51 protein-coding genes and 1 tRNA gene (1 of these 52 running past the window's edge) are annotated in these 56,777 nt (G+C 60.8%); 29 read left to right on the top strand and 23 right to left on the bottom strand.

Annotated features, from left to right (window positions below):
* The 4 genes from DQ393_RS20110 to DQ393_RS20125 form a co-directional block, all read right to left on the bottom strand.
* On the bottom strand, nucleotides 1-125 hold a 125-nt coding region (locus tag DQ393_RS20110), incomplete at its 3' end, for an ACT domain-containing protein (RefSeq protein WP_281024037.1).
* A 211-nt stretch (nucleotides 126-336) separates the two neighbouring features.
* Nucleotides 337-1,362, bottom strand: coding sequence for an acyltransferase family protein (locus tag DQ393_RS20115; protein ID WP_112343503.1), 1,026 nt, complete (start codon nucleotides 1,360-1,362; stop codon nucleotides 337-339).
* A 38-nt stretch (nucleotides 1,363-1,400) separates the two neighbouring features.
* On the bottom strand, nucleotides 1,401-2,645 hold the full coding sequence (locus DQ393_RS20120; protein ID WP_112343504.1) for a hypothetical protein: 1,245 nt from the start codon (nucleotides 2,643-2,645) through the stop codon (nucleotides 1,401-1,403).
* A 106-nt stretch (nucleotides 2,646-2,751) separates the two neighbouring features.
* Nucleotides 2,752-3,834, bottom strand: coding sequence for a glycoside hydrolase family 5 protein (locus DQ393_RS20125; protein ID WP_112343505.1), 1,083 nt, complete (start codon nucleotides 3,832-3,834; stop codon nucleotides 2,752-2,754).
* Nucleotides 3,835-4,026: 192 nt separating this feature from the next.
* Here DQ393_RS20125 and DQ393_RS20130 point away from each other — a divergent pair, with 192 nt between their 5' ends.
* Both DQ393_RS20130 and DQ393_RS20135 read left to right on the top strand, forming a co-directional pair.
* Entirely contained in the window at nucleotides 4,027-5,712 is a 1,686-nt protein-coding gene (locus DQ393_RS20130; RefSeq protein WP_112343506.1) for a GumC family protein, read from the top strand.
* Nucleotides 5,713-5,926: 214 nt separating this feature from the next.
* On the top strand, nucleotides 5,927-7,909 hold the full coding sequence (locus DQ393_RS20135; protein WP_112343507.1) for a polysaccharide biosynthesis protein: 1,983 nt from the start codon (nucleotides 5,927-5,929) through the stop codon (nucleotides 7,907-7,909).
* 40 nt (nucleotides 7,910-7,949) lie between these two features.
* Here the strand turns inward: DQ393_RS20135 and DQ393_RS20140 are convergent, their stop codons facing one another.
* Nucleotides 7,950-8,816, bottom strand: a complete 867-nt coding sequence (locus DQ393_RS20140) for a glycosyltransferase family 25 protein (RefSeq protein ID WP_181592393.1) — start codon at nucleotides 8,814-8,816, stop codon at nucleotides 7,950-7,952.
* 257 nt (nucleotides 8,817-9,073) lie between these two features.
* Between DQ393_RS20140 and DQ393_RS20145 the strand changes: the two genes are divergently transcribed.
* The 6 genes from DQ393_RS20145 to DQ393_RS20170 all read left to right on the top strand — a co-directional run bounded on the left by DQ393_RS20145 (nucleotide 9,074) and on the right by DQ393_RS20170 (nucleotide 14,995).
* Nucleotides 9,074-9,406, top strand: a complete 333-nt coding sequence (locus DQ393_RS20145; RefSeq protein ID WP_112343508.1) for a hypothetical protein — start codon at nucleotides 9,074-9,076, stop codon at nucleotides 9,404-9,406.
* A gap of 194 nt (nucleotides 9,407-9,600) precedes the next feature.
* The gene (locus DQ393_RS20150; protein WP_112343509.1) at nucleotides 9,601-10,758 is read left to right on the top strand and encodes a Gfo/Idh/MocA family protein; all 1,158 of its coding nucleotides are present in this window, start codon (nucleotides 9,601-9,603) and stop codon (nucleotides 10,756-10,758) included.
* A 13-nt stretch (nucleotides 10,759-10,771) separates the two neighbouring features.
* Nucleotides 10,772-11,656: a carbohydrate ABC transporter permease gene (locus DQ393_RS20155; RefSeq protein ID WP_112343510.1), complete on the top strand. Its 885-nt coding sequence runs from the start codon at nucleotides 10,772-10,774 to the stop codon at nucleotides 11,654-11,656.
* Nucleotides 11,653-12,510: a carbohydrate ABC transporter permease gene (locus DQ393_RS20160; protein WP_112343511.1), complete on the top strand. Its 858-nt coding sequence runs from the start codon at nucleotides 11,653-11,655 to the stop codon at nucleotides 12,508-12,510. The genes DQ393_RS20155 and DQ393_RS20160 overlap by 4 nt, the downstream gene beginning before the upstream one ends.
* Before the next feature lie 36 nt (nucleotides 12,511-12,546).
* Nucleotides 12,547-13,776, top strand: coding sequence for an extracellular solute-binding protein (locus DQ393_RS20165; protein WP_112343512.1), 1,230 nt, complete (start codon nucleotides 12,547-12,549; stop codon nucleotides 13,774-13,776).
* 85 nt (nucleotides 13,777-13,861) lie between these two features.
* A complete protein-coding gene (locus DQ393_RS20170; protein ID WP_112343513.1) occupies nucleotides 13,862-14,995 on the top strand; it encodes an ABC transporter ATP-binding protein in 1,134 nt (377 codons plus the stop codon).
* Nucleotides 14,996-15,175: 180 nt separating this feature from the next.
* Here DQ393_RS20170 and DQ393_RS20175 read toward each other — a convergent pair whose 3' ends face one another.
* The 3 genes from DQ393_RS20175 to DQ393_RS20185 are packed head-to-tail and all read right to left on the bottom strand — an operon-like array spanning nucleotide 15,176 to nucleotide 18,265.
* Nucleotides 15,176-16,291: a D-TA family PLP-dependent enzyme gene (locus DQ393_RS20175; protein ID WP_181592394.1), complete on the bottom strand. Its 1,116-nt coding sequence runs from the start codon at nucleotides 16,289-16,291 to the stop codon at nucleotides 15,176-15,178.
* Nucleotide 16,292: 1 nt separating this feature from the next.
* Nucleotides 16,293-17,768, bottom strand: a complete 1,476-nt coding sequence (locus tag DQ393_RS20180; RefSeq protein ID WP_112343514.1) for a M81 family metallopeptidase — start codon at nucleotides 17,766-17,768, stop codon at nucleotides 16,293-16,295.
* An 11-nt stretch (nucleotides 17,769-17,779) separates the two neighbouring features.
* The gene (locus DQ393_RS20185; protein ID WP_112343824.1) at nucleotides 17,780-18,265 is read right to left on the bottom strand and encodes a hypothetical protein; all 486 of its coding nucleotides are present in this window, start codon (nucleotides 18,263-18,265) and stop codon (nucleotides 17,780-17,782) included.
* A gap of 274 nt (nucleotides 18,266-18,539) precedes the next feature.
* Between DQ393_RS20185 and DQ393_RS20190 the strand changes: the two genes are divergently transcribed.
* The 3 genes from DQ393_RS20190 (at nucleotide 18,540) to DQ393_RS20200 (ending at nucleotide 22,198) form a co-directional block, all read left to right on the top strand.
* Nucleotides 18,540-19,403: a MurR/RpiR family transcriptional regulator gene (locus DQ393_RS20190; RefSeq protein ID WP_112343515.1), complete on the top strand. Its 864-nt coding sequence runs from the start codon at nucleotides 18,540-18,542 to the stop codon at nucleotides 19,401-19,403.
* 72 nt (nucleotides 19,404-19,475) lie between these two features.
* On the top strand, nucleotides 19,476-20,252 hold the full coding sequence (locus tag DQ393_RS20195) for an SDR family oxidoreductase (RefSeq protein WP_112343516.1): 777 nt from the start codon (nucleotides 19,476-19,478) through the stop codon (nucleotides 20,250-20,252).
* A 23-nt stretch (nucleotides 20,253-20,275) separates the two neighbouring features.
* Entirely contained in the window at nucleotides 20,276-22,198 is a 1,923-nt protein-coding gene (locus DQ393_RS20200) for a beta-N-acetylhexosaminidase (protein WP_112343517.1), read from the top strand.
* Nucleotides 22,199-22,322: 124 nt separating this feature from the next.
* Here the strand turns inward: DQ393_RS20200 and DQ393_RS20205 are convergent, their stop codons facing one another.
* Complete coding sequence (locus tag DQ393_RS20205; protein WP_112343518.1) at nucleotides 22,323-22,505, bottom strand: hypothetical protein; 183 nt, start codon at nucleotides 22,503-22,505, stop codon at nucleotides 22,323-22,325.
* A 380-nt stretch (nucleotides 22,506-22,885) separates the two neighbouring features.
* Here DQ393_RS20205 and DQ393_RS20210 point away from each other — a divergent pair, with 380 nt between their 5' ends.
* On the top strand, nucleotides 22,886-23,152 hold the full coding sequence (locus DQ393_RS20210; RefSeq protein WP_112343519.1) for a DUF982 domain-containing protein: 267 nt from the start codon (nucleotides 22,886-22,888) through the stop codon (nucleotides 23,150-23,152).
* Between the two features lie 50 nt (nucleotides 23,153-23,202).
* Here DQ393_RS20210 and DQ393_RS34125 read toward each other — a convergent pair whose 3' ends face one another.
* Nucleotides 23,203-23,331 carry a hypothetical protein gene (locus DQ393_RS34125; protein ID WP_281024030.1) on the bottom strand — a complete coding sequence of 43 codons (129 nt, stop codon included), beginning with the start codon at nucleotides 23,329-23,331 and terminating at the stop codon, nucleotides 23,203-23,205.
* Nucleotides 23,332-23,711: 380 nt separating this feature from the next.
* Between DQ393_RS34125 and DQ393_RS20215 the strand changes: the two genes are divergently transcribed.
* A complete protein-coding gene (locus tag DQ393_RS20215; RefSeq protein ID WP_210209433.1) occupies nucleotides 23,712-24,539 on the top strand; it encodes a phosphatase PAP2 family protein in 828 nt (275 codons plus the stop codon).
* Nucleotides 24,540-24,910: 371 nt separating this feature from the next.
* Here DQ393_RS20215 and DQ393_RS20220 read toward each other — a convergent pair.
* Nucleotides 24,911-24,995, bottom strand: a tRNA-Leu gene (locus DQ393_RS20220).
* Nucleotides 24,996-25,087: 92 nt separating this feature from the next.
* Nucleotides 25,088-26,518, bottom strand: coding sequence for a phosphomannomutase (locus tag DQ393_RS20225; protein WP_112343521.1), 1,431 nt, complete (start codon nucleotides 26,516-26,518; stop codon nucleotides 25,088-25,090).
* 181 nt (nucleotides 26,519-26,699) lie between these two features.
* On the opposite strand from DQ393_RS20225, the gene DQ393_RS20230 reads away from it, so the two are divergent.
* Nucleotides 26,700-27,128, top strand: a complete 429-nt coding sequence (locus DQ393_RS20230; RefSeq protein ID WP_112343522.1) for a BA14K family protein — start codon at nucleotides 26,700-26,702, stop codon at nucleotides 27,126-27,128.
* A gap of 21 nt (nucleotides 27,129-27,149) precedes the next feature.
* On the opposite strand, the gene DQ393_RS20235 is transcribed toward DQ393_RS20230, so the two are convergent.
* Nucleotides 27,150-27,443, bottom strand: a complete 294-nt coding sequence (locus DQ393_RS20235) for a SelT/SelW/SelH family protein (protein WP_034514177.1) — start codon at nucleotides 27,441-27,443, stop codon at nucleotides 27,150-27,152.
* A gap of 226 nt (nucleotides 27,444-27,669) precedes the next feature.
* Here DQ393_RS20235 and DQ393_RS20240 point away from each other — a divergent pair, with 226 nt between their 5' ends.
* Nucleotides 27,670-28,404, top strand: a complete 735-nt coding sequence (locus DQ393_RS20240) for a type 1 glutamine amidotransferase (protein WP_112343523.1) — start codon at nucleotides 27,670-27,672, stop codon at nucleotides 28,402-28,404.
* A gap of 85 nt (nucleotides 28,405-28,489) precedes the next feature.
* A complete protein-coding gene (locus tag DQ393_RS20245; RefSeq protein WP_112343524.1) occupies nucleotides 28,490-28,945 on the top strand; it encodes a GFA family protein in 456 nt (151 codons plus the stop codon).
* A 9-nt stretch (nucleotides 28,946-28,954) separates the two neighbouring features.
* Here DQ393_RS20245 and lepA read toward each other — a convergent pair whose 3' ends face one another.
* A complete protein-coding gene (gene lepA / locus DQ393_RS20250; protein ID WP_112343525.1) occupies nucleotides 28,955-30,787 on the bottom strand; it encodes a translation elongation factor 4 in 1,833 nt (610 codons plus the stop codon).
* Nucleotides 30,788-30,958: 171 nt separating this feature from the next.
* Here lepA and DQ393_RS20255 point away from each other — a divergent pair, with 171 nt between their 5' ends.
* Nucleotides 30,959-31,531 (top strand): helix-turn-helix domain-containing protein, encoded by a 573-nt coding sequence (locus tag DQ393_RS20255; RefSeq protein WP_112343526.1) that lies wholly within the window; start codon nucleotides 30,959-30,961, stop codon nucleotides 31,529-31,531.
* Between the two features lie 17 nt (nucleotides 31,532-31,548).
* Nucleotides 31,549-32,070 carry a GNAT family N-acetyltransferase gene (locus DQ393_RS20260; RefSeq protein WP_112343527.1) on the top strand — a complete coding sequence of 174 codons (522 nt, stop codon included), beginning with the start codon at nucleotides 31,549-31,551 and terminating at the stop codon, nucleotides 32,068-32,070.
* A gap of 9 nt (nucleotides 32,071-32,079) precedes the next feature.
* Here DQ393_RS20260 and DQ393_RS20265 read toward each other — a convergent pair whose 3' ends face one another.
* On the bottom strand, nucleotides 32,080-32,685 hold the full coding sequence (locus DQ393_RS20265; protein ID WP_112343528.1) for an HAD-IA family hydrolase: 606 nt from the start codon (nucleotides 32,683-32,685) through the stop codon (nucleotides 32,080-32,082).
* 137 nt (nucleotides 32,686-32,822) lie between these two features.
* Here DQ393_RS20265 and DQ393_RS20270 point away from each other — a divergent pair, with 137 nt between their 5' ends.
* Together DQ393_RS20270 and DQ393_RS20275 are read left to right on the top strand one after the other, a co-directional pair.
* Complete coding sequence (locus DQ393_RS20270; protein ID WP_112343529.1) at nucleotides 32,823-33,848, top strand: histone deacetylase family protein; 1,026 nt, start codon at nucleotides 32,823-32,825, stop codon at nucleotides 33,846-33,848.
* Between the two features lie 98 nt (nucleotides 33,849-33,946).
* Complete coding sequence (locus tag DQ393_RS20275; RefSeq protein ID WP_112343530.1) at nucleotides 33,947-34,861, top strand: EamA family transporter; 915 nt, start codon at nucleotides 33,947-33,949, stop codon at nucleotides 34,859-34,861.
* Nucleotides 34,862-34,957: 96 nt separating this feature from the next.
* Here DQ393_RS20275 and DQ393_RS20280 read toward each other — a convergent pair whose 3' ends face one another.
* Both DQ393_RS20280 and DQ393_RS20285 read right to left on the bottom strand, forming a co-directional pair.
* Nucleotides 34,958-35,716: a CDP-diacylglycerol diphosphatase gene (locus DQ393_RS20280; RefSeq protein ID WP_112343531.1), complete on the bottom strand. Its 759-nt coding sequence runs from the start codon at nucleotides 35,714-35,716 to the stop codon at nucleotides 34,958-34,960.
* Nucleotides 35,717-35,917: 201 nt separating this feature from the next.
* The gene (locus DQ393_RS20285; RefSeq protein WP_112343532.1) at nucleotides 35,918-36,385 is read right to left on the bottom strand and encodes a group III truncated hemoglobin; all 468 of its coding nucleotides are present in this window, start codon (nucleotides 36,383-36,385) and stop codon (nucleotides 35,918-35,920) included.
* Nucleotides 36,386-36,641: 256 nt separating this feature from the next.
* Here DQ393_RS20285 and mbfA point away from each other — a divergent pair, with 256 nt between their 5' ends.
* Nucleotides 36,642-37,625 carry an iron exporter MbfA gene (gene mbfA / locus DQ393_RS20290; RefSeq protein ID WP_112343533.1) on the top strand — a complete coding sequence of 328 codons (984 nt, stop codon included), beginning with the start codon at nucleotides 36,642-36,644 and terminating at the stop codon, nucleotides 37,623-37,625.
* A gap of 191 nt (nucleotides 37,626-37,816) precedes the next feature.
* Nucleotides 37,817-38,002, top strand: coding sequence for a hypothetical protein (locus tag DQ393_RS20295; protein WP_112343534.1), 186 nt, complete (start codon nucleotides 37,817-37,819; stop codon nucleotides 38,000-38,002).
* 121 nt (nucleotides 38,003-38,123) lie between these two features.
* On the opposite strand, the gene DQ393_RS20300 is transcribed toward DQ393_RS20295, so the two are convergent.
* Complete coding sequence (locus DQ393_RS20300; protein WP_112343535.1) at nucleotides 38,124-38,723, bottom strand: transglutaminase-like cysteine peptidase; 600 nt, start codon at nucleotides 38,721-38,723, stop codon at nucleotides 38,124-38,126.
* 234 nt (nucleotides 38,724-38,957) lie between these two features.
* A complete protein-coding gene (locus tag DQ393_RS20305; protein ID WP_112343536.1) occupies nucleotides 38,958-39,770 on the bottom strand; it encodes an alpha/beta hydrolase in 813 nt (270 codons plus the stop codon).
* A 277-nt stretch (nucleotides 39,771-40,047) separates the two neighbouring features.
* Between DQ393_RS20305 and infC the strand changes: the two genes are divergently transcribed.
* The 6 genes from infC to pheT all read left to right on the top strand — a co-directional run bounded on the left by infC (nucleotide 40,048) and on the right by pheT (nucleotide 46,179).
* A complete protein-coding gene (gene infC, locus DQ393_RS20310; RefSeq protein WP_037149235.1) occupies nucleotides 40,048-40,584 on the top strand; it encodes a translation initiation factor IF-3 in 537 nt (178 codons plus the stop codon).
* A gap of 320 nt (nucleotides 40,585-40,904) precedes the next feature.
* A complete protein-coding gene (gene rpmI / locus DQ393_RS20315) occupies nucleotides 40,905-41,108 on the top strand; it encodes a 50S ribosomal protein L35 (protein ID WP_012759782.1) in 204 nt (67 codons plus the stop codon).
* Nucleotides 41,109-41,145: 37 nt separating this feature from the next.
* Entirely contained in the window at nucleotides 41,146-41,550 is a 405-nt protein-coding gene (gene rplT, locus DQ393_RS20320; protein WP_112343537.1) for a 50S ribosomal protein L20, read from the top strand.
* Nucleotides 41,551-41,958: 408 nt separating this feature from the next.
* Entirely contained in the window at nucleotides 41,959-42,621 is a 663-nt protein-coding gene (locus tag DQ393_RS20325; RefSeq protein ID WP_112343538.1) for a serine/threonine protein phosphatase, read from the top strand.
* 35 nt (nucleotides 42,622-42,656) lie between these two features.
* The gene (pheS, locus tag DQ393_RS20330; protein WP_112343539.1) at nucleotides 42,657-43,739 is read left to right on the top strand and encodes a phenylalanine--tRNA ligase subunit alpha; all 1,083 of its coding nucleotides are present in this window, start codon (nucleotides 42,657-42,659) and stop codon (nucleotides 43,737-43,739) included.
* Between the two features lie 16 nt (nucleotides 43,740-43,755).
* Nucleotides 43,756-46,179: a phenylalanine--tRNA ligase subunit beta gene (gene pheT, locus DQ393_RS20335; RefSeq protein ID WP_112343540.1), complete on the top strand. Its 2,424-nt coding sequence runs from the start codon at nucleotides 43,756-43,758 to the stop codon at nucleotides 46,177-46,179.
* Between the two features lie 271 nt (nucleotides 46,180-46,450).
* Here the strand turns inward: pheT and DQ393_RS20340 are convergent, their stop codons facing one another.
* The 4 genes from DQ393_RS20340 to DQ393_RS20355 all read right to left on the bottom strand — a co-directional run bounded on the left by DQ393_RS20340 (nucleotide 46,451) and on the right by DQ393_RS20355 (nucleotide 55,775).
* Nucleotides 46,451-46,810, bottom strand: a complete 360-nt coding sequence (locus DQ393_RS20340; protein WP_015338486.1) for a nuclear transport factor 2 family protein — start codon at nucleotides 46,808-46,810, stop codon at nucleotides 46,451-46,453.
* Between the two features lie 94 nt (nucleotides 46,811-46,904).
* Nucleotides 46,905-48,992 (bottom strand): penicillin-binding protein 1C, encoded by a 2,088-nt coding sequence (pbpC, locus tag DQ393_RS20345; protein WP_112343541.1) that lies wholly within the window; start codon nucleotides 48,990-48,992, stop codon nucleotides 46,905-46,907.
* 9 nt (nucleotides 48,993-49,001) lie between these two features.
* The gene (locus DQ393_RS20350; protein ID WP_112343542.1) at nucleotides 49,002-54,524 is read right to left on the bottom strand and encodes an alpha-2-macroglobulin family protein; all 5,523 of its coding nucleotides are present in this window, start codon (nucleotides 54,522-54,524) and stop codon (nucleotides 49,002-49,004) included.
* 255 nt (nucleotides 54,525-54,779) lie between these two features.
* The gene (locus DQ393_RS20355) at nucleotides 54,780-55,775 is read right to left on the bottom strand and encodes an aldo/keto reductase (protein WP_112343543.1); all 996 of its coding nucleotides are present in this window, start codon (nucleotides 55,773-55,775) and stop codon (nucleotides 54,780-54,782) included.
* A 131-nt stretch (nucleotides 55,776-55,906) separates the two neighbouring features.
* Here DQ393_RS20355 and DQ393_RS20360 point away from each other — a divergent pair, with 131 nt between their 5' ends.
* A protein-coding gene (locus tag DQ393_RS20360; RefSeq protein ID WP_112343544.1) for a LysR family transcriptional regulator crosses the window boundary here: on the top strand, nucleotides 55,907-56,777 show its 5' portion. Its footprint extends 23 nt past the window's final position; only the first 871 of its 894 coding nucleotides appear in the window; its start codon is at nucleotides 55,907-55,909; the stop codon falls past the right edge of the window.

A 56,777-nucleotide genomic window follows, 5' to 3' on the forward strand; every position in this document is an offset into this window, starting at 1 on the left:
GTATCGAGATCGTCGAACTGGCTGGAATCGACGATGTTGCAGCCCTGCTCGGCCAGATAGTTCGAGATCGCCGCAACGATCCCACGCGTCGACTTGCACGTCACTGTCAATACATAGCTCGTCATGTCTCTTCCCTCGTAAAGCGGCTTGATCTTCGCCGCTCGCTTATCGCAATCAGCCGGCAGGGAAAAGTGTCCCCGATCCGAACGTGGGGCAAAGCTTATGACAGGCGGCGGAAAATTCCGTTCCCATTGCGCCGTCCAGCCGCGTATCCCCGTCGTCCCGACGGAAGACGGCACGAATCTGATGGGGAGCGCTGATTTGATAGGACGACAGTCACGCGGCGACCGCGCGCTTCCTTCTCCATTTTCTCCAGCGGCTGGGCGTCGTCAGCTCATGGACGACGGCGCCGCCGATCGCCGAGCAGAGGATACAGCCGGTGACGAAGACCGGCGCATTCGCCAGAATGTCGATATTCAGGTGGACGCAAACGACGCGCAGCAATGCGAGCGTGAAGGCGTGGGTGATATAGATGCTGTAGGAGGCATCCCCCAGGTAATTCAGCGTGGCGATGACCGGGAGCTTCGAGAAGTCGATAGAGACGGCCGAGTACAGGATGACGACGGCCGGGATGCCCCACATGTAGGCGCGCATGCTGGCATCGCAGAGCGTTTCGTTGATGAGCAGGAACGAGAATCCCATCACCAGCGCCGGCCAGGCGACGGCCTGCGGCAGCAGGATCTTGTCGAGATAGAGCTTGGCAAGAAAGACGCCCGCCAGAAACTCATAGATGATCGGATCGCTGTAGAATTTGGCGGCGGTCGTATCGCCTGGGAGAATGCTGCAGACGGCGATGATCGCGGTCATCGCGGCAAAGAGTGCGGCGAAGCGCCATTTTTCGCGCACGAGCAGCAGCAGGCCGAAGATGAGATAGAAGAACATCTCGTAGTTCAGCGTCCAGCCCGGCACGACGACGGGGACGGTCAGCGTGAGATCAGCCGGATTGCGCCAGGGAAGGAAGAAGAGGGAGGCGATGAGATGCGGAAGGTCGAAGACAGTCGACTTCAGCAACGTCGGAGCCACCAGCGCCACGCTGGCGGCAAACAGGGTCGCCAGCCAATAGAGCGGCACGATGCGCTGGATCCGGCGCCGGTAGAAATCCAGCGGGCGAACTTCGCGCCCGGCTGTGGTCAGCCACATGACGAAACCGCTGAGCACGAAGAATATGTCGACGCCCGTCTCGCCGAAGAGATGGAAAACCGTCTGGAAGCCAGGCTGGACCTTCGGCACCTGCAGCACCGAATGAAAATAGACGACCATCAGCGCAGCGATGGCACGCAGATACTGCAGCTGAACAAGCATCCCGATCCTCACCCGGCCGTTGCCGACGCGAATCGTCGTCAGCCCGGCACTCTGCTTTCGTTTAAGGTCTCCGACTGCGCCCGAACGGCGCGCGGTCTGTCGGAGACACGCATGTAACCGACGAGCAGCCAGAGCAGTCCGGCGATCTTTATGGAAAAGATTGCCGTACCGCCGATCATCATATTCAGAAAAATGAAAAGAGAGAGTGAATGCGCGCAGCGCCTTTGCGCCGCCGTCCTTCCTGCCGGATAGAGGCAGACGAAGAGCCAGAAGACGATCAGGCCGAAGATCGTCGACCCGTAGATGAGATAGACATAGCCGCTGTCGGCGAATTCGCCGATGCGCGAGATCGACAGGCCGAGCATGGATTGGATATCGAGCTCCAGCATCTTCTTGATCGTGACGCCGATCCGTCCCGTGAAATTGTCTCCGACCTCGTCCGGCTTCATGAAATGCACGAAGAAGCCCACCAGGATGATGACTGGCATCAGGACAAGGCTGAAACCCTTCGGGATCTTGGGAAACAGAAAATAACCCGCAATGCTGATGCAGGAGAAGATCAGCATCGTGCGGGTATCGTTGGTGAGCAGGATCAAAAGCACCGTCGAGATAAAAAGCGCTTTTTCGAGCAGGGCGAGCTTCGGCCAGAATGAGAGCAGGTAGATGACGATGACCCCGCAGAAATTGGCGAGAGACACCTGCTCCAGGAAGATCGAGGACGAACGGTGATCGATGAGGCCGAAGGAGAAACGCCCCTGGAAGCCGAGGGCATTGGCAAAGAGGCCGGTCGAATTGAAGCTCGCCTGCTTGATCCCGCGCGTATTCTCGAAATATTCGCCGGGATGGAACAGGCTGACGTAGAAGGGCGTGCTGACGACTTCGCAGACGAGGAATAGCAGCACCGCCGCGCAGGCGATCCGGAAGGCAAGCCTGACCGTTCGCTCGCTCGCCCAGCTGCCGATGCCGGCAAAGCAGAAGATGATCAGGATGTTGCGGAACTGGTCGATGAAGGTCAGGCGATTGAAGACGGTGATGTAGATCGTGATGACAAGCGTGAAGACGAGGAAAAGGACGATCGGCAGGTCTTCTTCATAGATTCCCTTTTTCAGAATGAAAGCCACGCTGGAGATCATCATCAGGCCCTCGCAGAGCACGACATGCGAGACCGAAAGCGGCATGATGTTGTGGTTGATATAGGCGAGGATGCAGTTGTAGAGCACCGAAAACAGCGTGATCGCCAGGATCGGATAATCGACGCGCTGTTTATCGGTAGGGCTTCTCATCTGTTGTCCGGGGCTGCCGCATGCTTTGGCCGGCACGACGATAGCAGTCTCATGATTCGCGACAAAGCGCCAATCGCCTGCCTGCGCCGCCGGTTCTCACCGTCGATCAGCCCGCCGGCTTCACGGCCGCGCAGCTCGGCGCCAGGGCTGCCTTCTTGCCGGCGGCAGCCGTGATCGTCTTCATCTGCGGCCGGTCCTTGCCGTTACGCGGCTGCACGTTCAACGGTTCGTCCGCCGGCCACCATTCGCCCGCAGCCCAATAGCTCCAGCCGAGCCAGACGTCGCTATGATCAGCCATGATGCCGAACACGGCCTTCAGCCCGTCGAGGCAGGGCTGGGTGCCGGGCACGCCGAATTCACCGAGAAAGCCACGCTTGCCGTTCTTGCGCAGCCACTCCGTGACATCAAGCAATCCCTTTTGGGCACTGTCTCTGCCATCGCAGACGGCGTGTGTGCCGGAGCTGTCGGCATCGAGATACTGATGGAATTCGAAGGCGTAGAAATCGAGCGGGTCCTTAACGCCGAGCATGACTGTGCCATTGGCGCCGCCGCCCAGAACGTCGGCCGACCAGCTGTGCGCCCCCGTCCAGTTCGTGCCGGGCACGAGAATAAGGTTGCGCGCCCCGACGGTGCGGATGCTGCGGATGGCCGCATTGGCCGCCTCTAGCCAGTCCGGCGCCTTGATGTCGTGCGGCTCGTTCATCAGGCCGAATAGGACGCCCTTGCGGTTGGCGAATTCGATCGCCAGCCGTGCCCAAAAGTCACCGAAGGCAAGATCCGTCGCAGGCGCCTGCGTCAGCTGGGTCTTGTCGTAATAGCCGAAATTGTGCGGATCGAGGAGCACGGCCATGCCGTGCTTCTGGATGAGATCGACGGCATCCTTCAGCCGCTGCAGCTCCGCGCCGTCGAAAGGTTGCCCCAGCACCGGCTGCAGGCGCTCCCAGCGGAAGGGCAAACGCACGATATTCATACCCTTGTTCGCGAAATAGCGCACCGTCTCTTCCGAGTTATATGTATAGTTGACGCCGAACGCCCCGTCGCGGTCGCCATATTCGGCGCCGGAAAGATTGATGCCACGATAGCAGAGCTGCGAGGCGGCAAAGCCGTCATCGGCTTGCGCGACAATGGAGGCAATGGCCACCGTAGCGGCAAGCGCGCGATGCAGCAGTCTTGTCATCGGTCCGGTCATTCCACGCTCCCGTTGGCGGTGAAGGCGCTGTTTTCATAAGGCTGGTCGCGTTGAACAATGGTGAATGGAAAGCGCTGCCATTGCCGCTGCCTCGACTTCCTCCGAGTGTCCTTAATGTTCCGTTAGCCAAACATTTCTAAACTCCTTGCATCCGCTGGGCGCAACAGGTCTGCGGAGCGTAGAAAGCCTGGCATGAGCTCAATGGAACGAAACAAGCGATCGGACCAACTTTCGGGTTGGCGCGGCATTGAGCCGTCTGACGGATACCGTCAGGGCCAACGTTCGCGCAGCCCGCTGCTGCGTCCGCGCGATTTCGTTTCCGGCATCGAGCCTGCCGCGGCGGCTCGGCCGATCGACATGGCGACAATCAACATGGCAACACAGGGAGCGAGCAAGAGCGAGCCGTCGCCGCGCGAATTTCAGCCCGATGTAAAACCGCAGCCGGCCGCCGAGTCGGTTGCCGCCGTTGCCCCGATAATGGAAGCCGCAATGATTGCGACGCCGCCGAGTGCCGCCGCACCGCCGGTGCCGGCAGTGATGGCTGAGGTGCCGTTGCTCGATCTTCGCTCGGCTGTTGCCTCGATCTGGGCAAAGAAGTTCGTGGTCCTTGCTCTTGCCGGCGCTGGCGCCGTGCTGGGCGCGGCCGTCATTCCGCTGATACCTCAGAAATTTACGGCCGAAACCAGTCTCTACTTCGATCCGCGACCGGTCGGTACTTCCGATTCCGCCCAGCAGGCTCCCACGGCGCCGGAATTGATCACGACGATGATCGACAGCCAGACGCAGATCCTGTCTTCGGGCAAGGTGCTCGGCCGGGTCGTCGATGCGTTGAAGCTCGATCAGGATCCGCAGTTCGATGGCGGCGCCACCGGCGAGGCGGCGAAATATGTCGCGGCCGCCGCGCTGGCGAAAGCCGTGCAGATCGCCCGCGAGGCAAGCACCTATGTCGTAACAGCGAAGGTGACGACCGGCGATCCGCAGAAATCGGCCAGGATCGCCAACCAACTCGTGGCCTCCTTCATGGAAGAGGAGAGCAAGGCCGCGTCGAACAGCTATAAGAACAGCAATACCGCGCTGGATTCCCGGCTCGAGGATCTGCGCCAGCAGGTACTATCGGCCGAGAAAGCCGTCGAAACCTATCGTGCCGACAATGACATGGTGGCTGTCGAGGGCAATCTGATTTCCGACAAGCGCCTGACCGCGCTGAACGACATGCTGGTTACCGCCCAGCAGAAGACGATCGAGGCGAAGGCCCGTGCCGACGCGGCTGGCAAGTTGAGCTTCGATGATGTGGTTTCCAACAATCCTTCCTCCGGGGCGACGTCGAACGCATTGAGCAGCCTGCGGCAGCAATATGCGGCGTTGGCGGCCAATGTCGGCAGCCTTCAAAGCCAGCTTGGCGCCCGTCATCCGCGCTTGCTCGCCGCCAAATCCTCCCTGGAAAGCCTTGGCGCGGAAATCCGGGCCGAATTGCAGCGGCAGATGACCTCGGCCCGGGCGGACTATGAACAGGCGCAGAAGGCCGAGCAGGACATCGCCAAGGAACTTGCGGTGCAGAAAGCCTCGCAAGTCAATACATCCGGCAAGCTCGTCGGCCTGAACGAACTGCAACGCAAGGCAACCGCTGCCCGCGATCTCTATGAATCGCTTCTGAAGCGATCCGGTCAGGCGAGTGACGCGCAGGACCTGTCGCAGAGCAATATTCGCGTGATCTCCGAAGCGGAGCCGCCGTTGAAGGCGGATGGACCGAGCCGGAAGGTGATGATGGTCGCGGGCCTGATCGCCGGCGCGATGTTCGGTGCGGGCCTCGGCATGGCTTTTGCCATTCTCCTCGGCCTGTTTCGGCACCCCGTCATCCGCGGCTATTTCGGTAAATGAGCTCTCTTCCGGCTTTTTGCGCCAGGGCTTCTTCAGGATCGGGGGATGCAATTGCGCGCCGGCTGTTCTAAATGTAAATCGGCTCCGCGAATGATTGGATCCTGCTGATGGAAGCGCGATACAGTCGTCAGGGGTCGTATGATGCTTTGTGAGACAATTTATGCGAGAAAAGCGGTGCGCTGCTCCGATGACTGGCGCCGAGGAAAACTGACCGATGGTGCCCGCTGATAAGCTCGTTTTGCCATTTCTGGCACTGCCGCGTTCCACCAAGCGCGCACTGGCGCTGCTGGTCGATGCCAGCCTTTGCGTGCTCACGGTCTGGTTCGCCTATTGTCTGCGTCTCGACGATTGGGTCATTCTCGAAGGCGTTGAATGGCTGCCGGCCATCGTCTCCCTGCTCGTCGCCATACCGATCTTCATCGTCCTTGGCCTTTATCGCGCCATTTTCCGATATGCGGGCCTTTCGGCTTTCGTGACTGTCGTCAAGGCGGTGGCTATCTATGCGCTCGCCTTCATGACGATTTTTACCGCGATCAGCGTGCCGGGCGTGCCACGTACGGTCGGCATATTGCAGCCGCTGCTGCTGCTGATCGCAATCGGCCTGTCGCGCATGTGGACGCGCTATTGGCTCGGCAATGCCTATCAGCGGCTCCTCAATCGCAATCAGCTTGGCAAGGTGCTGATCTATGGCGCCGGCGCTTCGGGACGGCAGCTTGCGGGTGCGCTTGCCAACAGCGCCGAGCTGAATGTCGTCGGCTATCTCGATGACGACCGCAACCTGCATGGCAGCATCATGGGCGGCCTGCCGATCTACGCTCCAGACGATCTGTCGGCGCTCGTGGTCTCGGGCGATATCAAGGGCGTGCTGCTTGCCTTGCCGAACGCCACGCGGCAACGTCGCAATGAAATCCTCGAAAACATGCGCAAGGCGCGCGTGACGGTCAGGACCATGCCCGATCTGACTGCGCTCGCCCAGGGTCGCGTCGCGGTCTCGGATCTGCGCGAACTCGATATCGAGGACCTGCTTGGCCGCAATGTGATTGCCCCGGACCGCGACCTGATCGAGAAGAATATACGCGGCAAGGTGGTCATGGTGACCGGAGCGGGCGGCTCGATCGGCAGCGAGCTCTGCCGTCAGATCCTGAAAAACGAGCCATCCTCGCTCTTGCTGGTGGAACAGAGCGAATTCGCGCTCTATGCCATTCACGGCGAACTGGAGAAATCGGCTGCCTCGGCCGGCCATGCCGATGTACGCATCATCCCCTTTCTTGCCTCCGTCAGGGACGGCCAGCGGCTCAGGCAGATCATGGAGGCATGGCGGCCAAAGACCGTGTACCATGCCGCCGCTTACAAGCACGTGCCGCTCGTCGAATACAATCCCGTCGAGGGCATCCGCAACAATGTGCTGGGAACGCTGATCGCGGCCGAAGCCGCCCGTGATCATGGCGTCGAGAGTTTCGTCCTCATCAGCACCGACAAGGCAGTGCGTCCGACCAATATCATGGGCGCGAGCAAGCGGCTGGCGGAAATGGTGCTGCAGGCGATGGATGCCGATCGCAAATCAGATACCGACAGCACCAATTTCGCCATGGTGCGCTTCGGCAATGTGCTGGGCTCCTCCGGTTCGGTCGTGCCGCTGTTTCGCCAGCAGATTCGCGACGGCGGGCCGATCACGCTCACTCATCCCGATATCACCCGCTACTTCATGACCATCCCCGAGGCATCGCAGCTGGTCATCCAGGCGGGCGCGATGTCGGCAGGCGGCGACGTTTTCCTGCTCGACATGGGTGAGCCTGTGCGCATTGCCGATCTCGCCCGGCGCATGGTGGAACTGTCCGGTCTGACGGTGCGGGATGCGGATGAGCCGGAAGGCGATATCGAGTTGGAAATCACCGGCTTGAGGCCTGGCGAAAAGCTCTATGAGGAACTTCTGATCGGCGATAACCCGCAACCGACGAGCCATCCGCGCATCATGCAGGCGAAGGAAGATTTCCTGCCCTGGCCGGAGTTGTCGAAGCGGCTTGCAGCGCTGGAGGCGGCGCTGGAGAAAAATGACATCCCCCTCGCCAGAACGCTGCTGCAGAAGCTCGTATCCGGCTATGCGCCCAGCAGCGAAGTGGTCGATCTCGTCTATCGCGAACGCGAGACGGATTTGACGGTCGGCCAGCCGAATCTCGATAATGTCGCGCAGCTATAGATGCAGCCTGAGGAATTGAGCGGCGGCCGTCCTATCAAGCTCAGCGCTCGCTCAAGCTCGCCGCTGCTTCCTTGACGGCGTAGCGCCAGCGCCGCATCTGATCGCATGTGCGGAACCAATGCGCCGTCAGCCGCAACAGGGGATGGCGCTTTACGGCGCGATAGTGAATACGCTTGCCGATGGTCGTGGCGGCGCGGTGCGGACTGAAGTCGACAAGATTTTCAAATGTCGTGAAGGTTTCCACGCCGGTCGACCAGCCGCGCTCAAGAGCGACGTCATAAGGAAGAAGCATGGGCTTCAGCGTCGTCAGCAGCTTCTTGGCGGCCTTGCGGTTGACGATATAGCAGGCAGCCGACCCCTGCGGCCCGTGCATGCAGCGGCCGACGACATCGTTTTCAGTGGTTTCGCGGATCGCTTTGAAGCCGACGAGGCGGTGATTGACGAGCTTGACGAGGCGCGCGCCTTGAACGCTTTCCATGGCTGCGATCGCGCGTGGAATCAGCCGTTCATTGAGCTCGACGTCGTCTTCCATGATGATCGCCATCTTGTCGCCGCTGGCGACAAACTGCTCCAAAGCAAGCAGATGGCTGCGATAGCAGCCGTATTCGCCGGGCAGAAGCTTGCGTCCGTTATGATAGATGAAGGACTTCGGATGGAAATCGATGCGATCACGCTCCGCGATCACACGACCGTCGACGGCGGGAATGCGCGTGATGTCCAGGTCGTATTCCATCGCCTGGCTGCATAGGCGTTCCCAACGCTCGCGCGACCGATCGAGGTTTATGACATAGATGCGAAGCTGCTGAGCGGCTTCGTCAGCGATGTCGGGATCGACAAGGCGAGGGATACGATTAATCTGTTCGAGAATGACTGTTACTCCTGCAAACAGAAACCGCGGCGACAGCAACTAAGAAGACTTTTCTACTACTATATAACATGCTTATGACTTGTCGCAAATGCCGGTTGCGCGCCCATGTTGTATTTGCGGATAAAAGCATTTTATTTGGTGTAACGCAGCGTGAACGAATTTCCGTCGCTACCCCATCGATCATTTGAACGCGATTTCGACGGGCGGCCTGTTGGCGCGCGACAGCGGCGTCATTATATTCATGCGGCCGGATGCTGAAGTGGCTAATTCGCATGGGTAAAGGATTGTCGCAAGTCATGTTGACCAAATCGAAAATCGCCATTGTTGCGCTGTTTCTGGCAGGTCTTGCGCCGACTGCAGCCTTTGCAGAGAACCCGCTTCTACCCAAGCCATATGTCGCTCCAGTCTATCCTTACAAGAACCTGCCGGGCGTAACTGCGCCAAAAATGGCGGCAGACGAAAAATTTCAATGCCGCACGACCACGTTGCACGCGGATTATTTCCGCGAAGGTCTGTTTTACCGGAGCCTTCCGCGCCTCGGTTATGTCTGCGATCAGGATGGCGTGATTTCCAGCAGCACCAGAAAACCGAACTATCAATACTGGCAATATAACGGCCCTGACAGATAACGGGTCCGGCTCTGCCGAAATAAGCGGCAATCCAGTCAAATCGCGCGCGGCCTCATCCCTGAGAGCTGCGCTTTTTTAGGCGATAATCTGAAAATAAATTTCATGTTTTTGAGTAAATGCGCGAACGTCGTTGACGAATGCGAAAATTTGCCCCAAGCTTACGAAAATAAATTACGTAATGGGAACATAAAAGCATGCGAGTGGGAATCATTGGGCTGGGATTCCGCCTGGGATATCTGAGCTATGTCTTCAAGGCGATCGACGAAAGCTTCGAGATTGCCGGATATGTCGATCCCGCGCCCGCAGGCCTGCCCGGTTTGATCGAGAAGGGCATATCGGCCGGAAAGGCCTATGCGACGCCTCAGGAGCTGATTGCCAACGAGAAGATCGATCTGCTGATGATCGGCTCGCCCAATCACATGCATCTCGATCACATCCGCATCGGCCTCGAGGCCGGCCTCAAGATTTTCTGCGAAAAACCGATCGTCACGACCATTAAGGACAGTATCGAGCTTGCCCGCCTGATGGCGAAGTTCGGGCACGAGCGGCTGATGGTCGGTCTCGTGCTGCGCTATTCGCCGATGTACCGCGATCTGTTGGCCGCGCAGGCGGAAGGAAAGCTCGGCCATGTCGTTTCCATCGAGGCCGCCGAGCATATCGAGCCCTATCATGGCGCCTTCTTCATGCGTGACTGGCGCCGCTACGAACATTATTCCGGCAGTTTCATGCTGGAGAAATGCTGCCACGACCTCGATCTTTACAATGGTGTCGTCGGCGCGCGGCCGGAGCGGGTGGCAAGCTTCGGTGGCCGCAAGAGCTTCATCCCGGAAAACGATCCGGCACGGGAAGGCATCAACGATCTCGAGCTCTTCCATCGCAAGCCGAGCGGTTGGATGGGGTCGGACAAGGTCTTTGACAGCGACGGCGACATCATCGATTATCAGGTGGCGATCGTCGAATATGCCAATGGCGTCGGCATGAACTTCCATACCAATCTGAACGTGCCGGATCAGTTCCGCCGCTTTGCCATCATGGGTTCGCGCGGCATGGCCGAAGGTGATTTCATCCGCGGCTATTTCAACGTCCATGAAGTGCTCACGGGCAATAAGGTGATCGAAAACTCCTACGCGGCCACCACGCTTTCGCAGCATTACGGCGCCGACGAGCAGATGGCGGCCGATATTATTGCGCATGTCAAATCCGGGCTGCACCTGCCGGTCTCGACGCTGAATGCGCTGGAAGCGGGCATTCTGGCGCTCTCGATGGACGAGGCGCGAATGAAAAGAGCCGTCGTGGACCTACGTCCGGTCTGGGACGAATTCGACGAAGCGCTCTATTCAAGAGCCGCCTGAGGAGGGGCGCAAGATGGGTGTTCAACGCAGCACAGTCATCTTCGCCTGGATCCTGCTTCTTCCGGCTCTCCTCTATGTCACCGTCGTTGTCGCCTATCCGCTGGTGGACACCGTCATCCTGTCCTTCACCGACGCGTCGTTGAAGAAGGTGACGAATTGGGTCGGTTTCGAGAACTACGGCAAGATCTTCAACGAAACATTCGCATCGGTCATCGTTCGCACCTTCATCTGGACGTTCTTCTCGGTGTCGATCAAGATGATCATCGGCACCCTCGGCGCGGCGCTATTGAATTCCGCCGTCCCTGGCCGTGCGCTTTTCCGGATCCTGACCATGCCGCCCTGGATCGTGCCGATGGCGATCGGCATCTTCATGTGGGGCTGGATGTATAATGGCCAGTTCGGCATGATTTCAGGTCTGCTGCAGCGTTTCGGCATCGTCGACAGCCCGGTCGCTTTCCTGGCCTACGGCAGCTCGGCCTTCTGGGCGACGATCGTTACCGACGTCTGGATCGGCGTGCCGATGGTCACGCTCTATATGCTGGCGGCCATGCAGGCCGTCCCGCATGATCTCTATGAAGCAGCCTGGACCGACGGCGCCGGCCGTTTTTATCGTTTCCGCCGCATCACCTTGCCGCTGCTGGTGCCTTCGCTCGTCACCATGTCGATGCTCTCGCTGATTTCGACGTTCAACTCCTTCGACATCATCTGGATTCTGACCCGCGGTGGCCCGAATGGCGAGACGACGACGATGATCATCGACACCTATCGTACCGCGATCGGCTCCTACAAATATGGCGAGGGTGCCGCGCGCGCCGTGTTGATCTGCATCTTCCTGTCGCTCTTCTGCCTTGCCTATTTCCGCCTGACCAGCCGCTTTTCCGCAGGAGCCAAGCGATGAGCCAGCCCGCCATGATCAATCGCTACAAATGGTACGAGATCATCGGCATCTATGCCGGAATCCTTCTGTTCCTGGCTTTCGTGCTGGCACCCTTCATCGAAGGGTTCCTGGTGTCGCTGAAGCCTCTCAGCCAGCTATTCTCGTCGCCCTACCATTTCATTCCGGAAAACGGTTCGTTTACGGCCTACCGGACGATGTGGACCAGCGTGCCGGGCTTCGCCTGGTACATTTTCAACTCGTTTCTGATTTCCGGATCGATCACCATCATCGTGCTGATCCTCGTCGTGCCGGCCGCCTACGCCTTCGCACGTTTCGAATTCAAGGGATCCGGCCTGCTGCTCGGCGCGTTCCTCGCGGTCAAGATGTTCTCCGGCGCCGTGCTGCTCATCCCGCTGTTCCGGCTCATGCGTTCCTTCGGCGTGCTGAACACCTATTTTGCCATGATCGTCCCAGGAGTGGCCTTCATCATTCCCACGGGGATCTGGCTGCTGCACACCTATATCCGCCGCATCCCGCGTGAGCTGGATGAGGCCGCCTATGTGGATGGCGCGAGCCAGTTCTATACGCTGCGCCGTGTCATCCTGCCGATCGCGATGCCCGGTATCATCGTGGTAGCGATCTCCTCGTTCATCGAGGCTTACGCGCAGCAGTTCATCTATGCGCTTACCTTCAATTCGAAGACGGAATACATGCCGCTGCCGGTCGGGCTCTTTGCCTATTTCGGTCGGCAGGAGGTCGTCTGGAACGAACTCATGGCCGCAAGTTTCGTCGGCATCGCGCCGGCTCTGGTCGTGATCTTCTTCCTGCAACGGTATCTCGTCAGCGGTCTGACCGCCGGCGCGGTGAAGCAATAAAATCAATCAACCACCAGAGAGAACGGGAGCTTAAACGTGACATTCCATTTCAAGACGGGGCTTCTCGCCCTTGCTTTGCTCGGCTCCACCGCGCTTGGCGCCGTCAACGCCCAGGCCGCCGACAAGGAGATCAGCTGGATCTATTGCGGTGACAGCATCGATCCGATCCATGTGAAGTACATCAAGCAGTGGGAAGACAAGAACCCCGGCTGGGCGGTCAAGCCGGAACTCGTCGGCTGGGAATTGTGCCAGGATAAGGCAACGACGCTCGCTGCTGCCGGCACGCCGGTCGCCATGGCCTACGTCGGTTCGCGCACGCTCAAGCAGTTCGCGGAAAACGATCTGATCGTTCCGATCCCGATGACGGATGACGAAAAGAAGAGCTATTATCCGGGCATTGTCGATACTGTCACCATCGATGGTCAGCAATGGGGTACACCGGTGGCCTTCTCGACCAAGGCTCTCTACTGGAACAAGGACCTGTTCAAGCAGGCAGGCCTCGATCCGGAGAAGCCGCCGACCACCTGGGCCGAGGAAATCGCCGACGCCAAGACGATCAAGGAAAAGACCGGCATCCCGGGCTACGGCTTGTCGGCCAAGACCTTCGACAACACCATGCACCAGTTCCTCCACTGGGTTTACAGCAACAACGGCAAGGTCATCGACGGCGACAAGATCGTTCTCGACAGCCCGGAAGTGCTGGCTGCCCTCCAGGCCTATAAGGACATCACGCCTTACTCGGTCGAAGGACCGACGGCTTACGAGCAGAACGAGATGCGCGCCATCTTCCTCGACGGCAAGGTCGGCATGCTCCAGGCGGGGTCGGGTGCGGCCTATCGCCTTAAGGAAACGAAGATCAACTGGGGCGTCGCGCCGTTGCCGCTCGGCCCCTCGGCCAAGGGCCCGGGCACTTTGCTTATCACCGACAGCCTTGCAGTCTTCAAGGGAAGCGGCGTCGAGGACAAGGCGATCGAATTCGCCAAGTTCATCACCTCGCCTGGCCCGCAGGGCGAGTACGAGTTGCAGGGCGGTGCCGGCCTCACGCCTCTGCGCCCCTCGGCTCAGGTCGACGAGTTCGAAAAGAAGGATCCCTTCTGGAAGCCGTTCATCGACGGCATCAGCTATGGTGGTCCGGAGCCGTTGTTCAAGGACTATAAGGGCTTCCAGAACGTCATGATCGAGATGGTCCAGTCGGTCGTAACCGGCAAGGCCCAGCCGGCAGACGCCTTGAAGAAGGCCGCTGCCGATCTCGAGCAGTATAAATAAGTCTGCAAGTCACCGGGCCGCGCGCGTATCACGCGCGGCCTTTGGAGCCCTGCCCGCCCTTGGCGGCGCCGCGCGGAGACAGAGTTTGGGAAAGCTGCACCTTAATCAGGTCAAAAAATCTTACGGTCATTTTGAGGTCATCAAGGGCGTGGAGCTCGACGTCAACGACGGTGAATTCATCGTCTTTGTCGGTCCGTCCGGCTGCGGCAAGTCGACCTTGCTGCGCATGATCGCAGGTCTTGACGATGTGACCGGCGGCGACATCAAGATCGATGGCGCTCGCGTCAACGATCTGCCGCCCGTCAAGCGCGGCATTGCCATGGTCTTCCAGTCCTATGCTCTCTATCCGCATATGTCGGTGTTCGAGAATATCGCCTTCCCGCTGCGGGTGGAGAGGATGCCGGAAGACAAGCTCAAGACCAAGGTCGAGCATGCCGCGCGCATCCTGCACCTCGATAAACGCTTGCAGGAAAAGCCGGGCCAGCTGTCCGGCGGTCAGCGTCAGCGCGTCGCCATTGGCCGCGCCATCGTGCGCGAGCCGAAGATCTTCCTCTTCGACGAGCCGCTGTCCAACCTCGATGCCGCGCTGCGTGCCGACATGCGCATCGAGCTGGCGAAGCTGCACCGCCAATTGCAGGCGACCATGATCTATGTAACGCACGACCAGGTCGAGGCCATGACCATGGCCGATCGCATCGTCGTGCTGAATGCCGGGGGGATATCGCAGGTCGGCGCGCCGCTGGAGCTTTACCACAAGCCGGCGAATACCTTCGTTGCCCGCTTCATCGGCAATCCGAAGATGAATTTTCTGCCTGTCACCTGCACTGGCGTCAGCGATGCGGGCGTGGAGGTGGATTACAAAGGTCAGAAGACCCTGCTTCCGGTGACACCGCGCCCTGGCTTTGCCGGCAAACCGCTGACGCTCGGCATCCGCCCAGAGCATGTCCAGCTTGGCGACGGTGATCTGACCCTGACCATCGTGCCGACGGTCGTGGAACGGCTCGGCGCCCAAACGGTCGCCTATGCCACCGCTGATGGCATCGATGAGAATTTCTGTGCGACGCTGGAGGGCAGTGCAGCTATCCGCATGGACGTGCCGCTCAAGACCGGCATCCGCCTCACCGATTGCCACCTCTTCGACGAGAACGGCCAGGCATTCGAGCGGCGGGTGGAACTGGCCGAAATCGACATGGAATTGCTGAACCGAGCCGCCTCCTGACGGGAGCAGGCCCCGAAGCAACCTATCCGCCCTCGTGGTTCGAGACGGCCCTTTCAGCCTCCTCACCAGGAGGGCTGATCAATCTCGCCCAGCTTATGTTCGGAACTCGCTCCGCCCTCATCCTGAGCCCGTCGAATGACGAGGGTGGCCCCCGATGCAACCCGCGGGTGGCGGATCGCCCTACCAGACCAGGCCGCGAGCCGCCACATCCTCGACGCGGGTCACCACGCCATCGCGATGAAACACCATCTGGTCGAAAAGATTAGAGACGACGCAGGTGTGGTTCGGGATGATGCGGATCTTGTCGCCGATCTCAGGGCGAGGGCCGGTGCACTTCGACAGGTCGATGACGCCGTGCTCCTCGGAAAGCCCCTTGATGACGGCGTCGGGATAGCCAACCACCTGGCCATAATCGGCAAAGCCGAGAAGATCCGAGGTGAGCGCCTTCGAGCCGGCATCGATGACGGCGCGATCTTCCGTCGGTCTTGAGACGACGGTGGCGAGGATATGCATCGCGCAATCCTCTTCGCGGCAATGGCCGGCCCGCACCATGGAACGGTCATTATAGATGTAGGTGCCGGCACGATGTTCGGTTGCCGCGGTCACGAGATGCGCTTCGAAGAGGCTCGGCGTGCCGCCATTGCTGACGATCGGGCATTCGATCCCTTCGCCCTTCAGGAGTTTCACGGCTTCCGACAGGAATTCCTGTGTCGCAGCGGCGTTGGCCGGCTTCGGATAGGTCATCATGCCGCCGAAGGCGAGGCCTGGCTTGCCGCCGATATGCTTGCCGAGAGCGGCAGCCTGCTCGGGCGATTGCACCCCGCAGCGCGCGCCGCCTGTGTCGCATTCCACCAGCACGGTGAGCGGTTTGCGGGCGGCGAACCAGGCGGAAAGACCATCAACCGTCACCGCACTATCGGCTACGACCTTGAGGCCGGAAATGCGGTCGTTCAGAGCGGAAAGCCGTGCGAGCTTTTCAGCTCCAAGAATATTGAAGGTGATCAGAATATCCTCGAAGCCCGCATCGGCGAAAGCCTCCGCCTCGGTGATCTTCTGGCAGTTGATGCCCTTGGCGCCGGCGGCGACCTGCGCCTGAGCGAGAGCGGGAATTTTGTGCGTCTTGATATGCGGGCGGAAATTCAGGCCATGCTCGTCCATGTAGGACTGCACGCGGGTGATGTTTGCAGCCAGCCGATCTTCGTCGATGACCGGGCGCGGCGTCGAAAGCCCATCGATCCGGTCGCCGGGCTTGGGACTGATCTGCGAGGCGATGTCATGAGAAATGTGATGGGCCATGTCAGGCACCTTTCCGTTCGTCTGCAAAGGGATCCGGCACCATCGGCCAGATGTCCTTCCGCGCGCGGCGATAGGGCGTGCGCGCCGGATTGTTGGGATAAGGCGTTCCCGCCGAGCAGTAAAGGATCTGCGACGCGATCTTGGAGAAGGACGCATAGAAGTGATTGGTCGACTTGATGACCAGGATCTTTTTGGTCGTGGGGTCGATGCCCATGACGGAGAACAGGCTCGGATCGAAGCTCTGGGCACGCGTCGAATTCAGGATGATGTCGATACCATCGAGCTGAATATGCGCGGCATCGCCGAAGGGGGCGAAGCTTTCGCCGAAGCGCATCTCTGCATTGGTGACAAGGCGGACGATCTTGACGCGGCCGTCGATTGGATTGCCCGTGCCCGGCGCCGATTTCGCGCCGAAGCGCAGCGGGATTTCCGCGCCTTCGCCGGCAGCCATGCAGATCTGCACGGCCATCGGATCCCAGATCGTGCCGATCGCCGTGTCGGTGGCGCCGCGATCGAGCAGTTCCTGCAGCACCACCGTGGCGTCTCCCGCCGTGCCGCCGCCGGGATTGTCCCAGAGATCGGCAATCACGACCGGACCCGCGGTTGCAGCCATCGCCTGGCTCACGGCCTGCTTCTCGTCGATCTGCGGCATGATGAAGGTGCCGCGCCTGGAGAAGAGCTCCAGCCCGAGGTCGCGGGCGATTGTCGAGCCCTTATCCGGCTTACCATCAGTGACGACGAGCAGCTTCGTGCCCATATCGGGCACGTCGCCGGCCATGAAGCCGTGAATGACCGAGATCGACAGGATGTCGGCATCGCTCTTTTCCATCGCCATGATCTTGTCGACGAAGGAGCGCATCGGCTCGCGCGATGTCGGGAAGACGTCGATCATGCGGCAATCGAACACCGACATGACCGGCTTGACGCGGCCTTCCAGCGTATCGATGGCAATGCGCCAGAGATCTTCGGCGCGATCGACGAAATCCGTATGCGGGAATTCCTTGAAATAGACGAGGAAATCCACGGCCGCGAGGCGCTTTTCGGTCAGATGGCTATGCGGGTCGAGTTCGGCACAGACCAGGATATCAGAGCCCACGATCTCGCGGACGCGCGACAGGAAATCGCCCTCCGTGTCCTCGTAACCATCCGCGACCATGGCGCCGTGCAGCCCGAGAATGACGGCATCGACAGGCATGGCCGCCCGCAGCTGGTCGAGAATCTCGTCCCGCAGCTCCTCATAGGTCCGGCGGTTCACCAGCCCGGCCGGATCGGCCCAGGCGGCGGTGCCCTCGATCACGTCCCAGCCCTTTTGCACGGCAATGCGCCGTCCCACGGTGATCGGCGCCGAACACAGCGTCGGCGTTTCCGGATGCGTCCCGGGGGGAGCATAGAGAGAGGCCCCGAAAGCGCGCCGGTCGATGCAGATGGGGGAGAAGGTATTCGTCTCGGTCGCAAGGGTCGCTGTAAAAATGCGCAACGCCGTCGCCTCTATTCCATCGGGTTCGGCAGGTAACCGGTAAAGCCGCAGATCTTCCAGCGGCCCTCATGCAGGCGGCAATAGTAAAGCGTCTGCCATTTCAACACGTCGATGCCGCCATCCGACTTCTTCAGGCTGCCGTCGAATTTCTTGCGCACGAGAGCCATGTCGCCCTCGATCTCGATGTCTTCGAGCGTCGTCGTGGTGAAAATGGCCGTACGCGGATCCTCGGCGAAGGACTGGGTGGCAAAATCGCGCGCCTGGCGCAGCCACTCGTCGCGATAGGCGGATAGTGTCGGGAAAGCGAGGCGCCACTTGTCGGGGCTGATTTCGCGGCGGCCGTCGATGCCGATGAAGCCCTCTTCGACGAAATCGGCTGATACCATCGACCAATCGGCGGCGAGAAAAGCGTCGATATCGCGCGAAACGAGCATTTCCCAGATCGAGTGCCGAGCGACGTCGCTGGCCGGGAAAGGATTCTTGAAAGGATCACGCATTGTAACCGCCGTCATTTAAATTCTTTTCATGATTTTCGATTTTCGCTGGTCAAATTCCGCTTTCTATGGTCACTTGTCAACGCACCAAGAAAATAATTTGCAGGAACTGGATGGCGGCCATCACACGTCAGGGTTTCTGCCGGATGGGGACGAATGGCAATGCGCGCCCGCCCGTAAGCCTGTCCACAGGCAAAGGCGGGAACGGTGAGATTGAGATGGATTGCGTCGCTTACTACGTGTCAAACGTTTGGAAAACTGCGACAAAGGGGGGCTGATGGATATCTTCACGACCATGCAGGACGAGAGGGGCCGGCTTTCACAATCGGAAATCCGCATTGCCGACATCGTTCTCAACGATTTCGAATTCGCCGTTAATGCGTCCATCATCGAGCTTGCGGGTAAGGCGGATGTCTCGCCGCCCACGGTGACGCGCTTCTGTCGTCGCCTCGGCTGCGAAAGCTTTTCCGATTTCAAGGTGCAGCTCGCGCGCACGGCCTATGTCGGCATGCGCTATCTGAAGCCCGAGCCGAAGAGCATAGCGCCGGCCGACGTTGCCCAGGACATTATCACCAAGGCGCAGAATGCGCTTTTCCTGCTACATCGCGGCCTGGATGTCGCCGCTATCGAGCAGGCGGCGAACCGGCTTGCCGGTGCCGAGATGATTTACGCCTTCGGCTCAGGCGGTAATTCCTCGATGATCGCCAGCGAGCTGCAGAACAGACTGTTCCGCTTCGGCCTGCGGATTACTTCAAGTTCCGACCACAGCATGCAGCTGATGATGGCCGCCGCCGCCAAGCCGGCGGATGTGCTGATCGGTTCGTCCTTCTCCGGCCGTAATGCCGAGCTGGTGCGCGCCTTCACGCTGGCGCGCGAAGCCAAGGTGCCGACGATCGCGCTGACGCAGAGTGGCAGCCCGGTGGCGCATGCCGCCGATATCACGCTGCCGGTCGACCTGCCGGAAGGCGACAACATCTATCGGCCGACATCGACGCGCATCGCCTATCTCGCGGTCGTCGATATTCTCGCCAGCCTGGTCGCCCATCGCATCCAGCCGCAGGCGACGGTGATATTGCGCCGTATCAAGCAACAGCTCGTGACCCATCGCGACGGCGACGATCGCCAGCTTCTCGGGGACTAGCCCGTCTGGAGCTACCGACAAACAACAATAAGGAGCGGCAACGTCCGCTCGGGAACGCATTAGAGGAACCATATGAGCAGATCCGTTGCCATCGTCACTGGGGCGGCCGGCGATATCGGTCGTGCCATCGCAAAACGCCTGGCGGATGACCATGATGTCATCCTGCTCGTCGATATAGACGAGGCGGCAGTGCAGACGGCGGCGCTGGCCCTCGGCCCCGCGGAACGTTTCGTGCCGCTCAAGGCGGATATCACCAGCGACGGCGATGTTGCCGCCATGGCCGAGGCGGCATCGGGATTGGGCGGATTGAGGACGCTGGTCAACAACGCCGGTGCCGCCCGCGCCGTCAGCCTTCACGATACGACGCCCGCCATATGGCGCGCCGACAATGCCCTCAATCTCGAGGCGGCGTTCCTCTGCTTCCGAGCGGTCGAGGACATGCTGAAGGCGTCGAAAGGGTCGGTCATCAATATAGCCTCCGTCAACGGCATAGCCGTCTTCGGCCATCCGGCCTATAGCGCCGCCAAGGCCGGGCTTTTGCATTTCACCCGGCTGGTCGCGGTGGAATACGGCAAGTTCGGCATCCGTTCGAATGCGGTGGCGCCCGGCACCGTGCGCACCCAGGCTTGGGAAGTGCGCGCCGCCGCCAATCCGAATGTCTTCGAGGAGGCGAGGCGCTGGTATGCGCTGCAGCGAGTCGTCGATCCCGTCGATGTCGCCAATGCCGTCTCCTTCCTCGCAAGCCCGCTCGCCGCGGCGATCACGGGCGTCTGCCTGCCTGTCGATTGCGGCCTGACGGCAGGGCAGGCGGAACTTGCCCACACCTTCTCACAGTCCGAACACTACTGAAGCTCTCTGCCAAGGGGAACATAATGCAGCCGTCCTCCTCCTATCATTTCGAAAACACCTGGTCTCCCGAGGGCGGAAAGCACGGTCGGCTGACCCTGACGCTTTTCAATTTTTCGGATGCGCCTCTTTCGAATTTTCGCCTTGCCTATACGACGCTGACGCGCCTCGTCGATCCGCAAGCCTGCGACAATGCCGTCTTCGTGCGCCGCAACGCCAATTTTCATGAGTTCGCGCCGCCGGCTGGCCTGTCCATCGCGCCCGGAGAGAGCTGGACATTCACCGTCTCGGCACTTCATAGGGTCGCGCGGCATTGCACCGACGGCGCGAAATCCGCCTATGTGACGCTGGCGGACGGCACCCATGTCACGGTCTTGACATCGGATCTCCTGCTGGCCGATCGCGCCAGCGAGCCGCCGCCGGTGCTGCTGCCGGAAGGCCGGCTGGAACTTCCCTTCGCCATCCAGCCCTGGCCGGCAAAGATCGATGTCAAGCCGGATCAAGATTTCCCTGTGGCACTCTATCCAGCGGAAGGCTCAGATGCTGCGAGTGTGAAGGCGCTCGCCACCGCGCAGGCGCTGTTCCGCCGTCTCTTTCCTTCCAATCACATCCCCTTCAGCCTCATTGCCGCGCCTGGGGGCCGGGCGCTGCGTTTCGTGGAGCGGCCGGCGCTCGCCCGCGAAGCCTATGAGCTTTCCTTCTCCGGCGATGAGGTCGTGCTTGCCTTCTCCGCCGCTGCGGGCCGTCTCTATGGCCTGACGACGCTGGCGCAGCTTCTCGATGGCGCGCGGCGCGAGCCCGGCAAGTTCCGCTTCCCGGTTTCCGGCGTGATCGCCGACCGGCCGCGTTACGGCTGGCGCGGCTGCCATCTCGATGTCTCCAGGCAATTTACCCCCAAGGCGGACGTCCTGCGCCTGCTCGACATTCTTGCCTGGCTGAAGCTCAATATCTTCCATTGGCACCTGACCGACGACGAGGCCTGGCGGCTCGAGATCCGCGCCTATCCGCAGCTGACCACCACGGGTGTGCTGCGCGGGCCGGACGAGCCGCTGTTGCCGCAGCTCGGCAATGCCGCCGAGCCGGTCGGCGGCTTCTATTCGCAGGATGACGTTCGCGAGATCGTCGCCCACGCCACAGTGCTCGGCATCGAGGTGATCCCCGAAATCGATATACCCGGCCATAGCACCGCCACCCTCATTGCCCTGCCTGACCTGACGGACGGGCAGGAGGCACCCGACAGCTATCACTCCGTTCAGGGCTTCCCAAACAATGCGCTTAATCCGGCGATCGAGCTCACCTATGAGTTCCTCGGCAAGGTCTTCGACGAAATGGTCGAGCTCTTCCCGTCCGAATATATCCATATCGGCGGCGATGAGGTCGCCAACGGGTCCTGGCTCGCCTCGCCGCTCGCACGCGGGCTGATGGAGCAGGAAGGCATTTCGGGAACGTTTGGGCTGCAGTCCTATTTCCTGAAGCGCATCAAGGCCATGCTCGGCGAACGCGGCCGCAAGCTCGCCGGCTGGAACGAGGTCGCCCATGGCGGCGGTGTCGATCCGGAAGGCTCCCTGCTGATGGCCTGGGAAAAGCCCGAGGTCGGCATCGAACTCGCACGCGAGGGCTATGAAGTCGTCATGACGCCGGGTCAGGCCTATTATCTCGACATGGTGCAGGCCGATGCCTGGCAGGAGCCGGGTGCGAGCTGGGCAGGCACGGTGCCGCCCGCCCATACTTATGCCTATGAGGCAGAGGGTGAGTTCCCCGATGAGCTGAAGCATTTGATGAAGGGCGTGCAAGCCTGCATCTGGCAGGAGAATTTCATCTCCCGCGACTATTTCAACCGTCTGGTTTTCCCGCGCCTGCCGGCCATTGCCGAGGCGGCCTGGACGCCGAAGGCGCAGAAGGATTGGCTGCGCTTTGCCGCCATCGTCCCGCTGAGCCCGAAGCTTTAGAAGGGCGCCCCGACCTTCGCTCACGCTTCAGGCCGCCGAGATGGATTTTCGGCGGCTTTTTCGTGGGCTGGCTGCTATCAAGGCAACGGTCGACAGGATTGCGCGGTCATCGCGCAGGAGCGTTTTACCCCGCGCGCAGGGTCGCCATATCGGTCGGGAAGAAACCCGCCCACGCCATCACTGTCATGGCGGTGATGATGAGCAGATACCACATGGCGACATAATCCCCGACCAGCCGCCGGTTTAACGCGGCAAAGAGAAGAGCGACGCTGAAGGCAAGCCAGAGCAGATTGCAGACGTGGTTCATTTTGTTGTTCCCCTTATTCGTCTTACCTCCCTGCTTCAGAAGCTAGCCAGTCGGGAACGCGCGAGCTAGCGCTGTAGCGGGATGGAGGTTTGCGCTGAGCGCGAAGCGCGGATGGAGCGATCGGCGCTTGAGGCATGGGAAAGAAGTACCCGGCAGGCGAGTCGCGTCCTGCATCGGGCCTGAGCCGATGCTGCTGCAGGAGAATCTCAACGGCGCGCCCACAGCTCAGGAACATCTCGCCACCGCTCCCGTTATCGCCTCATGGCGTCAGGAGAGGAGTTGATTTCATGGATTATTATACGACGATCGCCGCATGCGTCGGCACCGGATCGTTTCTGATCGCAGTATTGATAGCGCTCAACGGTTGAGGAGGCGTGACGATGGAATATGGTGATTGGAACAACCCCGTCATAGTCGACCTCGGCGGTGCCGGTCGCTATGCGATCATAACCAACGCGCTCGATGCGGCCAACTGCATGAGCGACGAGTGGCCGGTAAGCGGCGGACCTGCCGTGGACGAGGCCGTTCTGGTATGTCTCGATGCGGTGCTCGGCAAGGCCTCGGCCGAGCAATCCCGGAGGGCTTTCCTGGAAGCGGCAGAAGAGGCAGGGCTTGATGTCAGACCGGACACCGAAAGCCTTCACTAGCGTAATATGAAGCACCCTGATGAAGGACGTGGCGCCTGAATCTGAAGCGCTTAGATCATCCAGAAGATCAGGCTGAGGATCACGATAACGGCGAGGATGAAACCCATCATCCTCCCGAGCCCTTCATTGACGTTACCATTGCCGACGATCAGATCGTACCAGTCGCTCTTATGGTCCATCGAAAATCCCTCAAGGTTTCCCCCATTAGGTCGACCTCTTCTCCGGCAGTCAATGATTTAAAGATTAGGCTGAAAGGCTGGCCGTGGACGCGCATGCGATACACGAGGGAGCCACCCGCAAGCCAAAGCCGGAAGTGACGATAACAACAAATTGGTAATACAACCTATGATAATGATTTGCTGTTTGAATCAGAAAGTTTGATTTGATGTCTGGTCAATCTATTTCTATTGCGTTGATGGCACAAAACGGTGCAAGCCGATGCTGGATCATTCTCTTTAGCTTCTGCTCTTTGTATGTCGGGCTCGCGGCGATTGCCTGGCCCTCCCGCTATTTCACTTTGTTGGGCATCTACGCGCAGACATTCCTTACCGGTATCCCGATGATTCTGTTCGCTGGCCTCATTGCCGGTGGCGTCTTGGCGGACAAGACGGCCCCGTTGCGGGGCGCGGTGCGCATTCTTCGAAACCGCGGGCCGCAGATGACGGCTGTCGTCCTGGGTTTCCTGCTGTTCCTTACGGCTTTCACCACCTTCAAGATCGCGATCCCTGAAATCAGGCCTTTCTATGCCGATCCCCTGCTTGCCAATATCGATCGAGTGATCTTTGGCACTGATGCCTGGCTCCCCAGCCACATGATGGTCAACAGGCAGATGCTTCCTGTTCTGGCGTTCCAATATGAAGTCACTTGGAAGGTGATGTGGTTCGCCATGTTCGTCTTCATCGGCCTTTGGCCGGATCGGACGCGCGGTGCCAGATACCTGCTCGCCCACGCTCTGACACTGATCATTTGCGGGACAGTCCTCGCGACGGCCCTGTCGTCAGTCGGCCCGATCTTCTATGACCGGATCTATGGCGGCGATCGTTTCGCTGATCTCGCCAAGATCTTGCAGGGTCAAGGCGATGCCATGGATACCTGGCGGACCTCAAACTACTTGTTCCTGGCATATCAGAGCGGGCAGCCTTATCTCGGTAGCGGCATCAGCGCCATGCCAAGCATTCATGTGGCGGTTGCCGCACTGAATGCCTTCTTCCTGACGAGCCTGAACCGCTGGCTGGGCATCATTGCATGGAGTTTCTTTGCCGTAATCGCTTTCATGTCGGTCTACACCGGCTGGCATTACGTCTCGGATGGCGTTTTGTCGGTCATAGTGGTTAGCATGATTTGGTACGGCATAGGCAAAGTGTCGAGATCTGACGCTGACGGTTGAGCGACATGGTGAGCTGATTTTCAGCCACTCGCGGAAGGTACAGGTTTTCTGTTTCTCGTGGCGCTCGTCGTCATGGCGCCAATTCTCCGCGTCCGAGGGCTTCACCGGCAGATAGAGGCCGATTGAATTGGCAAGCCTGCAGCTCTTTTCACGCATCCTCGCTAAAGCGACGGGATCCGAGGCACGGCCGGGAATTTGACGGTGAATTCAGACGGTATTCGGAGCTGTGGGTTGGCAGTGATTGCAATCCGTCCCGAAGAAACAGATTGACACAACCTCATACAGATTTCCGATTTTGCGGGAGATCTCAATGAGTTCATCATACGGATTCAAAAAAATCCGCATCGGATAAAACCGATTGAAAAATGGAATGGTGCCCAGAAGAGGACTCGAACCTCCACGCCTCGCGGCACAGGTACCTGAAACCTGCGCGTCTACCAATTCCGCCATCTGGGCGACGGACACGCATGTAAGGGGGTGGCCGTCCGGTGTCAACAGGGTTTTTGAAGTTTTAGTGTCAATCGCGAAAAAAGCGGCTGAAGCCCGGGTCAAACCCGGGCTGCAGCCCATGCGCTGATGAGGCCAAGTCCCTGTTCCAGCAGGGCCTTTGCCTCGCTTTCGGTCGAAGCTTCCACATAGCAGCGCATTTCCGGCGCATTGCCGGAAGGGCGGAAATGGATGATTCGGTTATCCACAAGCGTGACCCTGAGTCCGTCGATGTCGCTCTTGGACGCGACGGTCGCGATCGGTTTCAGGAAATCCGCGAGATTGGCGTCGGAAGCACGCAGATAGGCCATCAGCGCCGCGCTGGTCTCGACCGGAAAATTCTCCAGGCGGTCGGCGGCGGCAAAGGGCAGGCGGTAGCTGCCGGCAACCGCCGAAAGCGGCTCGCGCGCCTTTGCGGCGGCATAAAGCGTCGCGAGGATCGGCAGGAAGCTGTCGCGAGTCGGCAGCGGTTCGAAGGGTTTGCCTTCGACGCTGAAGCGGCTGGCCGTCAGCGTGCCGCCATTGGCCTCGAAGCCCATGACATTGGCCTTGCCGGCCGCAACGGCCTCGTCCATGCCGGCGATCACATAGGGCGAGCCGACGCGGGTGCGGATAACGGAGTAGGAGCCGGCCGATTCGATGCCAGAATTGGACGTAACCGGGGTGACCACCACCTGCGCGCCGAGGAAGTTTGCGGCGATGAGGCCGAGCAGATCGCCGCGCAGCGGCTCGCCGGTCTCATCCGCCACCAGCGGCCGGTCGCCGTCACCATCGGCTGAGACGATGGCATCCAGCCCTTGTTCCGGTGCCCAGCCTTTCATGAGGCGGATCGTTTCGGGCGAGACCGCTTCGGTATCCACCGGAATGAAGCTCTCCGAGCGGCCGAGCGGCACGACGCGGGCGCCATAATGCGAAAGCACCTCACCGAAAAGATCGCGCGCCACCGTGCTGTGCTGATAGACGCCGACGGTAAGTCCGGCGAGGCTGCCTGACGGCAGCAGGCTCTTATTGCGCTCCAGGAACAGTACGGCGGTCTCCGCCGTGCGATTTTCCGCCGTGGCTGGCGTTTCGTCGAGAACGGAATCGCCGATCGCAAGCGCCTCCTCGCTGATCGCCACTTCGTCGCGCTTGTCGATCTCGCCGTCCGGCCGGTAGAATTTGATGCCGTTGCGGTCGGCCGGGATATGCGAACCAGTGATCATCAGCGAGGCCCCCTTCAGCTGAAGCCCGTAAAGCGCCAATGCCGGCGTTGGCAAGGTGCCGCAGTCGATGGGCGTCAGGCCCGCCCTCTTCAGCGCGCCGATGCAGGTGGCGGAGATTGCCGGGCTCGATTCGCGGAAATCACGGCCGACGAGGACGAGATCGCCCGATTTGGCATGGCCGCTCTTCAGCAGATAGCGGGCAAAGGCGGTGGCATAGAGAGCGGATGCCCGTCCGATGAGGTCTGCGGATAGGCCGCGAAGGCCGCTGGTGCCGAATTTCAAGCTGCTCACAGGCAATCTCCCTAGCAATGATCGGGCTGTTATGGAGCAAGCGGCGTCGGCGATCAACTGATTGCGAGCAGTTGGCCGCGAGAGGCGGTAGCACTGGTTTTACCTTGCCTGCGACCCCAGATAGGTTAACGGCTGCCGCGAAAAGCATGCGGTTTCGCCGCGGAGCGGATAGGAGTTTATCATGACTGTTTGCGGCAGGATCGCGCTCGGATATGTTCTTGCACTCGCCGTGCTGGCGCAGGCGGATTTTGCGGCTGCCGCTTCGAATTCCCCGAAGATCGTCATTCCGCCGCGCAGCACGAATTCCGTCATCTGCGATTCCCGGGGCTGCTTCGGCTTCGGGGAGCGGCAGTTTTACACGCGCCCCGGCCAGCCGCTGCCGATTACGCCGCCCTATACCGGCGGGGTCAACCGCTACGACGCTCCGCGAGTTCAGATTCCGCCGCGTGAAACCTATACGCCGCCGAGGACGGTCTATCCTTCGCCGGCCCAGCAGCGCACGCGGCATCAGACATGGTGCGCCGAACGCTACCGGACGTACAATCCCGGCACCAACCTCTATTCCACGATCAATCGCGGCTTCCAGCCGTGCCGCGCGCCCTTCGACTGACAGCTCGGCGGCGAAATCGGCTCAGCTTTCCAGCGATGCGCGATCGGTATGGCCGAGATCGCGCTCGGGATCGATGACATCGCGCACCCGCTGCTTCAGCTCCTTCGGTCCCGGGAAGCCGCCATCCCGCTTGCGCTCCCACAACAGCTCGCCGTCGATGCGGATTTCGAAGACCCCGCCGGTGCCGGGGATCAGCGCTACTTCGCCGAGGCTGTCGGTGAAGGTCTGCAAGAGCTCCTGTGCCATCCAGCCGGAGCGCAGAAGCCAGTTGCATTGGGTGCAGTAGAGAATGGTGATCCTGGGCTTGTCGCTCATAGTCATGATCCTTCGCTGTTTGCTGAGATCTAGGCTCAACTTTAGTCCGCTGCAAGCCAAAGCAATTTCAGGAAGAGTGCCAGGCGGTTTTCCGTCCGGAATTGCACGGGGAAAGACGGCCAGAGCGGTTCGGCATCTCCGTCGAGCGCTGAAACGCTCCAGCCACTTGCCTCTCCCGCAGCCTCATGCTCATCTCCGGTGGTAACATTGCTTGGGAATCATCGGTATGCGCGTCGCCATCATCGAAAATATGAAGAACACCCCGCTCGGCGCTCTCGGCATTGCGCTCGAAGAGGCCGGGGCCGACGTCGAATGGTTTCGCCCCTGGAGCGGCGAAGCGCTACCCGGGGAGACGGCATCCCACGATGCGCTCGTCGTGCTCGGCGGCGAACAGAGCGCGCGCGACGACGACACCCATCCCTATCTGCCGGAGCTGGCGAGGCTCATGCGCCGTTTCGAGGGGGAGGACAAGGCCGTGCTCGGCATCTGCCTCGGCAGCCAGATCCTGGCGCGTGCCTACGAGGCCGAAAATCTGCTCGGCACCGCCCATGAGTTCGGCTGGAAGACGATCGGCCTGACTGATGAGGGCAGGAAAGACCCGCTGCTGGCCAATGTCGGCGACGAATTCACCATTTTCGAGTGGCATTCCGACACCTTTACCTTGCCTGATGGAGCCACGCGCCTCGCGGCCAATGGCGTGACGCGAAACCAGGCCTTCCGCATCGGCCGCGCCACCTATGGCACGCAGTTCCACTTCGAAGCCAACGCTGCCGTGGTCGAGCGCTGGCGCGGCGAATTCAGGGAAACCATCGAGCGCAAGGAGCCCGGCTGGCTTGAGAGCTATCCCGAGCTTGTCGCCAAGTACGCCGCTGCCGCTGAGACGGCGGGTCTTGCTATCGCTCGCGCTTGGGTGCGGACGATCAGGGTGCAGGCAGAGCTTCCGCAGGCCGCGGAGGCTTGAGGGTCGCTGATGATCGGACACGTCCAATCAATCCGATGGCGACATGCCATACACCGGCAGTTTTGAAATGGGAGGAAATGACATCATGAGCACGCTGGAACTACCGAGCGAGGGCGGCTGCCGTTGCGGGCAGGTGCGGTTGAAGATCAGCGCCAAGCCGATGCTCACCATGGCCTGCCATTGCACAGGCTGCCAGCGCATGACCGGCGGTCCCTATTCGCTAAGCGCCGCCATCCCCACGCAGGGTTTCGATGTGACTGAGGGCGAGCCTGTCATCGGCGGCCTGCACGGCGATGTCATCCATCACTATTTCTGCCCGCATTGCATGAGCTGGATGTTCACGAAGCTCGAAGGCGTCGACTGGTTCGTCAATGTCCGCGCCACCATGCTCGACGACACCAGCTGGTTCACGCCCTTCATGGAGACCTGGACGAGCGAAAAGCTGCCATGGGTGACGACGCCTGCCAAGCACAGCTATGCCGCGCTGCCGGCGATGGAGGAGTATGAGGGGCTGACGAAGGAGTATATGGGGCAGGGGTGAGGCTGGTCCTCACTCATCCCCCATCTTCAGGGCGGCAATGAACGCTTCCTGCGGGATTTCGACCTTGCCGAACTGCCGCATGCGCTTCTTGCCTTCCTTCTGCTTGTCGAGCAGCTTGCGCTTGCGGGTGGCGTCGCCGCCGTAGCACTTGGCGGTCACGTCCTTGCGCAGCGCCTTCACCGTTTCGCGGGCGATGATGCGTCCGCCAATGGCGGCCTGGATCGGAATCTGGAACATGTGCTGCGGGATCAGATCCTTCAGCTTCTCGCACATGACGCGGCCGCGCTTTTCGGCGGCGGAGCGGTGCACGAGCATGGAAAGCGCATCCACCGGCTCGGCATTGACGAGGATCGACATCTTGACGAGATCGCTCTCGCGATAGTCCGTCAGGCTGTAGTCGAAGGAGGCGTAGCCCTTGGAGATCGACTTCAGGCGGTCGTAGAAGTCGAAGACGACTTCGTTGAGCGGCAGGTCGTAGGTGATCATGGCGCGATTGCCGACGTAGGTCAGCTCGGTCTGGATGCCGCGGCGGTCCTGGCAAAGCTTCAGGATCGAGCCGAGATAATCGTCCGGCGTCAGGATCGTCGCCTTGATCCACGGCTCACGGAATTCGGAAATCTTGACGACGTCGGGCATGTCGGCCGGGTTGTGCAGCTCGATCTCGGTGCCGTCGGTCATGGTGAGCTGATAGACGACGGAAGGCGCCGTCGCGATCAGGTCGAGATTGAATTCGCGCTCCAGGCGCTCCTGGATGATTTCGAGATGCAGCAGGCCGAGGAAGCCGCAGCGGAAGCCGAAGCCGAGAGCGGCGGACGATTCCATCTCGAAGGAGAAGCTGGCGTCGTTGAGGCGCAGCTTGCCCATGGCCGAGCGCAGGTCTTCGAAATCGGCGGCATCGACCGGGAAGAGGCCGCAGAAGACGACGGGCTGCGCCGGCTTGAAGCCCGGAAGGGCCTCGGCGGTCGGGCGCTTGTCTTCGGTAATGGTATCGCCGACGCGGGTATCGGCCACTTCCTTGATCGAAGCGGTGATGAAGCCGATTTCGCCGGGCCCGAGGCTGTCGACGGCGACCATCTTCGGCGTGAGAACGCCGACGCGCTCGATCTGGTACTTCGCGTCCGTGCCCATCATGCGGATGGTCTGGCCCTTGGTCAGGGTGCCGTCGATGATGCGCACGAGAACCATGACGCCGAGATAGGTGTCGTACCAGCTGTCGACCAGCAGCGCCTTCAGCGGTGCCTTTTCGCCACCCGCGCTCTTCGGCGCCGGCAGCTTGTGCACGATGGCTTCCAGCACGTCGGGAATGCCGAGGCCGGTTTTGGCCGAAATCAGCACGGCATCGGAGGCGTCGATGCCGATCACTTCCTCGATCTGTTCCTTGATGCGGTCGGGTTCGGCGGCCGGCAGGTCGATCTTGTTGAGGACGGTAACGAGCTCGTGATTGTTGTCGATCGCCTGATAGACGTTGGCAAGCGTCTGCGCTTCCACACCCTGCGATGCGTCGACGACAAGCAGCGATCCCTCGCAAGCCGACAGCGAGCGCGAGACTTCATAGGCGAAGTCGACGTGTCCGGGCGTGTCGATCAGGTTGAGAATATAGGTCTCGCCGTTCTTGGCCTTGTAGTGCAGGCGCACGGTCTGGGCCTTGATGGTGATGCCGCGCTCGCGCTCGATCTCCATATTATCAAGCACCTGCTCCGACATCTCGCGTTCGGCGAGGCCGCCCGTCGTCTGGATCAGGCGATCGGCCAGCGTCGATTTGCCGTGGTCGATATGGGCCACGATCGAGAAGTTGCGGATATGCGAAAGCGGAGTGGTGGAATTGGTGCTCATGCGCGCCATATAGCAGCGCCGCCCCGCGCCGCAAAGCGGAAAAGCGGGGCTTTGGCGGCTATCTTCACGTTATGTTAGCCTTTTTCGGTTCGCCGTCGAGCAATGTCGAAGCATACTTGATTCCATCATGCGATCGTGTATTTCTCATATAGTAGAATAACGAAGCGTGAGACATGAGTCATGGCGGATGATGATCTGGAACTGGCGATCGGCGCGCGCATCAAGGAACTGCGCATCGCCCGCAGCCTGACGCTGGATGAGCTTGCCAATGCCTCGGCCGTCAGCCGCGCCATGATCTCGCGCATCGAGCGGGCGGAGGCGAGCCCGACGGCCTCGCTGCTGTCGCGGCTCTGCGCGGCGCTTGGCCTTTCGCTCTCGGCTTTCTTTGCCGAGGAGGACGAGGAGGTGTCGCCGCTTGCCCGCCATGCTCAGCAGGCGATCTGGCGCGATCCGGGGACCGGCTACGTCAGACGGGCCGTCTCGCCGCCGGGAACGGGTTCGAAGGTCGATGTCGTGGAGGTCATCTTCCCCGCCGGAGCGCGCGTCATCTTCCCGCCGAATACGGCAAGTGCCGGTATGACCCAGCATGTCTGGCTGTTCGAGGGCGAGATGGAGGTGACGCACCGCGACGTCGCCCATCGCCTGATGCCTGGCGATTGTCTCTTCATGGGCGTCGGCGATGGCCACGCTTTCCATAATCCTGGCGAGGTACCGGCGCGCTACAGCGTCATCCTCGACCGCGGCCGTTCATAAGCCCAAGGATCTTTTTCATGACCGATATTCGTCTTCTCTCCGCTGTTGAAGCTCGCATTGTTCTGCCGGATCTCTGCGATGTGCTTGCCGATTGCGTCAATGGCGGTGCATCCGTCGGCTTCATGCAGCCCTACGGAACGGCCGATGCCTTACCCTACTGGCAAGGTGTTGCCGATAGCGTCGAAAGCGGCGCGACGCTGCTTTTCGTCGCCCTGACCGAGGGCAGGGTCGTCGGCACGGTGCAGGTAGGTGCCGCGCAAATGCCGAACCAACCGCATCGCGGCGATCTGAAAAAGCTGCTGGTGCACAGCTCCGCGCGGGGCAGGGGTCTTGCCCGCCTCTTGATGGAGACGGCAGAGCGCGAAGCCGTCCGCATCGGCAAGACCCTGCTCGTGCTCGACACCGCGACCGGCAGCGATGCCGAGGCGATCTATCCGCGTCTCGGCTGGCAGCGCGTCGGCGTGGTGCCTGATTATGCGATGTGGCCCGAGGGCGGCCTTTGCGACACGACCATTTTCTATAAGCGCATTGCGGCCTGAGAAGGCTATTCAAGCTGAGAAGGCGGTAATGGCATCCTGCAAAGTCGATCCCGCTGTCCATTGCATCGCCTTCCAGCCGAAGTGCCGTGTGGCTTTGATATTGGCCTCCACATCATCGATGAAGCCGATCTCGCTTGCGGATATCCCGACACGTTCGGTTGCCAGCCGGAAGAATTCGGCTGCTGGCTTCTGATAGCCGAGGGCGGCGGAATAGAAGATGCCGTCGAAGCGGGAGGAGAGCCCGAGTTCGCCCATCAGATAGGCGGCGCGCATATGCTCCTGGTTGGTCGCGAGGAACATCCTTGTTCCCCCGGCCCGCAGTGCGGCCAAGTCTTCGAGCAGGTCGTGGTCCAGGCGGGAGTCATTCTCGAACCAGTAGTCGATCAGAGTTCGAGCGCTGAGATGGGGAGCGATCCTGCCGAGAACTTCTGCAAGCTTCGGCTCCAGCGCATCGCGGCCGGTGACGATGTCGACGCAGCAGGTTTTGAAGAATGCCTGTTGAAGCACATCCAGCCGCAAGCCTAGATCGCGCTCCAGATAGGTGAACAACGGCAATCCATCGCTCGGCCGGCCGTATACCAACACGCCGTCGACATCGACCATCAGGAGTTTCATGCTGCTGCCCTCAGTTCATCAAGCGCGCGTGGAAGGTGTCGTCGTTTGCGATTGCGTTCAAGACCGCATCCCGCTCTTTTTTCTCTACCGCGATGCATGTAAGCCTTTGCCCCACCAAGGTAACGGAGGAAGTGAACATGCGGGTCATCTATTCGGAGGATCACAAGCTCAGGGATGCAAAGACCGAGCTGCATGACGGCCAGCTCGTCACGCCCTTCGAAGCACCCTTCCGTGCCGAATGGATCCTCGCCGCCGTCAAGGAGGCCGGCTTCGCCGATGTCGTCGCGCCCGATGCCTATGGATTGGAAACGGCGCGCAAGGTCCATGATCCCGCTTATCTCGATTTCCTCGGCGTCGTCTGGGAACGCTGGGTCGCCGCCGGTTATAAGGGCGAGGCGATCGCCAATTCCTTTCCCGTCAGGCGCACCAGCCAGCGCGTGCCGGAAAATATTGTCGGCATGATCGGCCATTATGCCAATGCCGCCGATACCTCGATCACCAAGGGGTCCTATGAGGCGGCGCTTGCCTCGATGCGCTGCGCCCTGACCGGCGCCGATTGGCTGAATGCAAGCAATCGCTTCGCCTTCTCGCTCTGCCGCCCGCCCGGCCATCACGCCGGCTTCGATCTCTTCGGCGGCTATTGCTTCATCAACAATGCCGGCGTTGCCGCTCAGCGGCTGCGCGATCATGGTGCAGCCAAGGTGGCGGTGCTCGATGTCGATTTCCATCACGGCAACGGCACGCAGGACATGTTCTACCGGCGGAGCGATGTCTTCACCGCCTCGCTGCATGGTGATCCCATCCACGCCTTTCCCTATTTCCTCGGCCATGCCGATGAGGAAGGCGAGGGCGATGGCTTGGGCACCAACCGCAACTATCCCATGCCGCGCGGCACGCCCTGGGAGGCCTGGTCGGCGGCGCTCGACGACGCGCTTTTCCGCATCAAGGCCTTCGGTGCGGAGGCGATCGTGCTCTCGCTCGGCGTTGACACCTTCGAGCGCGATCCGATCTCCTTCTTCAAGCTGACTTCGCAGGATTTCATTCGCATGGGCGAGCGCATCGCTGCCGCCGGCCTGCCTGTTCTTGTCTGCATGGAGGGCGGTTACGGCGTACCGGAAATCGGTCTGAATGTCGCCAATGTGCTGAAAGGCCTTGAAGCCTGAGCAGGTCTTGTATCAAGGCACCTGATCGCAGCATGAAAAGTTTGAATTTGCCACTGCATGGCCACGCCTCTAAAAACGCCGCCCAGTTGGGGGTGGTTATGAAACAGAAGCTTGTCGACAGCGGATCCGATGGCGGCGCGGCGCTGATGCCGGATTCGGATGCTGCGCCATCGACCGGCGGCCTTGTCGCCGGCGTGCTGATGTGTGTGATGTCGATGTCGTCAATCCAGTTCGGCTCGGCCTTGTCGGCTCCGATCATCAACGCCTATGGGCCGGTGGGGGCCACATGGCTGCGGCTCGTCTTCGCCTCTATCGCGCTGGCGCTGATCGTTCGGCCCAAGATCATGAGCTACAGCCGCTCGCAATGGCTCGGCGTGCTGGCGCTTGGCTCCGTATCGGCGTTTATGACGGCTTCCTTCTTTTCGGCGATTGCACGCATTCCACTGGGGCTTGCCGTCGCCATCGAGTTTCTGGGGCCGCTGCTGGTCGCAACCCTCGGCTTCGGGCTCAGCCGTCAGCTTCTCTGGCCGATCTTAGCCGCCATCGGCGTTCTGCTCCTGGCCTATGATGGCCAGGCATGGGTTGGCAATCTCCCCGGCATCCTCTTTGCCATTGGCGCAGGTGCGGGCTGGGCCTGCTATATCCTTTTGACGAAGAAGGTCGGCAATGCCTTTCAAGGCCTCGAAGGCCTTTCCATGTCGCTGCTGGTTGCAGCCGTTGTTTCGACCCCCTTCGGCTATGCCTCCGCCGCTTCGCATTTGACAGGTTTCGGTCTCCTCGAAATAGCCGGGCTGGCGCTGCTCGTTCCGCTGCTGCCCTATGTGCTGGAAATGGTGGCGCTGCGACGCATGCCGACCTCATCCTTCGGTATCCTCATGAGCCTCGAGCCCGCCATCGGTGCCGTTGCCGGCTTTGTCATCCTGGCGCAGCCGATGACGCCATCGCAGATGTTCGGCACGGCGCTCGTGGTATCTGCCAGCATCGGCGCAACGGTTTTTGCCGCGAAAGGGTGATTTGCGGCGGGTTGGTTTGTCGGTCGATTGGTAGACTTCGCGTTTGCGGAGGCTAGCACCCCTCCCCACGAACTCAAATCTGGAAGCTCATCACCCCTACCGGGCCGCATCTTCCAGTGCACACCTGGGATCGATCATATCCTCCGCGGACCCGCGGACCTTGTTTGCTCCCATTATTCTCGCCAGGATATAGAAGCCGTGCTGGCCGTCGGGCGATGTCGAGCCGAAGACGCCAACCACGACGTTTTCCATATTCGAGCGAGCACCATCCACACCGTCTGCGACAAGCTTCAACGGGTTTAAATCGGAGAGGTCATCGGCTGCATGGAATGTGGCCCACCAGCCGGCCTTCGTCCTCAAATTTGTAAACCGACTGCTTCCAATCTCTGTCGCATGGGTCTTCAGCAATGTGCGAAAGCGGGGCGTCTCGCATCCCATGTGGATATGAAGCCGATCCTGAGTGCGCCAATTGGCAGCATTTATCGCCAGCGCGAAATTCCGTGAGGAGTCCTTCCAGGCGCGCTGACCCAATCCGTCGGCTCGCTCTCTCCAGGCGGCATCGAAATAGTTCGGTGCGTCCGCTGCCAGAAGGCGGGGATCTTCGATGCCGGGCACATCGGCCAACGGCGCGAGAATGGTCCGCTCTTTGTCTGCCGGCTCGCGAAGAACGACATAGGAAGACAACGGGTCCTTGGCTTTAACTATCTTGAGGCACGGATACGGCGATCCGGTCAGGGCAGAATTGACCTCGCAGGCTCTAATCACCAGCCCCAGAGCGGAGCGGCTGGCGAATGAGCTCATGATGACGACGGCGATACCGAGAGAGATAGAGAGAGCGACAAGCCGGTGCTTCATGTGTGATTTCGATTTCCTTCTGGGGAGCCGATCATTCCCGAAAACCTGCCTCTCATGACGCTTTATCCCATTGGCACACTGATATTTCCAGAAGTCCTATCTGGCAAAACAGAAAATGTTGAACATGAAACACCGCGCATGGACCGTCTACGGCGCAAACTTGCCACAACGATGTCACCGTTCATCTGCCCGCGACGTACTTTAAACCGTCTTCCTTGCGGGATCGTCCAGTGCCGGATTGTAGAAGAGCGAGAGCGTCAGGCTCTTGGCGATGCGTTCGGCCGTCGCCATGAACCAGTCCCTTGCTTCCGCCGATGGTGCGATATCGGCAAGCGTCTGCGAGAACAGCGCCAGCCATTCCGGAAAAAGCTCGGCCGCCATGCCTTCGACGCCGAGATGCGCCTGTACCGGCTTGCCACCATAGGCGCCGTTCTTGAAGGCGATCGACGACCAGAAACGCTTCATCCTGTCCATATGATCGGGCCAGCGCCCGGCAAGCCGTCCGTCGAAGACCGGTCCGAGCTGTGAATGCGCCTGCACGCGGCCGTAGAATGTATCGACGAGCCTGTCGATGAATGCGGCATCGATGCCCATGCGAGCCATTTCCGCCTCGGCCTTTTCACGGATGCCCGCAAGATGGGCGGCGCGGCCCTGTAGTTCCTGTTCCATAATCGTCTCCGGGTGCGCCGGCGGGATATCGCGGCGGCCAGCGTTCGTTCCCTATGTATGCAATTCGCTGTTATAGCCAAGCCGTCATGCAAGCGTTGCGGCATTCTGTCAAAATCATCTCGCTTTTGACCGTAGACCTTCGCCGCAGCCGACGAATTCTCCGACACGATTTACACTCCTTACGGCGCATGCGCGCTTGACCGGCGCAATGCCACAATTTAGAATTAGAATAATTCTAAATTTAAGAGGTTACCCGATGCTTTTAGGCTTATTCCGCCCGTCGAAACGTTCCTTTACCTCCCTGTCCGAGCAGGAGATCCTCGCCATCGCCATCGCCGCCGAAGAGGACGATTCGCGCATCTATCTCGCCTATGCCGATATTCTGCGCCCCAATTTTCCCGAGTCGGCCAAGGTTTTCGAGGATATGGCCGAGGTCGAGGATACCCATCGCAAGACACTGATCGACATGCATCGCCAGCGTTTCGGCGAGCGTATTCCGCTCATCCGGCGCGAGCATGTTCGAGGATTTTACGAGCGCAAGCCGGACTGGCTGCGCAAGAACCTCTCGCTCGATGCCATGCGCGACGAGGCGGAAGCGATGGAGCAGCAGGCCTATCATTTCTATGTCGAGGCCGCCAAGCAGGTGTCCGATGCCTCGACACGCCAGCTCCTCGGCGATCTGGCGCTGGCCGAGCAGGGACATGAGGATGTTGCCCGTATGCTCGGCGACAAGCACACGCCGGAGACGGTCAAGCAGGAGGAGGATGCCCAGGCGCGTCGCCAGTTCGTGCTGACCTATGTGCAGCCTGGCCTTGCCGGCCTCATGGATGGTTCCGTCTCGACGCTCGCGCCGATCTTCGCCGCCGCCTTTGCCACGCAGCAGACATGGCAGACCTTTCTTGTCGGCCTGTCGGCGTCTGTCGGCGCTGGCATCTCCATGGGTTTCACCGAGGCGGCGCATGATGACGGCAAGATCTCCGGTCGCGGTTCGCCGATCAAGCGTGGCCTTGCCTGCGGCATCATGACCGCTATCGGCGGTCTCGGCCATGCGCTTCCCTATCTCATCCCGCACTTCTGGACCGCGACGATCACCGCCGCCGTCGTCGTCTTCTTCGAGCTGTGGGCCATCGCCTTCATCCAGAACAGATATATGGAGACTCCCTTCCTGCGCGCGGCCTTCCAGGTCGTCCTTGGCGGTTCGCTCGTGCTCGGCGCCGGCATTCTGATCGGAAATGGGTGAGACGCGTTCGGCAAGCTTATGTGCCCAAGCGAGGGTCGGCGGGTGAGATATGGGTGATCTTTCGTCTCCCTGGGCAGAGTGGAGATAGGCGATCTTCACGAAATGTTAAAATTCGGAACGCCTGCCGCCGCCATCGGTTAGCAACACGAGGCCGCTCTTGGCCTCGACAGCAAACCAAAGGAGATAATCCAATGGCAAACCAAGGTGGAACCCACGAACAGCATGTGAAGGCTGGCCAGCAGAGCCACAAGAACATGGAGAGCAACACGAGGAATGCTTCGTCCACCGGCTCGCGCGAGCAGCACTCTGGCGGCTCCCGCGGCGGCACTCACGAGCAACACGTCAAGGCAGGCCAGCAGAGCCATAAAAACAGCTGACGTTCGTGGTGACAGTTCATTCGCCCTTACCGTAGAGTAGGGAGCGTTTTTACCAGTGATGAAAAGCGAAAGGCCGGTCCGATGGGCCGGCCTTGCTGCATGATGCAAATTGCTTTTGCGCTTACTTGACGGCGCCGACCAGAACGTCGTTGTCGTTCTCGATGGTAACCCAACGCCCGGCATTGAAGCTCGCTTGACGCTTCAGGTAGGAATAGGGGGTCTTGTTCCAGATCTTGATCTGGTCCTCGAGGTTGTCGAGGATGTAGTCGCCCTGCTTGGTACGCAGCGTCAGCACCGCATGGCCCTCGCCATCCGGCTTGCGCACGACCGTCATCAGCAGGTCAGAGGCGGAAATGCCGCTCTGTATCAGGAGCTTGCGCTTCAGCAGGGCAAAATCCTCGCAGTCGCCGGCGGTCTTCGGATATTCCCAATATTCTTCCTGGCCATAGACTTCCATATCCGTTGCCGGTTGGATGGTCTTGTTGACGCGCAGATTGATCTGGCTGACCAGCGCCCATGAGGCGGCATTCATGTCGAGGGGACCGGCATTGCGGGTCGGGCCACATTCGTCGGCATGTCTCTGGCAGAAATCGTAGTGCCCGATCGGCTGGGAGGTCACGTTGCCAACCGTCATCGACGCACTCTGTTGAGGCGCCGGCACAGCCGACGACGACATCGCAACTATAGCAGCGAAGGCAATCAATACGCCCTTAATACGCACGCCCACTATCCTTGTATCGTCCCTGCATTTGTTAACAAATTGTTAATGTAGGGGGGCGTGGGAAGTCAATCGTTACTTAAGTGTTAACGCCGGAACCGGCTCACATGGTTAATTTCGGCACAATCCAAGGGATAGCTGCCATAATTCCATGCCTCTTATGATTATGGAAACGCACGTAGATATAACCCCGGCAGCGATGCCTGCTTGAACTATTTCGCGCGTATCTGCATGTTTTTATGGCGTATTATGCAGAGCCAAGGTCTCGGCGACGGCGAGCATGCGCTCCAGATCCTGGGGGCGCGACAGGCGATGGTCGCCGTCGCGCACAAGCGTTAACACCACATCGTCTGCCGGCAGGTGCTCGACGAGCTTTAACGAATGCGCGAAGGGCACGTCGGCATCCTGCATGCCCTGCAATATGTGCACCGGGCAGCCGGTCTCGATGATGCCGGTCAGCACACGATTGGTGCGGCCGTCCTCGATAAGGGCGCGGGTGAAGATGTTCGGCTCGGGGCTGTAGTCCGAGGGTTCCTCGAAATAGCCGCGTTCCTCCAGCGAACGCCGCTCCACCTCGGAAAGATTGGGTTCGATGAGATCGATGGTGAAGTCCGGTGCAGGCGCTATGAGCACCAGCCCGGCAACGGGGGGCGCCTTCCTGCGCTTGCGCAATTCCTGGATGACCCGCAGCGCGATCCAGCCGCCCATCGACGAGCCGACAAGAACGATCTTCTTCGGCTTCGTATGATCGATGACGGCAAGCGCTTCTTCCAGCCAGCGCGAAATCGTGCCGTCGGTGAATTTGCCGCCGGATTGGCCGTGGCCGGAATAGTCGAAGCGGATGCAGCCGAGCCCCAGTCGCGCCGCCAGCGCATCCAGCTCCACCGCCTTGGTACCGCTCATGTCGGATCGATAGCCCGAGAGCCAGACGAAGCTGACGTTCCTGGCGCCCTTGCCGGCGGCGCGCTGGATGATGGCGATCTGGCGTTCGTTCTCGCCCGTGCCGACGGGAAGGAAGGTCGGTTGGATGGCTGTGGCTGTCTCGGACATGAAAAGCTCCCGGATTTTCTGCCCTATAGAACAGATTCGCGTCCGCGTGACCTGAAAAATCCTCGATCTTTTCGCTGGAGTTTCTATATAAAGGGGGAACGATACTGTGTCCTTGGCGCATCTGCGCCTGCGTGACACTCTGCTGACACGCAGGAGGTGCTTTTTTCCTGCTGTCATGCTATTGACTTCAACACAGCTTTTACGACATTTCCGTCAGTTGCGCCGGCGGGGAGCGAGAGGCTGCAGCTATCCGAAACAATTCGTGGAGAATACGACCATTCGCAGACCCTTCAAAACCGATGCGCCCGTAAAGGACGGGCCACGTTCCAACAGGGAAATTCGCATTCCCAAAGTTCAGCTCATTGCAGCTGACGGCCAGAATATGGGTATCGTCCCAACCGACCAGGCATTGAGAATGGCAGAGGAGGCCGGTCTCGATCTGGTAGAGATTTCCCCCAATGCCGAACCGCCTGTGTGCAAGATCCTCGATCTGGGCAAGCTGAAATATGCCAACCAGAAGAAGGCCGCCGAGGCGCGCAAGAAGCAGAAGATCGTCGAAGTCAAAGAAATCAAGATGCGTCCCAACATCGACACCCACGACTATGAGGTGAAGATGAAGGCGATCGGCCGTTTCTTCGAGGAAGGCGACAAGGTGAAGGTGACCTTGAAGTTCCGTGGCCGTGAAATGGCCCACCAGGAACTCGGTATGAAGCTTCTTCAGCAGGTCAAGGAAGATACGCTCGAGATCGCCAAGGTCGAAGCCGAGCCCAAGCTCGAAGGCCGCCAGATGATGATGGTGCTTGCGCCCAAGTGAGGCGCAGGTGGAAATAAGAGGTCGGAGCCGTCCCATTGGGCGGCTTTTTCCTTTTTGCGGGCCGCTCGCGCGTTGTCATCGATCTGCAAAGATTCCCGCGCCGGCCCCGTTGCACTTCAAGGCGAGTGCGGTTATAAGCGCGCGTCCGAACTGACCGGCAGGGCATGCCGTGGCAGTTCAGAATGCTGGCTGAGCGGTTCGTCACCGTTTCAGCCGTTCAACAACAAACGCTCCGGCACCTTGTTGCAGCCCGGCCTGTCCGGACCTGTGGGAAGGGCTTTTAAGCAAAGCGCGCCAGGAAGCATCGAAGGAGTAGCAAAATGCCCAAGATGAAGACGAAGTCCTCTGCCAAGAAGCGGTTCAAGATCACCGCATCCGGCAAGGTCAAGGCAGCCGCTGCTGGCAAGCGCCACGGCATGATCAAGCGTAGCAACAAGTTCATTCGCGATGCCCGCGGCACCATGGTTCTCGCAGAACCGGATGGCCGTAAGGTTATCAAGAACTACTTGCCGAACGGTCTCTAAGACTATTCGTAACGCTATAGACTAAGGAGATCATGAAATGGCACGCGTAAAAAGAGGCGTTACCGCCCACGCCAAGCACAAGAAGGTTCTGAAGGCAGCTAAGGGCTTCTACGGCCGCCGCAAGAACACCATCCGTACAGCCAAGGCCGCCGTCGATCGTGCAAAGCAGTATGCTTATCGCGACCGCAAGGTTAACAAGCGCAATTTCCGCGCCCTCTGGATCCAGCGTATCAACGCTGCCGTCCGCGAGCATGGCCTGACTTACGGCCGCTTTATCGACGGTCTGAACAAGGCTGGTATCGAGGTCGACCGCAAGGTTCTCTCCGACATGGCGATCCATGAGTCGGAAGCTTTCGGCGCGCTCGTCGCTGCTTCGAAGAAGGCGCTTGAATACCTCAAGGAAGCCGGCACGAAGAACGAGTTCGAGGCTGCTGTCGGCTAAGGCTGCCTTCGAGACATTTTTGTGTCAAATTTGTGAAACCCGCGCTTGTGTAATCAGCGCGGGTTTTGTATTTTCTGAGATACAATCAATTTGCGATGATCACCTTGGGGCTTCCCGGTATCGGGGTAGGTGAAGTTGTTAGGCCAGACGACATTAGAGCAATTTCAGCAAAAGTGCGCAGCGATTTTCCGCCCGCAACTGCGTAAAAACAAGAGGATAGAGCGTCTTCGCGATTCACAGGAAAGCGGAAAGGCTCCAAATTCCATATCCAATCTCACCGGCAAGGATATCGAGACCTTACTGACGGCGCTGGTGAATGGATCAAGGCGCGTCGAACGCGTTTCTCTCTCGTCATGCGGAGTATGGATCAAGCGATACGGCACGGAAAGACCTTCGGTCTGGCGCCATTTGCAGACCATCCTTTCGCGCATCGTCCCAATCGCTTTCCTGCGTCCCTGCGCCTATCTGTCTCCGTGGCAAATGGCGGAGCGGGAAACGGGCCGCATCGTCCTGTTCAAGGAGCGGGGTATTCCCGTTCCCGACCTTCTCTATGTCTCGAATGGCGCGATCATGCTTGCCGACGCGGGCATGACGGTGCAACAGCGCCTGCGGCAATTGCGGGATAGCGATCCCGTCGCCCATGATGATCTCATGGTCGTCTGCGCCGCTGAACTCGGCCGGCTGCACGCTAAAGGCCTTTGCCATGGCCGGCCCTATCCGCGTGATATGTTCTTTGTCGGCAACCGGTTTGGCTTCATGGATTTCGAGGAAGACCCGCAGACCGTCATGCCGCTTGAGGTGGCGCAGGCCCGCGACGTCTGGCTGCTCTTCCTGCAGATCGCCACCGGCGCCCGCCTTGGCCTGCAAACGCAGAACAGGGCTTATGAAGCCTGGCTCGAGCATGCGCCGGCGGCCGCGCGTGCCGAGCTTCAGCGCATGATTCGCTTTCTTGGCGGTTTTTTGTTCCTTGCCCGGTTGATTGGCCGCGTGCACATGGGTAGTGATCTCCAGCGCTTCATCGTTGCCACAAGCTTTCTGATGCATGCGTTTACCAATTATTCCGTGGACTGAGTGCCCGATGGCCATGGTCCGCAAGGCAGGACCAGATGACGGAACTCGTAACGCTTGAAACCCAACTCATGGCCGAAGTGGCGGCTGCGACCGACGAGCAGTCGATCGAAGCCGTCAGGGTCGCCGCGCTCGGCAAGAAGGGCTCGGTTTCGGAACTACTGAAGACGCTGGGTTCGATGTCGCCGGAAGAACGCCAGACACGCGGTGCGGCGATCAATGCGTTGAAGAACGCCGTCACCGATGCTATCAATGCCCGTAAAAGCGAGCTGCGCGATGCCGCGATTGAGGCGAAGCTGAAGGCCGAGACCGTCGATGTCAGCCTGCCGGTCCGCTCCTCGCCGGCCGAGCGCGGCCGCATCCATCCGATCAGCCAGATCGTCGACGAGATCACCGCCATCTTCGGCGACATGGGCTTCTCAATCGCCGAAGGTCCCGATGTCGAGACCGACTACTATAACTTCACGGCGTTGAACTTCCCGGAAGGACACCCGGCCCGCGAAATGCACGACACCTTCTTCTTCCAGCCGGATGAAAAGGGTGAGCGCAAGGTGCTGCGCACGCACACCTCGCCGGTGCAGGTGCGCACCATGGAAGTGCAAAAGCCGCCGATCCGCATCATCATCCCCGGCAAGACCTATCGCCAGGATAGCGACGCCACGCATTCGCCGATGTTCCATCAGGTCGAAGGTCTCGTCATCGACAAGACGGCGAATGTCGCCAATATCCGCTGGGTGCTGGAAGAATTCTGCAAGACCTTCTTCGAGGTCGACAATGTGACGATGCGCTTCCGTCCGTCCTTCTTCCCCTTCACGGAGCCGTCCTTCGAGGTCGATATCCAATGTGACCGCTCCGGCCCAATCGTCAAGTTCGGCGAAGGCACGGACTGGATGGAAATCCTCGGCTGCGGCATGGTGCATCCGAACGTGCTGCGTTATGGCGGTCTCGATCCGGACGAATATCAGGGCTTTGCCTGGGGCATGGGTCTCGACCGCATCGCCATGCTGAAATACGGCATGCCCGACCTGCGCGACTTCTTCAACGCCGATGTCCGCTGGATGAACCACTACGGCTTCCGCCCGCTCGACATGCCGACCTTGTTCGGCGGTCTGAGCGCGTAAGGAAGGGATAAAGCACATGAAATTCACACTCTCCTGGCTGAAAGAGCATCTGGAAACCGACGCCTCGCTCGACGAGATCTGCGCCCGCCTGACGATGATCGGGCTGGAAGTGGAAGAGGTCGACGACAAGGCTGCGTTCAAGCCCTTCGTCATCGCCAAGGTTCTCTCGGCCGAAAAGCATCCCGAGGCCGATCGCCTCAAGGTGCTGATGGTCGATACCGGCAGCGGCGCGCCCGTTCAGGTCGTCTGCGGCGCGCCCAATGCGCGCGCTGGCCTCGTCGGCGCCTTCGCCGCCCCCGGCACCTATGTTCCCGGCATCGATGTGACGCTTGCGATCGGCAACATCCGCGGCGTCGAGAGCCGCGGCATGATGTGCTCGGAAAAGGAGCTCGAAATCTCCGACAGCCATGACGGCATCATCGACCTTCCGGAAGATGCGCCAGTCGGCACGAGCTTCGCCGCCTATGCCGGCCTCGACGATCCGGTCATCGAGATCAATCTGACGCCGAACCGCCCGGATTGCACCGGCGTCTATGGCATTGCCCGCGATCTCGCCGCCTCCGGCCTTGGCACGCTGAAGCCGCGCCTCACGCCAACTTTCCCTGTCCAGAGCGAAACGCCGACCGAACTCAAGATCGTGCTGGACGATGCGCGCCTGTGCCCCGGTTTTGCGCTTCGTCTGGTGCGCGGGGTCAAGAACGGCCCGAGCCCGAAGTGGATGCAGCAGCGCCTGCTCGCGATCGGCCTCCGTCCAATCAGCGCGCTGGTCGACATCACCAACTACATGACCTTCGATCAGGGCCGGCCGATGCACGTCTTCGATGCCGCCAAGGTCAAGGGCAATCTGGTCGTGCGCCGCGCCAGGGACGGCGAAACCGTGCTGGCGCTCGATGAGCGCGAATACAAGCTCAATTCAAGCAATGTCGTCATCGCCGATGACAATGGCGTCGAGTCGATCGGCGGCATCATGGGCGGCGAGCATTCCGGCTGTGACGAGAACACCACGGACGTGCTGATCGAATCCGCACTCTGGGACCCGATGAACATCGCCAAGACCGGCCGCAGCCTCGGCATCATCACCGATGCGCGCTATCGTTTCGAGCGCGGCGTCGATCCGGAATATATGGTGCCTGGCCTTGAGCGCACGACGGAACTGGTGCTTGCCTGCTGTGGTGGCACGGCCGCTAAGGCCCGCGTCGAAGGCTACAAGGGCTATGAGGCCAAGGTCATCGATTTCCCGCTGTCGGAAGTCAAGCGCCTGACCGGCCTCGACGTTTCGGCCGATGAGAGCAAGTCGATCCTGACGAAGCTCGGCTTCTCGGTCTCGGGTTCCGGTGAGCGCATTTCCGTCGCCGTGCCCTCCTGGCGTCCGGATGTCGATGGCAAGGCCGACCTCGTCGAAGAGATCATGCGCATCCACGGCGTCGACAATATCAAGCCGCAGCCGCTGGCAAGCCACACCGCTGTGAATGGCAAGATCCTGACGACGCTGCAGATTCGCACGCGCACCGCCAAGCGGGCGCTCGCTGCGCGCGGCATGCTGGAAGCGGTCACCTGGTCTTTCATCTCGGAAGATCAGGCCAAGCTCTTCGGCGGCGGCTCCAACGCGCTGAAGCTTGCGAATCCGATCGCCGCTGATATGTCCGACATGCGTCCCTCGCTGCTGCCGGGCCTGCTGTCGGCCGCGCAGCGCAATGCCGACAAGGGCTATGGCGACGTCGCGATCTTCGAAGTCTCCGGCACCTATGAAAACGATACGCCCGAGGGCCAGCGGCGCGTTGCCGGCGGCATCCGCCGCGGCACGGCAACGCTTGCCGGCGCCGGCCGCATGTGGTCGAACGCCACCAAGGGCGGCGGCAAGCCGGTCGATGTCTTCGACGCCAAGGCCGATGCTCTTGCCGTCCTCGAGGCTTGCGGTCTGCCGATGGGCAATATCCAGATCGAGCAGGGCGGCCCGGCCTGGTACCACCCCGGCCGCTCCGGCACCATCAAGATAGGTCCGAAGGTCGTGCTCGGCTATTTCGGCGAATTCCATCCGAAGACGCTGGAATCGCTCGACGTGTCGGGCGCTCTCGCCGGCTTCGAAGTCTATATCGATGCCATGCCCGAACCGAAGAAGAAGGCGACCCGCACCAAGCCGGCGCTGGAGCTTTCCCCCTTCCAGGCGGTCAAGCGCGACTTCGCCTTTGTGGTCGACAAGTCGGTGGAAGCCGGAGCGATCATCCGCGCTGCCGCCGGTGCCGACCGCAAGCTGGTCACCGGCGTCAACGTCTTCGACATCTTCCAGGGCGCATCGCTCGGCGAAGGCAAGAAGTCCATCGCCATCGAAGTGCAGATCCAGCCGGCCGAGCGTACGCTGACCGACGAGGATTTCGAGGCTTTGACCCAGAAGATCGTGTCGAACGTCACGAAGTCGACGGGTGGGGTGCTGAGAGGGTAATCGGCTGTCGCTTGCTTTCGAGTTCGAGGAGGGTGCGGCCACCCCCCTCTGTCCCTGTCGGGACATCTCCCCCACAAGGGGGGGGAGATTGGTAACTCGCGGAATCCTTCCTGCCTCAATCAAATATCGAAGCTGCAGACGCTGAAGCTTTTTAGGTTTGAATGAGCGTGCGACAAACTCCCAACAATCTCCCCCCTTGTGGGGGAGATGTCACGAAGTGACAGAGGGGGGTATCAGAGGCTCGGCATAGATGGAGCCGCCTCGAAACACATCATCGATGCAGATGATACACCTTGTTCACCACACTCCAGCGCCCATCGATCTTCACCAGCGATAGATAGTCCGAAAACCGCATCCCGGCGAATTCGTCGACGACCTTGACGCTGGCTGCATCGCCTTCGATGTCGATCAGTTCGATTTCCATCAGCGGTATGGTTCCGGGCGGCGCACTGCCTTCCTCGACGATCGCGGCGATGAATTCATCCCGCGTCATCCATTCCACAGCGCCTTGATAATTGCCGATGATCGCTGCTCGCGGATGGAAGGCCTTGCGCAGTGCCGGCTCGTTCGCGAATGCCATTCCATCGACATAGAGATGAACGACCGCACGGATTGCCTGCTCTTCCGACATCTCGTCATTCCTCGTTTGAGTTATGCCTAAGATATCATAGACGCCCGCGGCTGACAAAAATGCTGGCGGCGTGATCGCAATGATTTGACAGATATCACTCGACAAAAACCCGCACGCTTGCCGCGCGACCCGCGGCATCGATGACGGTCAGCGTCGAATAGCCGGCGCCATCGGGTGTCCATTGATTGGTGCGGCGGCGAGACATGTCGGGCAGCGGCTTGCCGTTGGCGAGCCAGCGGAACGGCGCCCGTCCACCTTGCAGCTTCAGCGCCAGCGGCATGATCTGGTCGTTGCCGCCGCTGGCACCGAGATCGATGCGCGCGCCTTCCGGCGGGTAGACGATCTGTGGCGCAGGTTCGCGGCTGGAGGCGGCCAGCAGCCCGGCGGCGGTCACGGAAAAGCGCCGCTGGCTGATCGGCAGTTCGGTCGGTGCGATGCGCACGGCGCCCATGGGAGCGGCAGGGAAGGGAGTAATGGCAACGCCGGATTTCGCAAAGGCCTCGAACAGGATGGGTGCGGCGGAAACATAGCCCGCCAGTCCCGGCACGGCGCCATTGTCCGGACGGCCGACCCAGACGCCGAGCACGTGCGCGCCGTCATAGCCGATCGACCAGGCATCGCGGTTGCCGTAGCTGGTGCCGGTCTTGTAGGCGATACCGAGCTGCTTGCTGCCGCGCGGCGCGATGATATCGGAGAGAATGTCGGTGATGTTCCACACCGCGATCGGCTCCATCAGCGGCTCGCCGTCGATCGACCCCGGCTCGTCCTGAACGCCGTCGCCGATCCGCATCGCTTTGCCGCGATTGGCGAGCCCGGCATAGAGTTGCACGAGATCCTTCAGCGTCACGCCGACGCCGCCAAGGCCGATCGCAAGGCCGGGCGCCTCGTTCGGTGGCAGCTTCGGCTTCACCTCGGCGCGGCGGAAGCGCACCAGCAGCCGCGTGGGACCTACGGCATCGAGCAGCCGCACGGCCGGCACATTCAACGACAGCTGCAGCGCCTGGCGCACGCTGACATCGCCCTGGTAGCTCATGTCAAAATTGCGGGGGCGATAGCCATAGAAATCGGCGGGGCGATCCTCGATGATCGTTTCCTGCGCCACATAGCCCTGCTCGAAGGCAAGCCCGTAGATGAAGGGTTTCAGCGTCGAGCCGGGCGAGCGCAGCACGCGGGTCATATCGACCCAGCCTGCGCGCGAGGAATCAAAGTAGTTGGCCGAGCCGACCTCGCCGATGATCTCGCCGGTCTTGGCATCGGCCATGATCATGGCGACCGATACCTTCGGCCCGAGTCGCTTCGCCGCTGCATCGGCAACCGCTTCGAGGCCCTGCTGCACATCACGCCGCAGCGTCGTCTTGTGCTTGATGATGCTGGGCTGCTTGCGCAGCGCCAATTCGGCCAGATGAGCGGCATAGGCCGGCAGCTGTCGCCGCACGGCTGGAATAGGGGAAAGCGAAGCCCGCTCCGCTTCGCCTTCACCGATCACTGTCGCCACGGCGGCGCGCTCGAGCACGCGATGGCGGGCGGCCTGCGCGGCGGCAAGATTGCGGTCCGGCCGACGCTTTTCCGGCAGCTGCGGCAGCGCCACAAGCAGGCCTGCCTGCGCGACCGTCAGGTGTCGGGGCTCCTTGCCGAAATAGGCAAGGCTCGCCGCGCGCACGCCTTCCAGGTTGCCGCCATAGGGTGCATGCGTCAGATAGAGATCGAGGATCTGTTCCTTGCTTAGCCGCCGCTCGATCTGGATGGCACGCACCACCTGCAGAAGTTTCGCCGTCAGCGAGCGCTCGCTGCGGGGCTCGATCAGCCGCGCCACCTGCATGGAGAGCGTCGAGCCGCCGGAGACGATGTGGCCATGGGTGAGGAGCTGCAGGAAGGCACGGCCGATCGCCATCGGGTCGACGCCGTGGTGGTCGTAGAAGCGGCGATCCTCATAGGCGACCAGCATGCGCAGATATTGCGGATCGACATCGGCAACGCCGGTTTTCAGCCGCCAGCGCCCTTCAGGCGTGGCAAAGGCACGCAGGAGATCGCCATTGGCATCGAGCACCTCGGCCGAGACCACGCGGGCATTGTCCAGCGGCGGCGGATAGGCACGGTCCGCCGCCTCCAGGCCGAAGACCAGAGCCACCACTGTTGCGGCAGTGGCTCCAAAGCCTATCGCAATCTTCCAACGCGCCTTCATGTCTGCTTCTTATTGCTGGGCGCCCAGCACCTCCATGCGGCCCATCGCCGTGCGGGCCGAGAACTGCGGACGGTACATGTCCTCGACGCTTGCGGCCGGATGATCGTAGACGCCTGGGGTCACGGCGCGCACGACATAGGCGAAGGTCATGTCACGGTCCGCTCCGGAGCCCTGGTCGAAGGCGGCGACAAAGCGATCGTTGCGGAATTCAACATGGGCCGGCTGAATGTCGCTGAGCCAGTCGAAGTTCGAAAGCTGGGCGCTGTTGACGATGCTCGGATTGTCGATCTCGAAGCCTGCCGGCAGGAGATCGGTCACGAGGATGCGCTGTGGCCAGTCATTGTCCTCGGTCACATGCAGCACGACGACGTAGCGTTCGTTCTGCTGTGCCTGGCTGACATTCGCCTCTTCGCCATCGAGCGTGTAGTACTTGCGCTCGATCTTGAAGCCGTTGCCACCGGCCGGCAGCTGCGCGACCGGAGCCGCGACGGTGGTCACGGCAGCCGAGAGCGGCTGGCGCGTCGTGTTGGTCACGGTCAGCGGATGGCCCATCAGCGCATCGCCCGACATCTGCGCCATATAGGTGCCGCTGTGGGCAGCGCCGTTGACGTCCAGCGTCAGGCCGTCATCGCCGTTCTGCAGGGCGCGGGCTGCCAGCAGCATCCAGGTCTGTTCCTGGGTGCTGGTATATTTCCGGCTCTGCCAATCCTTGGCGACGACGCTTGCGAGTTCCGGAATGATCGGCGGCACGGGACGGCTTTCGGCGGCCAGCGCCAGCACGGCGGCGCCGTCGCGCAACGACGAGCCGTAATCCGAGCGGACGAAGCTAACCTTGGTGACGGCCGCCTTCTGCGACATCTGCAGCGAGTCCACGAAGATGTTGCGCGAGCGCTGAGCATCCCCATAGAGCGCGAGAGCAGCGGCAAGATGCGCCTTAGAGAGCGGCGTCGGGAAGTCGTTCAGCATCGTGTCCGCATAGTAGCGCAGATCGCTGATCGAGGCCTTCTTGTTGCGCGCCAGCACATAGAGCGCATAGGCGATCTCGTTGCCGTTATCCTTGACGTTGGTGTTGGCGCTGAGCGCATTCTGGAGGTTTTCAAGCCCCTGCACCATCGCCTGATCCGGCACGTTGTACTTCTGCTCGCGGGCGCGGGTCAGGAAGTCCATGACATAGGCGTCGAGCCAGAGATCGCCCGAGCCCGGGCTCCAGAGACCGAAGCTGCCGGTCGAGGACTGGTAGGACAGTTCGCGATAAATCGAGTCCTGCACGCGCTTCTGGATCTCGGCGTCATCGGCAAGGCCGTTCTTGACCGCCATGTCGCTGAAGTAGAGCAGCGGCATGGCGCTGCTCGCCGTCTGTTCCGCGCAGCCATAGGGGTAACGGCTGAGGCTCATCAGAAGCGCCGGCACATCGAAGGCGCTGGAGCGGCTGACATTGACGCTGACCGAGGCGCCGGGCAGCACACTATCGGCGAGAAGATCGGCATTGACTGTCAGGCTCTTGCCGGGTGCCAGCGCGATGACGCGCCGTTCGGTGACCGGCAGCTGCGACGGGCGAACCGGGATATCGACCGATTGATCGAGCGACATGCCCGAAGCATTCGAGAGCTTGATCGAAACGGTGCCGTCGCCCGGCTGTCCGCCGGTCAGCGGCAGCGTGATGGCATATTTGCCGCCCGTTTCGAGCTTGATCTTCTGCTGGTTGGCGCTTGCATCCACCGTCACGGCGTTATTGCCAGTCACGGCGAGCGTATATTCGCCGGCCGGCGCATCGGTGTTGGCGACATCGAGACGCAGGTTGGCCTTGTCTCCGGGCGCCAGGAACTTCGGCAGGCTGGCGGTGACGACGACGGGATCGCGGATGATGACATCCTGTGTCGCATGACCGACGCCGGCCTTCGACCAGGCGACCGCCATCAGCCGCGCCGTGCCGTTGAACTGCGGAATGTCGAAACTGACATTCGCCTTGCCATTGGCATCGAGCTTGATGGGACCGGAGAAGAACGCGATCAGCTTTTCCTTTGGCGGACTTGCTTGTAAAGCCGCCTGTCCGCCGTCGCCGCCGGTGCGCAGCTTGCCAGTCGCGCCGAGCGAGCCATCGATAAGGCGACCGTAGATATCGCGGATTTCGAGGCCGAGCTGGCGCTGGCCGTAATACCAGTCATCCGGTGCCGGCGGCTGGTAGCGCGTGAGGTTGAGAATGCCGACATCGACGGCGGCGATCGTGACATAGGCGTCCTCATTGGCGCCCGCGCCGGCGACTTGAAGGCCGATATCAAGCGGCTGACGCGGCAGCGTCTTTTGCGGCGCGTCGAGCTTGATCTGCAGCTTGCGCTCGCCCGGATCGACCGGTGCCCACTTGATGCCGATGGCGCGCATCGGCATGCGGCTTTCCTGGGCATCGCCGGGCCGGAACAGCGTGGCCGTCAAGTATGTACCAGCACCCCAATCGGCCGTGACGGGAACGTCGACTTCGCCGCCCGTCGCGCCGATATCGGCATTGGTGACCGAGATCAGCGTTTCCGAACCGGCAGTCACCATCAGCTGGCCGGCATAGCGCGAGGTGACCTTCAGCTTGGCTGTATCGCCGACATGGTAGCTTTCCTTGTCGAGCGCAATCTCGAGCGCGTCAGGCGTTTCCGTCGAAGTGGAGGCGACATACCAGCCGGCATTGAACTCGACGCTCGATTCCGGGCCGTTCGCATCGGCGGTGGAGACTTCGAGACGGTAGCGGCCCCAGGTGACGGGCATGGAAATCGCCGCGCCGTCGGTGGTGGTGTTGACCGTGCCGACTGCCACCTGCTTGGTGGACATGATCGGCTCGAACTTCCAGCTGCTGCCGTCGCGATACCATTGATAATTGCGCTCGACGCTCAGCAGTTTCCAGGTCAGGCCCTGCATGGCCTGCTTCTGGCCATTGGCATCGACAACGATGACATGGAAGTTGCCGACGGAATTCTCGCCGAGATCGCCGTCGAATTCCGGCTTGATGCCGATGCGCGGGCCGTCCGCCTTGACGGGCAGGGTCAGCGAGCGCTCGACGGCGCGGCCGCCGGCTTCCTGCATGCGCACGGTGATATTGGCGTTCAGGAGCTGCGTGGTCGAAGGCGTGTCGTTGATGGTGACGTTGAAGGTGGTTTTGCCGTTTTCGTCCAGCGCCTGCAGGTCTTCGAGCGGCACCTGCGTGCTCTCGGCCTTGCTGTCGCCGCCGCTGCTGTCCTCGTCGTCATTGTTGGCGTCTGCCTTGCCGGCACCTTCGTCGGCGAGGCCGAACTGATAGCCCTTGAAGGCATCGCTCTGGCGCGTCGGCTTCAGCGTCACTTCGCCTTCGAGGTTGAGGCCGGCGGCCGGTGCGCCATAGAGATAGCGTCCGTCGACATTAACAGGCGTCGGCTGGCCGACTTCGATCTCCTTGGCGTCGCTCTTCATGTCGAATTCGATGCGATCCGGCACGAAGTCGTCGACGAGGAAGGTCTGCGAGCCGATGGAGGAACCCTTCGGGTCGGTGTAGATCTTCATCGTCCAAGTGCCGCGCATCGAGGTCTGCTGCAGCGGCAGGTCGACATTATAGCCGCCGAGCTTGCCGCCGTCGGTGACGATGCGGCGATCCTCGACGCCATCCGGGCGCAGGAAGACGAAGGTGAGCGGCAGGTTTTCGACCGCAGTCGAGCTGACGTCGCGGGCAAGTGCGGAGGCATGCACGGTCTCGCCTGCACGGTAGATGCCGCGTTCCGTCCAGGTCAAAAGGTCGATCGCACCAGGCGCGGTTCGGCCTGATACGCCGCGGTCGGAAAGATCGAAGCCGGCGCGCGTCATGTCGAGGAAGACATAATCCTGATCGCCATTCTCAGCGGTAATGACGGCCGGCGTCATGCCCGCCGTGCCGCGCATCAGGCCGGCGCTGAAGACGGCGCGGCCATTGCCGTCGGTCTTGGCGGTCCCGAGGATTTCATTGTTCTTGGCGAGCAGCTGCAGCTGAATGCCGGCAAGCGGCTTGGCGCTGCCGAGCGACCGGGCAAAGACATTCAAGCCGTCGGTGCCGGCATAGGTGGTGACGCCGATGTCGGAGACGACAAACCATTGCGTCGCCTGCGGGTCCCATTCGTGGCCGCCGCTCTCCGGTGCAACCGCCGTCAGCACATAGACGCCGGGCTTGCGCTTCGGCAGTGCCTCGTCCACAGGGAAGCTGGTTGCGACTTCCTTGTTGAGTTCCTGCTTGATCTCGATGGAGCCCTGCCAGACCAGTTCGCCATTGGTGTCCTGGATGGTCTGGGCGCTATAGCTGTCCACCTGCGTCAGAAACTGCGAATTGTTGAGAAGCTGGGCGATATTGCGGTCGCCGATGCGGTAGAGCTTGAGATTGGCCGTAGTGGCGTTGACCGAAACGATCGGGATGCCGCGGCGCGCGGTCGAAGGCAGGACGAAATTGTCGCCAGTGAAGCGCAGCGAAGCCGTGCGATCCTTGACGTAGATGTCGACATTGACCTGCGAGGCGAGGTTTTCATCCACCGAGGAGGGCAGGCCGGCGCGCAGCGAAATGCGGTAGTGCTGGCCGAATTCCAGACCTTCGACGCAGATCTGGTTATCCTTGGCATCGACGCCCTTCGGCGCGGCGCCGTTGAGAGTGACGAAGGGCGTATAGTCGACACCGCTCTTCACCAGCTTTTCGGAGAACTGCACGCAGGCGCGGGGCGATGCATTGTCGTTGTCGAGCGTATTGCCGGTCACGCGGAAGCCCTGGCGGGCCAGAAGATCGTTATAGGCGGCCTGGACGGCAGCGGAGCTGACGAGATTGAGGCTTGCCTTGTAGGCGCTGAGCGCCGGACGATAGTTCTGCGCATTCTTCAGCGCTTCGGCGAGTACAGCCAGCGCGTCGGCGCGGCTGCTCGTCGTGCGGGTCAGCTGATAGCCGTTGAGCGCGGCATAGGCGGCCCGCGTGGCGACAGACGTGTCGTTCGTGATCGTATTGGCGGCGCGCGCCATTTCGATCCACAGATCACCATTGTCGGGATTGATCGAGAGCGCGCCCTGGAAGGCGTTCAGGGCGTCGTTGACATTGCCTGAGGTCAGCTCGATGCGGCCGAGCGCAATCAGGCTTTCGACGCCCTGGCCCTTCAGCTCGTTGCCGAGCGTCAGCGTGTTCTTTGCATCGCGCGCGCTCTGGACGAAATTGTCGGAAAGGAAGGAAAGGGCAGGGGCAGCGCCGATATCCGGCTCGCTGGTGGCGGTCGTCTCGACGATCTTGCCGGTGATCGCGCCGGGAAAGCTGTTGAGCTGATTGAAGTCCGACTTCATGAAGCACCACTTCACCTTGGGATTGTAGGTGAAGGCCTTGCAGGACTTGTCGCCGATGCAGGAGGCGGAACACTGATCCAGCGTCACATTCTGCTCGGTGCGCAGATCGAAGCCGAAGTAGTCGCCATCTTTCGTGGTGACCACCTGGCGCTTGACGTCTGCGGCGACCAAAGGGCTCAGAGATGCGAAAGTGGCGAGAAGAAAAGCAGAGAAGCCGATAAACGCGCGCTTAGACATAAGTCCCCCCAACGCTGCCCGTTTTTGATGGCCGCAATCTTCAAATTTCGCACCCGTTTGTCAACCGAGCGTGGAGCTTTCGAACGAGCTTCGCGTCCATGACGATCAATCTAGGAATTTGAAAAAGCCTGCAATTCAGGCGATTCGCATGTTCGCCCACCCTCTCTGCGATGCTTCACTTTTCTTTTCGGTCCCAAAAAGACACCGGCCTTTGCGGCCGATGTCTTCGCGTGGGCAGAAGGAGCAGCCCGTTTGTCATATATTCGTCATGGCCAGGGAGGCATCGGTGTATCGTTTGCCGGCGACCGTTTCGGGCGAGATGATGCCACCAAGTTCCTTCAACTCCTGCAGCGATAGCGCGATATCGGCCGCCGCGGCGTTCTGCTCGAGATGGTGCAGCTTGCGTGCGCCGGGGATCGGTACGATATCGTCGCCCTGATGCAGCACCCATGCGAGCGCCAGTTGGGCCGCCGTGACGTTCTTTTCTTCGGCAAGAGCTTGAAGCCTTGCGACCAGGGCGGCGTTGGCATCGAAATTCTTACTCTGGAAGCGTGGCAGCGAGCGGCGGAAATCGTCGTCGGCGAGATCCTCCGTCTTGTGGATCGCTCCGGTCAGGAAGCCGCGGCCAAGCGGGCTGTAGGGCACGAAGCCGATGCCGAGTTCGCGGCAGGTGGCGAGCACGTCTTCCTCGGGATCGCGGCTCCAGAGCGAATATTCGCTCTGCACTGCAGCGATCGGATGTACCGCATGGGCGCGGCGGATGGTGGCAGAGCCGGCTTCGGATAGGCCGAGCGTGCGCACCTTGCCCTCTTTCACAAGCCCCGCCATGGCGCCGACCGTATCTTCGATCGGCACATTCGGGTCGACGCGATGCTGGTAGAAGAGGTCGATGACATCCGTGCCAAGTCGCTTGAGGGAAGCTTCGGCGACTTCCTTGACATGCTCGGGCCGGCTGTCGACGCCGATCATCGCCGCCGGGCCACTTTTCGTGAGATCGAGCTTGAAACCGAATTTGGTGGCGATGACAATGCGGTCACGCACGGACTTCAGCGTGCGGCCGAGCAGCTCTTCATTGGTGAAGGGGCCGTAGACCTCGGCGGTGTCGAAAAAGGTGACGCCGAGATCGACGGCGCGATGGAGCGTCTTGAGGGATTCGGTCTCGTCGGTGGCGCCATAGGCAAAGCTCATGCCCATGCAGCCCAGTCCAACGGCGGAAACGGTGAGATCCTTACCTAGCCTGCGGGTTTTCATGATGTATTCCTTCTTGAGACGTATGGGAGCGACAGGGGCTCGTGTCCGCTGCCTACGAGTTCAAGTTAGGGTTCCGGACAATGAATGAAAATCCATGCAAATCCTTACAGGTTGTTCTATAATTTAGATCAATGAACAGAACACACCTCTCTCAGCTTGCGGTTTTTGCCGCCGTCGCCGCCCATCGCAGCTTCCGTGCTGCCGGCAAGGAATTGTCGATCGCGCCATCGGCAGTCAGCCACGCCGTGTCCAGCCTTGAGGAAAGCCTCGGCGTGCGGCTGCTTGCCCGCACCACGCGCAGCGTGCTGCCGACTGAGGAGGGGCAGGCGCTATTGCAAAGGCTGGGGCCGGCACTGGAGGAAATCGATATCGCGCTGGAGGACACGCTTGCGACCCGCGGCCGTCCCGCGGGGACGCTGCGCATCACCGCCCCTCGCTTCGCTTCCGATCTGCTGATGGCCCCGCGTATCGGTGATTTCCTCAATACCTATCCCGATATCACGCTCGAAATCGCCAACGAGGACGGCTTCAGCAATATCGTCAAGGAAGGCTATGATGCCGGCATCCGGCTGGCGGAAAGCATCGAAGGCGACATGATCGCGGTGAAGATCTCGCCGGATATACGCACAGTCATTGCGGGGTCGCCTGCCTATTTCGAGAAGCATCCGAAGCCGCTGCATCCGCGCGATCTCGTCCATCATCGCTGCATCAAGCGGCGATTTACCGATGGCTCGATTTATCGCTGGGAGTTCGAGAAGGATGGGCGCGAGCTGGTCGTTGCCGTTGACGGTCCCCTGATCGTGATCGAGGATCGGCTCGGCGTTTTGGCTGCCCTCAATGGCGCCGGCCTTGCCTATCTCTTCGATATTCGCGTGCAGCAGGAACTGGCCGAAGGCAAGCTCATCCGCGTGCTCGAAGACTGGTGTCCGCCCTATCCGGGCTTTTGCATCTATTATCCGAGCCGCCGCCAGATGCGCCCGGCGCTCAGAGCCTTCATTGATT

The organism is Martinezella tropici (assembly GCF_003287875.1).
GTDB classification, from domain to species: Bacteria; Pseudomonadota; Alphaproteobacteria; order Rhizobiales; family Rhizobiaceae; genus Rhizobium; species Rhizobium tropici_C.

Excerpts from the sequence above, each read along its gene's own strand:
- rplT (WP_112343537.1), top strand. The coding sequence starts at position 41,146 with ATGGCACGCGTAAAAAGAGGCGTTACCGCCCACGCCAAGCACAAGAAG.
- DQ393_RS20190 (WP_112343515.1), top strand. The coding sequence starts at position 18,540 with ATGGATATCTTCACGACCATGCAGGACGAGAGGGGCCGGCTTTCACAA.
- DQ393_RS20155 (WP_112343510.1), top strand. The coding sequence starts at position 10,772 with ATGGGTGTTCAACGCAGCACAGTCATCTTCGCCTGGATCCTGCTTCTT.
- DQ393_RS20230 (WP_112343522.1), top strand. The coding sequence starts at position 26,700 with ATGACTGTTTGCGGCAGGATCGCGCTCGGATATGTTCTTGCACTCGCC.
- lepA (WP_112343525.1), bottom strand. The coding sequence starts at position 30,787 with ATGGCGCGCATGAGCACCAATTCCACCACTCCGCTTTCGCATATCCGC.
- DQ393_RS20185 (WP_112343824.1), bottom strand. The coding sequence starts at position 18,265 with ATGCGTGATCCTTTCAAGAATCCTTTCCCGGCCAGCGACGTCGCTCGG.
- DQ393_RS20235 (WP_034514177.1), bottom strand. The coding sequence starts at position 27,443 with ATGAGCGACAAGCCCAGGATCACCATTCTCTACTGCACCCAATGCAAC.
- DQ393_RS20240 (WP_112343523.1), top strand. The coding sequence starts at position 27,670 with ATGCGCGTCGCCATCATCGAAAATATGAAGAACACCCCGCTCGGCGCT.
- DQ393_RS20355 (WP_112343543.1), bottom strand. The coding sequence starts at position 55,775 with ATGAAAACCCGCAGGCTAGGTAAGGATCTCACCGTTTCCGCCGTTGGA.
- DQ393_RS20270 (WP_112343529.1), top strand. The coding sequence starts at position 32,823 with ATGCGGGTCATCTATTCGGAGGATCACAAGCTCAGGGATGCAAAGACC.
- DQ393_RS20340 (WP_015338486.1), bottom strand. The coding sequence starts at position 46,810 with ATGTCGGAAGAGCAGGCAATCCGTGCGGTCGTTCATCTCTATGTCGAT.
- DQ393_RS20145 (WP_112343508.1), top strand. The coding sequence starts at position 9,074 with ATGTTGACCAAATCGAAAATCGCCATTGTTGCGCTGTTTCTGGCAGGT.
- DQ393_RS20295 (WP_112343534.1), top strand. The coding sequence starts at position 37,817 with ATGGCAAACCAAGGTGGAACCCACGAACAGCATGTGAAGGCTGGCCAG.
- DQ393_RS20280 (WP_112343531.1), bottom strand. The coding sequence starts at position 35,716 with ATGAAGCACCGGCTTGTCGCTCTCTCTATCTCTCTCGGTATCGCCGTC.
- DQ393_RS20255 (WP_112343526.1), top strand. The coding sequence starts at position 30,959 with ATGGCGGATGATGATCTGGAACTGGCGATCGGCGCGCGCATCAAGGAA.
- DQ393_RS20135 (WP_112343507.1), top strand. The coding sequence starts at position 5,927 with ATGGTGCCCGCTGATAAGCTCGTTTTGCCATTTCTGGCACTGCCGCGT.
- DQ393_RS20175 (WP_181592394.1), bottom strand. The coding sequence starts at position 16,291 with ATGGCCCATCACATTTCTCATGACATCGCCTCGCAGATCAGTCCCAAG.
- DQ393_RS20195 (WP_112343516.1), top strand. The coding sequence starts at position 19,476 with ATGAGCAGATCCGTTGCCATCGTCACTGGGGCGGCCGGCGATATCGGT.
- DQ393_RS20265 (WP_112343528.1), bottom strand. The coding sequence starts at position 32,685 with ATGAAACTCCTGATGGTCGATGTCGACGGCGTGTTGGTATACGGCCGG.
- DQ393_RS20115 (WP_112343503.1), bottom strand. The coding sequence starts at position 1,362 with ATGCTTGTTCAGCTGCAGTATCTGCGTGCCATCGCTGCGCTGATGGTC.
- DQ393_RS20285 (WP_112343532.1), bottom strand. The coding sequence starts at position 36,385 with ATGGAACAGGAACTACAGGGCCGCGCCGCCCATCTTGCGGGCATCCGT.
- DQ393_RS20215 (WP_210209433.1), top strand. The coding sequence starts at position 23,712 with ATGATTCTGTTCGCTGGCCTCATTGCCGGTGGCGTCTTGGCGGACAAG.
- pbpC (WP_112343541.1), bottom strand. The coding sequence starts at position 48,992 with ATGAAGGCGCGTTGGAAGATTGCGATAGGCTTTGGAGCCACTGCCGCA.
- DQ393_RS20130 (WP_112343506.1), top strand. The coding sequence starts at position 4,027 with ATGAGCTCAATGGAACGAAACAAGCGATCGGACCAACTTTCGGGTTGG.
- DQ393_RS20160 (WP_112343511.1), top strand. The coding sequence starts at position 11,653 with ATGAGCCAGCCCGCCATGATCAATCGCTACAAATGGTACGAGATCATC.
- pheS (WP_112343539.1), top strand. The coding sequence starts at position 42,657 with ATGACGGAACTCGTAACGCTTGAAACCCAACTCATGGCCGAAGTGGCG.
- DQ393_RS20200 (WP_112343517.1), top strand. The coding sequence starts at position 20,276 with ATGCAGCCGTCCTCCTCCTATCATTTCGAAAACACCTGGTCTCCCGAG.
- DQ393_RS20305 (WP_112343536.1), bottom strand. The coding sequence starts at position 39,770 with ATGTCCGAGACAGCCACAGCCATCCAACCGACCTTCCTTCCCGTCGGC.
- DQ393_RS20350 (WP_112343542.1), bottom strand. The coding sequence starts at position 54,524 with ATGTCTAAGCGCGCGTTTATCGGCTTCTCTGCTTTTCTTCTCGCCACT.
- DQ393_RS20210 (WP_112343519.1), top strand. The coding sequence starts at position 22,886 with ATGGAATATGGTGATTGGAACAACCCCGTCATAGTCGACCTCGGCGGT.
- DQ393_RS20260 (WP_112343527.1), top strand. The coding sequence starts at position 31,549 with ATGACCGATATTCGTCTTCTCTCCGCTGTTGAAGCTCGCATTGTTCTG.
- DQ393_RS34125 (WP_281024030.1), bottom strand. The coding sequence starts at position 23,331 with ATGGACCATAAGAGCGACTGGTACGATCTGATCGTCGGCAATGGTAAC.
- DQ393_RS20275 (WP_112343530.1), top strand. The coding sequence starts at position 33,947 with ATGAAACAGAAGCTTGTCGACAGCGGATCCGATGGCGGCGCGGCGCTG.
- pheT (WP_112343540.1), top strand. The coding sequence starts at position 43,756 with ATGAAATTCACACTCTCCTGGCTGAAAGAGCATCTGGAAACCGACGCC.
- DQ393_RS20205 (WP_112343518.1), bottom strand. The coding sequence starts at position 22,505 with ATGAACCACGTCTGCAATCTGCTCTGGCTTGCCTTCAGCGTCGCTCTT.
- DQ393_RS20125 (WP_112343505.1), bottom strand. The coding sequence starts at position 3,834 with ATGACCGGACCGATGACAAGACTGCTGCATCGCGCGCTTGCCGCTACG.
- DQ393_RS20120 (WP_112343504.1), bottom strand. The coding sequence starts at position 2,645 with ATGAGAAGCCCTACCGATAAACAGCGCGTCGATTATCCGATCCTGGCG.
- DQ393_RS20150 (WP_112343509.1), top strand. The coding sequence starts at position 9,601 with ATGCGAGTGGGAATCATTGGGCTGGGATTCCGCCTGGGATATCTGAGC.
- rpmI (WP_012759782.1), top strand. The coding sequence starts at position 40,905 with ATGCCCAAGATGAAGACGAAGTCCTCTGCCAAGAAGCGGTTCAAGATC.
- mbfA (WP_112343533.1), top strand. The coding sequence starts at position 36,642 with ATGCTTTTAGGCTTATTCCGCCCGTCGAAACGTTCCTTTACCTCCCTG.
- DQ393_RS20245 (WP_112343524.1), top strand. The coding sequence starts at position 28,490 with ATGAGCACGCTGGAACTACCGAGCGAGGGCGGCTGCCGTTGCGGGCAG.